This is a genomic window from Nocardia panacis, assembly GCF_003598715.1.
GTDB lineage: Bacteria > Actinomycetota > Actinomycetes > Mycobacteriales > Mycobacteriaceae > Nocardia > Nocardia panacis.
On record NZ_QZFU01000017.1, the window covers coordinates 1 to 57,151 of the forward strand.

Sequence of the window (57,151 nt, forward strand, 5' to 3'; positions counted from 1 at the left end):
GACCGGATGCTGCGCGCCATCGGCGCCGTGCACGGCCGAATGCCGGAGCAGCTCAGGATGTTCCCGCTCAATGCCTACCTGTACGACATGCGCAGACGACTGCGGTCGGGACGACCGCTCGTCTAGATTCAGCCCATGTGCGGGTAGCGGTAATCCGTTGGGGGGATGAAGGTTTCCTTGATGGTGCGCGGGGCCACCCAGCGCAGCAGATTCAACGGTGAGCCCGCCTTGTCATCGGTGCCGGAGGCCCGCGCGCCACCGAAGGGCTGCTGCCCGACAACCGCGCCGGTAGGCTTGTCATTGACATAGAAGTTGCCCGCCGCGAAACGCAGTGCGGCCCCGGCCTGTTCGACGGCATCGCGGTCGGTGGCGAAGATCGCGCCGGTCAGCGCGTAGGGAGCAGCGGATTCCGCCTCGGCCAAAATTGCCGCGTACGAACCGGGTTCGGCGTCGTCATAGACGTGCACCGACAGGACGGGACCGAAATACTCGGTGGCGAAGGATTCGTCGCGCGGATCCTCGACCAGCAGTACGGTGGGACGCACGAACCACCCCTCGGCATCGTCATAGGTTCCACCCACGGGGATGGTGATCCCGGCAGTGCGCGCCCGCTCGATGGCGTCCACATTCTTGCGGTAGGCGCGCGCATCGATCAGCGCGCCACCGAAATTCGCCAGGTCGGTGATATCGCCGTAGCTCAATTCGGCTGCCTGGCCGAGGAATTCCTCGCCCATCTCGCGCCACACCGAACGCGGGATATAGGCGCGCGAGGCGGCCGAACACTTCTGGCCCTGATATTCGAAGGCGCCCCGAATCAGCGCCGTACTCAGGGCGGCGGGATCGGCCGAGGCGTGGGCCACGATGAAATCCTTGCCGCCCGTCTCCCCGATCAGGCGCGGATAGCCGTGGTAGCGGCCGAGATTCGCGCCGACCTGCTGCCACAGGTAGCGGAATGTCGCGGTGGATCCGGTGAAATGGATACCCGCCAGCCGGGGATCGGTGAGCGCCACCTCCGACAGTTCGATCCCGTCACCGGTCACCAAGTTGATCACGCCGGGCGGCAGACCGGCCGCCATGAGCAGGCGCATGGTGTGGTGCGCGGCCAGGGTCTGGGTGGGCGATGGCTTCCACACCACGGTATTGCCCATCAGCGCGGGCGCGGTCGGCAGATTCCCGGCGATGGCGGTGAAATTGAACGGGGTGATGGCGTAGACGAAACCCTCCAGCGGACGGTAGTCCATCCGATTCCAGACACCCGGACTCGACTGCGGCTGCTGCCCCAGGATCTCGGCGGCGAAGGCCACATTGAAGCGCCAGAAGTCGACCAGTTCGCACGGTGCGTCGATTTCGGCCTGAATCGCCGATTTGGATTGACCGAGCATGGTGGCGGCGGCGATGGTCTCGCGCCACGGGCCGGCCAGCAGATCCGCCGCGCGCAACAGGACGGCCGCGCGGTCCGCGAACGGCATTCCACGCCAACCCGGCGCGGCGGCGGTGGCGGCCTCGATCGCGGCACCGGCCTCGGAATGCGTTGTGTCGGTATAGGTTCCGAGCACCTGACGGCGGCGATGCGGTGCGGTGATCTCGCGGCGGGCGCCGATGCCGCGGCGGGATTCGCCGCCGATCACCAGCGGCACGTCCACCGGTTCGGCCGACAGTTCGGCGAGCCTGGCGAGCAGGCGCTCGCGCTCCGGACTGCCCGGCGCGTATCCGTGCACCGGCTCGTTCGCGGGCATGGGGACTACCGTGGCCGTGTCCATAACCCAAGGTTAGTGGGTTGTGAGGCACCGGCTGGTGCGTGGAATCCGGCGCGCCGTCGGCATTTCCGCCCGGATGTCGGGCAAACCCGCACCCAGTTCGCAACGCGGCTCCCGCCACCGCGGGCCGGTATCCGCTCCGGTCGCCCATTTGTTAGAACTACGGCGCGTCGCGACCCCGCGTGTTCCCCGGTTCGGCCGGCCGTTCGACTGCGCCCGCCGCATTATTGCTGTATGCGCGTGCTCATTCAGCTTCGTCCGACCTCCGATCTGATTGCCGCTGTTGCCGATCCTGCGGTGCGGGTCGATTCCTCCGACGTCCTTCCCGATCGACTGGAACTCCGATTCGACCCGCACTGGGAACCGGTCGCGGTGCCCGAACCGGGCCACGACGGTGTGCGGGCCACCTTCTCCATGGCACCCGACCGGGCCTCGGTCGTGGTCCGCGCCGAGGTGGCCGACGCACCGGAAGCCCGGCGGATCGGCGAACATCCCGCGATAGTCGGGGTTTTCGCCGACCCCGATATCGAGGGCTTCCTGACTTGCGGCGGCACCCCGGCCGTGGGGACCTGGACCGATGTCGCCGCACTGCTGCGCGCCGAGGACCTGGCCGCCGCCGGACTCACCGGCGCGGGCGTCGCGGTCGCGGTGGTGGACACCGGAATCAATGCCGACCTGGTGGGTCGGGTGCGGGGCTCCGCGCCGACCATCGATGCGGAGCGCAGTTGGAATCCGGTGGGCGTCACCGGAACTGCGGGACAGTTCCCGGTCGACCACGGCAGTATGTGCGCCTTCGACACGCTCATCGCCGCACCGCAGGCCACCCTGCTGGACTATCCGGTGCTGCGCAGCAGACGTCAGGGCGGCAGCCGCATGGCGGGGCTACTGTCCGATGCCCTGGCCGGATACGCGCGACTGCGCACGGTGCTCACCGATCAGCCCGAGGCCACCCGAGCGCTGGTGGTCACCAATAGCTGGGGCGCGTTCTCGCCCGACTGGGATTTCCCGGTCGGCGATCCCGGCAACTACTCCGACAATCCGTCGCATCCGTTCAATGTGATAGTCGGCTCCTTGGAAGCCGCGGGCGCGGATATCCTCTTCGCCGCCGGAAACTGCGGCCGGGATTGCCCGGACGGCCGCTGCGAATACCTCGACAAACCGATCGGCGGAGCCAATTCGCATCCGAGCGTGCTCACCCTCGGCGGTGTGGACACCTCCAATACCAGGGTCGGTTACTCCTCGCAGGGGCCGGGCAGGCTCGCCGATCGCAAACCCGACGTGTGCGCCTACACCCATTTCCTGGGGTCGACGGCCTTCGGCGACGACGCACCGGATACCGGGACCTCGGCGGCCACCCCGGTCGCGGCCGGTCTGGTCGCCGCCATCCGCACCCACTGGTCGGCCACCGCACTGCCCCCGGCGCAACTGCGGGATCTGTTGCGGCGCACCGCGATCCACCACGGCGGCCGCGATTTCGACTACGACTATGGCTACGGTGTCGCCGATGCGGCGGCCGCGCTGCGGGAACTGCGACGCCTCGGGACGGCAGTGTAGTGGGCAAAGAGTAGCGTGGAACCATGCCGCTGCTCACCGTGAGGCTGCCCTCGGACGCGACCCTGGCCGACGCCATGCGCGCCCTGCGGCTCGGGGATGGCGATGTGGATATCGCGTACGGACTGATCCCCGTCGACCCGCTACAGGGCCTCTACGCCCTGCGGATCACCGATGACGCCGCCGAGCGCATCGATCCGCAGGGTGACGGTTCCCAACTCTTCTCCGATCCCCCGATCGGCCCGGCCTCGTAATCTGCCGAACCCGCTGCCCGCACCGGCAAATCCGGCTCAGTCCAGGGCCGCTCGGCGAGGTTCGTTGGGTCGCGGCGGCAAGCAATGCCGATGCCCCTGCCAGGGTATTGGACAGCTCAATCGGGTTGGCAGTCGAAGCACAGATGGTTGGTGCTGCACCCGTGGGCATCGTGATCGCCCCGACCGCAATAAGCAGAAGCACGGACGCAAGTAGCAGTTCGAGTCGAGCTAGAGGGAACCAACCATGAATTCCACCGAATACCAGACGCTGCACTTCGCCCGGGCGAACCCTGCCGGCCCGGACCAAGCCAACGTGCCTGCCCTGCTGCGCACCATCGCATCCACGATCGAGGGCCTCGGACCAGTTACCGTCGGGGACCTGATCCTGCACAACGAGGTCACCGCAGACGGGAACTGGCCATCGATCACCGTCTACTACAGCAAGGACGCCAGCGAGTAACGCCGTTTTGTCCCGAGAGGCTGGTCCGATTCATCGGGTTGGCCCCTCGATGACCGTTGCGATAGCCGATGGGGCAGCGCGCGACTGCCTCAGCCGTGTAGCCGCTCTGCGGCCGCGGCGATGCGCTCGTCGGTCGCGGTGAGGGCCAGCCGTACGTGCTCGCCGCTGTTCGGTCCGTAGAAATCGCCGGGTGCGACCAGAATGCCGCGCTCGGCGAACCAGTCGAGGGTGTCGCGGCACGGCTCACCCCTGGTGACCCACAGGTACAGGCCGGCCTCGGAGTGGTCGATGCGCAAACCCGCGCCCGCCAACGCCTTTCGCAGGATTTCCCGGCGGGCGCGGTAGCGCTCCCGCTGCCGGGACTCGTGCTCGTCGGCGCTCAGCGCCGCCGTCATGGCGGCCTGGATCGGGAAGGGCACCATCATGCCGGAATGTTTGCGGACCTCCAGCAGTTCGGCGACCAGCGCCTGATCTCCGGTGACGAATCCGGCCCGGTAACTGGCGAGATTCGAGGTCTTCGACAGCGAATGGATGGCCAGCAGGCCGGTGTGGTCGCCGTCGCAGACCTCCGGATGCAGCAGCGAAACCGCCGAACCCTCCCAGGTCAGGCCCAGGTAGCACTCGTCGGAGGCGACGATCGCGCCGCGCTCGCGGGCGAAGGCCACCACCTTGCGCAGATGGTCGACACCGAGCACCCGGCCGGTGGGATTCGACGGCGAGTTGAGGTAGATCAGCGCGGGCGACTCCGGACCCGAGCGGGTCACACCGTCGGCACGCAGGATGCGGGCGCCCGCCAGCAGCGCGCCCACCTCGTAGGTGGGGTAGGCCACCTCGGGGATGACGACCAGATCCGACGGCCCGAGCCCCAGCAGCCGGGGCAACCCGGCAATCAGTTCTTTGGTCCCGATGACCGGCAGCACCGCCGCCGGATCGATGCCGGCGACGCCGTAGCGGCGGGCCAGCGCCGCCACCGCGGCGGCGCGCAGTTCGGGCGTGCCGTGCGTGGTGGGATAACCCGGCACGGCCGAAACCGAATCGAGCGCGACGCGGATCAGCGGATCCACCGGGTCCACCGGGGTGCCGACCGAGAGATCGACCAGACCACCCGGATGCGCGGCGGCCCGCTCCCGCGCGGAAACGATGGTGTCCCAAGGGAAATCGGGTAGCCGACCGCTCACCCGCACGCGCTCGGATCTCATTCGTTCGCCATCGGCGGGAGTTCTCTGATCAGCGGCGGGTCGAAATCCACCACACCGACCTTGGTCGCGCCGCCGGGCGAACCGAGATCGTTGAAGAAATCGACATTGGCGTTGATGTAGCCGGCCCACTGGTCCGGGGTGTCGTCCTCGTAGAAAATGGCCTCCACGGGGCAGACGGGTTCACACGCACCACAGTCCACGCATTCGTCGGGATGGATGTACAGCATGCGACCACCCTCGTAGATGCAATCCACGGGGCACTCCTCGATGCACGCCTTGTCCTTCACGTCGACGCACGGTTCAGCGATGATGTACGGCACTGCCGCTCTCCTAGTCTGTCCTCACCTCGGGATTACTCCGCCCGCGCACAGTATCCCGGCACCCGACACGTTACTACCGGCCAGCCTTGCCTAACTTCGCCGGTCTCAGCCCACTGTCAGCGGCAGTCCCGTCTTGGGCGCGCCACCGTTGGGCATACCGTAGAGTGTCGTGCGCTCGCGGGTGGGCCTGCCGATGCCGGCGGCGATATCCTCCAGTTCCGCAACGGTTTTCGCGGAGCCGTGCTGGGAGCCCGCCATCCGGGAGATGGTCTCCTCCATCAGCGTGCCACCCAGATCGTTGGCACCGCCGTTGAGCATGATCCTGGTGCCCGCTGTCCCCAACTTGACCCAGCTGGTCTGGATATTGCGGATACGGCCGTGCAGCATGATGCGCGCCAGCGCGTGCGCGGCCCGGTTGTCCCGGATGGTCGGGCCGGGGCGCGCCGCGCCCGCGAGGTAGAGCGGTGCGCTCTGATGGACGAACGGCAACAGCACGAATTCGGTGAATCCGCCGGTCTCGTCCTGGATTCCGCGAATCACCCGCAGGTGACCCACCCAGTGCTTCGGGTTGTCGACGTGGCCGTACATCATGGTGGAACTCGACGGCAGACCGACCCGGTGCGCCGTGCGGATGACATCCACCCAGGCCGAGGTGGGCAGCTTGCCCTTGGTGAGCACCCAGCGCACCTCGTCGTCCAGGATTTCGGCCGCCGTGCCCGGAATCGTGTCCAGTCCGGCCTCTTTCAGCGCGACGAGCCAATCCTCGACGCTTTGACCGCCGCGCGAGGCCCCGTTGACGATCTCCATGGGGCTGAACGCGTGCACATGCATCTGCGGCACTCGCCGCTTGATCGCGCGCACCAGGTCCGCGTAGCCGGTGACCGGCAGTTCGGGATCGATACCGCCCTGCATGCAGATCTCGGTGGCGCCGTCGACATGCGCCTCCCAGGCCCGGTCGGCGACCTCGTCGGTGCTCAGGGTGAAGGCGTCGGCATCGCCCTTGCGCTGGGCGAAAGCGCAGAAGCGGCAGCCCGTGTAGCAGATATTGGTGAAGTTGATATTGCGATTGACGACGTAGGTGACCTCGTCGCCCACCGTGTCGCGGCGCAACCGGTCGGCCAATGCGGCCACGGCGTCGAGGTCGGGACCGTCGGCGGTGGCCAGGGCCAGGTATTCGGCATCGGTGAGGCCCGCCGGATCGCGCTCGGCGGAGCGCAGCGCGGCCAGCACATCGGCGTCCAGGCGTTCGGGTGCGGCGGCGCTCAGGTCGCGGACCTGTTCGCGAATGGTGTCCCAGTCGCCGAACGCGCCGACCACCTCGGTGTCGAGCGCGGAATCGCTGCGGCTCACCGTATTGCGGCCCTCGGAGTCGATGGCGGTGTTGAGGTTCACCCGGCCCGCCGACTCCCACGACTCGTCCGGTTCCTGCCACGGCAGGCCGACCGGAATCGCGTCGGGGCGCGCCAGACCCGTCGCCGGATCGGTCAGCGCGGCCACATGCGCGCCGATCCGCGGATCCACCCACGGATTGCCCGCGCGCACATATTTCGGATGCGCGGAGGTGCGCTCCACGAGTTCGTAGCCCGCGGCCGCGGTGATCTCGTGCAGCGTGTCCAGATTCGGCCACGGCCGTTCGGGGTTGACGTGATCGGGCGTGACCGGGGAGACGCCGCCCCAGTCGTCGATGCCCGCATCGATCAGCGCGCGGCACTCCTCGTGCGAGACCAGATTCGGCGGGGCCTGCACCGGCACATCGGGACCGAGCACCAGGCGGGTGACGGCGATGGCGGCCAGGAACTCCTCGAGCTCGGCGTCGGGCGCGGCGCGCATGGCGGTGTCGTCCTTGGCGCGGAAGTTCTGGACGATCACCTCCTGGATATGCCCGAAAGCCTTGTGCTGCTTGCGAATCGCCATGATCGAATCGGCGCGCTCGGCCAACGTCTCGCCGATGCCGACCAGGATGCCGGTGGTGTAGGGCACCGACAGGCGGCCCGCGTCTGTGATGGCGCGCAACCGCACCTGCGGGTCCTTGTCGGGGCTTCCGTAGTGGCAGTTGCCCTTCTCGGTGAACAGGCGGGTGGCCGTGGTCTCCAGCATCATGCCCATGGACTGGGCAACCGGCTTGAGCCGCGAGATCTCCTCCCAGCTCATCACGCCCGGATTGAGATGCGGCAGCAGACCCGTCTCCTCCAGCACCATGATGGAGACGGCGCGCAGATAGTCCAGGGTGGAGTCGTAGCCGCGCTCGTCGAGCCACTGGGCGGCCTCGGGCCAGCGCGCCTCCGGCCTGTCACCCAGGGTGAACAGCGCCTCCTTGCAGCCCAGGGCCGCGCCGCGCCGGGCGATCTCCAGCACCTCGTCCGGCTCCAGGAACATGCCCTTGCCTTCGGCGCGCAGTTTGCCCGGCACCGTGACGAAGGTGCAGTAGTGACATTTGTCGCGACACAGCCGGGTCAGTGGGATGAAGACATTGCGGCTGTAGCTGAGCTGTTTGGGGCGACCCGCCGACTCCAAGCCCGCATCGCGCACCCGCGCGGCGCTGCTCATGAGATCGCGCAGGTCCGCGTCGCGGGCGTGCAGCAGCACTGCGGCCTCGTCGACGTTGAGCGTCACCCCATCACGCGCCCGGCGCAACGCGCGGCGCATGGCCGAAGCATTGGGCCGAGCGGATTCGACCGTGGCGTTGGGCCGATCGCGATCGGCGGCGGGGTCTGGCAGTTCGGTCACGTCCTCGATCATGCGCCTACCATCCGGACCTGTCTCCTTCCAGTACCTATGAGCCTGCTCAACCGCGTGGCGCGTCACACTATTCCGCGCGGCGGGTAGGCCGCCCGTGGAACCATGGCGGATATGTCGCAGACACCGACCGTCATGGCCGGCCCCGCGTGGCGTCCCAGTTCCAAGGCCAAACTGCTGTGGACCGCTCAGGCGGTGCTCGGCTGGGTGATTCCCTTCGTGGCCCAAGCGATTTGGGCGCTGGTCGACGGCGGGCACCGAGGCGCGCAACTGCTGGTGCTCGGCATCAGCCTGGTGCTTGCCGTCGTCAGTATCGGAGTGATCCCGTGGTGGCGCTACGCGGTGCACCGCTGGGAGATCACCGACGAGGCCGTCTACACCCGTGTCGGCTGGATCACCCAGGAGAGCCGCGTCGCCCCGATCTCCAGGGTGCAGACCGTGGACACCGAGCGCGGCCCACTGGAGCGACTGCTCGACCTGGCCACCGTCACCGTGACCACCGCCTCCTCGGCGGGCGCGGTCACCATCTCGGCGCTGGACCGCCCGGTGGCCGAGCGCACCGTGCGGCAACTGACCGAGATCGCGGCCAGACATCGGGGCGACGCCACGTGACCGAGTTCCCCGCCCCCGAAATCCCGTGGCAGCGGCTGGATCCGCGCATGCTGCTGGTGCATCCGGTCTACGAGGTGGCGCGCTACATTCCTGTCGTCATCGGCACCGTGGTGGTGGGCACCCGCGCCGACAACCCGCTGTGGGGTCTGATCCCGCTGCTCGTGATCGTCGGGTTGGCGGTGAGCCGCTGGTTCACCACCACCTACCGGGTCGGGCCGACACATGTCGAATTGCGCACCGGACTGCTGGCGCGCAAACGACTCGCGGTGCCGCGCTCGCGGATTCGCTCGGTCGATATCCAGGCCGATGTGCTGCACCGGGTCCTCGGCCTCGCGGTGCTGGCCATCGGCACCGGCCAGGCGGAGGCGAAGGACAAGTTCAAACTCGACGCGCTGGACGCCCGGCTGGTCCCCGCACTGCGTCAAGACCTGCTGGCACACACGGAGGCTCCGCATCAGGACGAATCGGGCCGCGAATTGGCTCCGACCGCCCCCGGTGATCAGCGCGAGATCGGACACTGGCGGGCGAGTTGGGTGCGCTACGCGCCGCTGTCGCTGACCGGATTCGCCCTGTTCGCGCCGCTGGTCGGTCTGGCCTTCCAATACGGCATCGGCCAAGCGCTTTTCCGCTCCGACGCGGTGCGACGCCTGCGCGAGGAGACGACGCTGCTGCTGGCCGCCATCATCGCCGCGCTCGTCCTCGCGCTGATCGCGGTGGTCTGTCTGGCCGCGTGCGCGCGATATCTGGCCACCTACTACGGACTCACCGTGCTCGACGACGGCAAGACGCTCAATATCCGACACGGACTGTTCACCACCCGCCAGATCACCATGGACCTGGCGCGTTTCCGGGGCGCGACGGTGAACGAGCCGCTGCTGCTGCGGTTGGCGGGCGGCGCGGAGCTCGAGGCCATCATGACCGGGGAGAAGCCGAGGGTGAAGATCCTGCCGCAGTCCCCGAGGGGCGCGGTGGACCACACACTGGCGCACCTGTTGTCGCGCAACGGATCTCAGCAGCTCGACCTGGCCGCACCCGGATCCATGCCCGCGCTGGCGCCGCTCGCGGCGCACGGTCCCCTCGCGCGGCGCCGCCGCTACACCCGCGCGCTGGGGCCGGTCGTCCTGGTCGCGGTGGTCATGCTGATGGCGCGGCTGACGTGGGTGGAATTCGGGCCGTGGTGGTGGCTGCTGCCCGCGGTGGCGGCCCTGGTCGCGGTCGCGCTCGCGGGCGACCGCTATCGCGGTCTGGGCCACGCGGTGCTGCCCGCCGCCGACGGCGCGCCGACCTGGCTGGTCACCCGATCCGGATCGCTGGATCGCGACCGCGACTGTCTGGAGGCCCCCGGCATCATCGGCTGGACCGTGCGCCAGAGCTTCTTCCAGCGTCGATCCGGGGTGGCCACCGTCATCGCCGCCACCGCCGCGGGCAAGAAACGCTATGCGGTGATCGACATTCCGCTCGAACAGGCGTGGGCGCTCATCGAGCGGGTGACACCGGGACGACTCGGCGCGCGCTGAATCGCTGTTGTGTCGCTGATCGATCGGCACGCGGGCACCCCGTTCAATGGAGCACGTGGTTGACACGCTGGAGCGCACCCCGGAACCGAGGATCGCCGACCGCAGGGTCCGCCGCCTGCAGCGCGGGGACAAATACCGGCTGACCGCGCTCGGCGGGCTGGCGGCGCTGTCGCTGGACGCGCTGTCCAGCGTCGCCTACGGGCCGGAGGCCATCGTCCTGGTCCTGATCGCGGCGGGCGAGGCGGCCGTGTCGTGGACGCTGCCGATCTCGATTGCCATCGCATTGCTGCTGCTGGTGCTGGTGCTGTCCTATCGGCAGGTCATCGCGGTGCATCCCGATGGCGGCGGCGCGTACGCGGTGGCCAAACGGCATCTGGGCCGCTGGGCCAGTCTGCTCGCGGCGGCGAGTCTGGTGGTCGACTACGTGCTCACCGTCGCGGTCAGTCTCGCGGCGGGCGCGGCCAGCCTGGCCAGCGCCTTTCCGGCGCTGTCCGACCATCTGCTGCTGGTGACGCTGATCGGGCTCGCGGTGCTCACCCTGCTCAACCTGATCGGGGTGGCCGAATCGGCGAAAGTGCTGATGGGACCGACCATCCTGTTCGTGGTGCTGATCTTCGCGATCATCGCGGTCGGCCTCTTCCGCTGGGAGCCGGTGACCATCGGCACCGATCGGACACCCTTCGTCGCGGTCGAGGGACTGGGCGTCGTGCTGCTGCTCAAAGCGTTCTCCGCGGGCTGCTCGGCGCTGACCGGGGTGGAGGCCATCGCCAACGCGGTGCCCGCCTTCCGCACCCCCGCCGTGCGGCGCGCCCAGCACACCGAGGTCGCGCTCGGCGTCCTGCTCGGCGCCATGCTGCTCGGGCTGGCCTGGCTGATCCGGCAGCACCATGTGGTGCCGCGCGGCGAGGTGACCATCCTGGCCCAACTCTCGGCCGGCGCCTTCGGCACCGGCTGGCTGTTCTATCTGACCAACCTGTCGGTGACCCTGGTGCTGGTGCTGGCCGCGAACACCAGCTTCGGCGGCCTCCCGGTCCTGCTGTCGCTGCTGGCCAAAGACCGCCGCGTGCCCTCGCTGTTCGGATTGCGTTCGGAGCGGCCGGTTTTCCGCTACGGCGTGGCCGCGCTGGCCGGACTCGCCGCCGTGGTGCTGCTCATCGTCGACGCCGACACCCACCGGCTGCTGCCGGTGTTCGCCATCGGGGTGTTCATCGGATTCACCATCAGCCAAACCGGTTTGGTGCGGCATTGGTATCGCGAGCGCGGTCGCGGTTGGGTCTGGCGGGCGGTGCTCAATGGCTTCGGCGCGATCCTCACCGCCGTCGCGCTGGTGGTGCTCTTCGCCGAGAAGTTCGCCGAGGGTGCGTGGCTGCTGCTGATCATCGTGCCCGCGCTGGTCATCAATTTCGCGCGCACCGAGGACTACTACGGCCAAGTCGCCCAGCAACTGCACCTGGGAAGGATTCCGCCGCGACCCAATCCGGATGCGGCGAACAAGGCCCTGGTGGTGGTTCCGGTCGTCACCATGAGCGAGGTGACCGCGCGCGCGATCGAGGCGGCGCTGCGGATGCGCGGCGAGATCATCGCCGTCGCCGCCGAAATCGATCCCGCCTCCACCAAAAAGCTGAGCGCGCAATGGAAACGGTGGGATCCGGGCGTGCCACTGAAGGTGCTGCCCTGTCCGCATCGCAGCCTCGTCAACACCCTCGTCGGCTATGTGCGCGCGCAGACGCAGAAAGGCCGGGCCGTCACGGTGCTGCTGGCCCATATGGAGGCCGACCGGTGGTGGCATCGTCCGCTGCACAATCCGCGCGGGCCGGTGCTCACCGCCGCCCTGCGCGCCCGCACCGACGCCGTCGTCGCGACCTTGGCGGTGCGTCTGGACTGAGCACTTGGCCTGCGGGGCGCGGCCACGTAGCGTGTGCTGCGCGGTATCCAGCGGAATCAGCCCAGCGGCAAGGAGATTCATCATGAGTTTTGTCCGGACCACGGTATTCGTGGGTTTGGCCGCGGCGGCGCTGTCCGCGCTCGGCGCGACGACGGCTTCGGCCGAGCCGATCGACTACGGCCAGGCCGGACACGAGGCGTGCGCGGCGGCCGGTCTGGAGTACACCGAGGCCATCTACCTGCCCGGCACCCGGCCCGCGACGGTCACCTGCCACCGCGCGGGCGATGACACGGTCATCTGGCTGCCGATGGCGGCGGGGGTCCCCTGCGAACTCGGCCCGCTCGCGCGCAAGCCAGGCGTGTCCGACGGCCAGGGCAACTGCGTCAAGGGTTAGTTCGACTGATGGGGGCGGCGGCCCGCCCCCAATCGTCGACCGCGGCAGTGCGGATCCTGCCTACTGCGGCAGTACGCCTTCGATCGCGGCCACCAGCGCCGTATCGTGCGGATCGGTGCGCGGACCGAAGCGGCCCACGATCTTCCCGTCCGAGGCGAGGACGAATTTCTCGAAATTCCAGGTGATATCCCCCGCCTTGCCCTCGGCGTCGGCCACCTCGGTGAGCGCCGCGTACAGCGGATGCCGCCCCGCGCCGTTCACCTCGGACTTCTCGGTGAGCGGGAAGCTGACACCGTAGGTGGTCGAACAGAATTCGGCGATCTCCTCGGCAGTGCCCGGCTCCTGTCCCCCGAACTGATTGCAGGGCACGCCCACGACGGTGAACCCGCGCGGCCCGTACTCCGCCTGCAACTGCTCGAGCCCGGTGTACTGCGGTGTGAGCCCGCATTTGGAGGCCACGTTCACCACCAGTGCCGCCTTGCCGTCGGTGATCGCACCGAGCGTCGTCGGCTCGCCCGCCAGGGTATTGACGGATATGTCGAGAATATTGGTCACGGCTGTCCTCTCCTCGGGTGTCGCTGCGACAGTAATCCAGCGCTGCCCGTTTGCAGCGCCCCGACGTCGCCGGTAATTCCGCTGCCATGGAAACCGCTCATGTGACGCAACGGAATTCGCCCGGCATGATGGTCCCTGGCGCCCGAGGGCGGTGCCGGTGCGGGAGGGATTTCGATGACAATTCTGGTGACCGGTGCGACCGGCAATATCGGCCGCAAGGTCGTGGACCGGTTGCTCGCGCGCGGCGCGGACAAGGTGCGCGCGCTCACCAAGAACCCGGCGGCCGCCCGGCTTCCGGCAGGTGTCGAGGCGGTCGAGGGCTATCTGCGGGACGTGTCGACACTGCCCGCGGCCTTCGCCGGGGTCGAATCGGTCTACCTCGCACCGACTCCGGAAACGGCTGTCGACGTGCTCGCGCTGGCCGCGAAGGCGGGTGTGCGCCATGTGGTGGATCTGAGCGGCGAGCCGGAGAGCTGGTGGGGTGGGGTGAGCGCCGCGGTGGAGAACAGCGGCCTGGCCTGGACTCACCTGTGGCCCGCCGACTTCATGGAGAACACCCGCCTGTGGGTGGCGCAGATCCGGGCGACGGGCACGGTGCGCGAACCGAATCCGGCGGCGGCCACCGCGCCGATCGCCATGGACGATATCGCCTCGGTCGCCGCCGCGGCGCTGCTCGAACCGGGCCACGAGGGCAAGGCGCACCTGCTGATGGGGCCGCAGATCCTGACCAGGGCCGAGATGGTGCGGCAGCTCGGCGCGGCGCTGGGTCGGCAGATCGGATTCGTCACCGCGTCACGGGAGGAGTCCATCCTCGCCTACACCTCCGCGCTGGGGGCCAAGGCGCAGTGGTATGTCGACAATGTGCTCGGCTACCTCGGCGAGGATCCGCAGCTACCCACCGAATCCGTCGCCGCGATCACGGGCACGCCGGGGACGACCTTCGCGCAGTGGGCCGCCCGCTACGCGGTCGAACTCTTCGCCGACGCGCCCGCCCGCGCATTGACTCGGAAATAGAGCAGCGCCAGCGGCGGGATCAACCCGAGCAGCACCAGTGCGAGCGTGCGCCAATCGCTGAGCAGCAGCACCGAACCGCCGGGACCGGAACTCGCGCAGACCAGGAAGCCGAGCATCCAGGCCCCGAGCGGAAGGAACGCGACCGACAGGCGCGCAGTCACCGTGCGCACGCCAAGCACGATCAGCACATTCGCCACGCCCGCGACCAGCGCGGTGATCGGGAACGGCACGGCGCCCAGGTAGCTGGGCAGGAAAAGCACCTCCAGCACCAAGGTGATGAAGGCGTCGAGGGTCAGCAGCCCGAGGATCACGGGCGCGAGCGGGCGCGCGATCACGGCACCGGAGGAAAGCCGAGCAGCGTCAACAAGTGGCTCTGCAGATCGACGAAGCCGTACAGCGCCGACAGATACATCTCGTGCTGGGCGGGCCAATTCGGGCGCATGCTCTCCACGAAGGCCACGATCGCGTTCTGCAGATCCCAGTTGTACACCGAACGAGTGTATTCCGACCGGCCTACTTCTCCCCGTCCATCGGGATATTGGCGACCACCGGGAATTCGCCGGTGTAGCCCATGCGCTGTTCGGCGATGGCCAGGACCCGCCGCCGCGCCGCGAACCAGCCGAGGATCAAGGCCGGGATGATCACCACCAGCGAGGCCACCGTCCAGGTGCCGACCGGGTAGTCGAAGGCGGTGAGCACCACCACGAACACCAGGAACACCAGTGTCAGCAGTCCGGTGTAGGGCGCGCCGAACATGCGGAACGACGGACGCTGCACCCGCCCCGCTTTCCACCAGCGCCACAACTGCAACTGGCACAGCACGATGGTGGCCCAGGAGGCGACGATGCCCAGCGAGGCCATATTCAGCACGATCTCGAACGCCTGATGCGGCACGATGCCATTGAGCGCGATACCGCAGAGCGCGATCAGGCTGGTGAGCAGGATGCCGCCGTAGGGCACACCGTTGCGGCCCATCACCCCGGTGAACTTCGGGGCGCTGCCGTTCATCGCCATCGAGCGCAGGATGCGGCCCGTCGAGTACAGACCCGCGTTCAGGCTGGAGAAGGCGGCGGTGAGCACCACCAGATTCATCACGCTGCCGATACCGGGCACGCCGAGGGTGGTGAAGAAGGTGACGAACGGGCTCTCGCTGGCCTTGTAGCTGGTGTAGGGCAGCACCAGCCCCAGCACCACCAGCGAGCCGACATAGAAGACGGCGATGCGCGCGATCACCGAATTGATGGCGCGCGGCATGATCTTGGCCGGATTCTCCGTCTCCCCCGCCGCGGTGCCCACCAATTCGACCGCCGCGTAGGCGAATACGACGCCGGAGGTGACCACCACCAGCGGCAGCACGCCGGTGGGGAACAGGCCGCCGTGGTCCAGCACCACCTGCGGGCCGGTGGGATGTCCGTCCACCTTGAACCGGCCGATGAGGAAGACGGCGCCGACGATCAGGAACGCGCACAGCGCGGTGACCTTGACCAGCGCGGCCCAGAACTCCATCTCGCCGAACCACTTCACCGAGATGAGGTTGACCCCCAGCACGATCACCAGCGCGATCAGCGCCAGCAGCCACTGCGGTACGGCGGTGAATCCGGCCCAGTAGTGGAAGTACTGCGCGATGGCGGTGGTGTCGGCGATACCGGTCATGGACCAGTTGAGGAAGTACATCCAGCCCGCGACGAATGCGGCCTTCTCGCCGAAGAATTCTCGGGCGTAGGAGACGAACGATCCGGAGGACGCCCGGTGCAGCACCAGTTCGCCGAGGGCGCGCAGGATGAGGAAGACGAACAGTCCGCACACCGCGTAGACGAGGAACAGACCCGGCCCTGCGGTATTGAGTCGTCCGCCCGCGCCGAGGAATAGGCCGGTGCCGATCGCGCCGCCGATGGCGATCATCTGTAGCTGACGAGGTTTGAGGCTCTTGTGGTAGCCGTGGTCCTCGGCTCCGAGATGTGCCGCGTCACCGACCGCTGTCATGGATCGCCGAACCCTCCGGGATTGATATCAGGGACGCATGCACGGTACCCGCCCCGCCGAATCGGGCGGACAGCAACCCGGCGGCTACAAATCTGGAATACGGGAGGTTCAGAGTCCGGCGAAGAGATCGTGCTCGCGGCCGTCCGACCCGACCGGCCCCCGCGGTCCGCGCACCAGGATGAAATGTTCCTCCGGAAGCACCGGCTGAGCGACATAGTTGGACAGCGCGAAATCCCGACCCGAGGGCGCTACCAGGACTTGAGTGGCATGCGCACGCAAGGCGGCGCGTTTGGCGGCCAGCACTTCGGAGACCTCGATGGTGGTGGTCACCGTCTCGCTGGGCACACTGGCCAGCTCCCCTTCGGCGGGAAGTCGCCACCCCGGCGGCAACGCGCCCGGCAATTTGTCCGCGGTGCGCCCGGCCAGCGCCGCGGTATGCGCGCCGAGCATCGCACCGTCCGTCACGGTCCAATAGAACTTAGGTGTGTCCCAACCCTTTTCGGCTGCCAGACGCACCGCGTCGGTGGCGACCTCATGGGCGCGAATATGGTCGGGATGGCCGTAGCCGCCGCGCGGGTCGTAGCCGACCACCACCCGTGGCCGCAATTCGAGCAGAATTTGAACCAGCTCGTTCACTGCTTCTGAACCAGAATGGATGAACGCACGCGGATTAGCCGCCGAGGCGGTGCCCGCCATCCCGGAATCGCGCCAGCGACCGGCGCCGCCCAGGAAGCGCGGCGGGGCGGCGTCCAATTCGGCCAGCGCCCTGGTGAGTTCGAGAATTCGGTAGCCGCCCAACTGATCCGCCCGGTCCGCGGTCAGACCCGCCCACCGCTCCCCGATGACCTCGCCCTCCTCGCCGAGGGTGCAGGTCACCACCGTGACCGGGACGCCGCGACGGCGGTAGAGCGCGATGACGCCGCCGGTGGTGATGGACTCGTCATCGGGGTGCGCGTGCACCAGGACCAGGCCGCCCTCGGTCACGGCAGCACCCGCCACTGCGCGGCATCACCGAAGATGCCGACCTGACTGCTGCCCGTCATAGCCACACCATCCACCCTGGGACTCGCGGCGGCGACGACCGTGTCCTGCACGATCGGCAACACCGTGGACAGCGCCCAGAGCCGGGGCTCGGCCTCGGCCAGCGCGCGACCCACCTCGATCCCGTGCAGCGCCTCGTCGATCGTCGGCTGCAGACCCGGATCGCACACACCGGACAGATTACTCGGCGCGAGTTTGAGCTGCTCCGAATCGGGTTGCGAATTTCCGTTCGGGACAGGGGGATTCGGCGGCGGACAACTGTAGCGGGAGGCCAGTGCGGTACCGGGATCGGTACCCGCGACCTCCCAACCGACCAGCGCGTCCACCCCGCCGTCGGCCAGTTCCTTGCCGTAGAGGGCGTCGGCGGCCACGCTGCGCACCGTGGCATCTATTCCGGCACTGCGCAATTGGTCGGCGACGGTATTGGCCACCGCGAGCGCGGTATTGTCACCCGCCACCGCGCCGATCCGAATGGCAAGGGTCCTACCGTTTTTCGCCACCGAGCGGGGCAGCGGGGCCGGTGAGGTCGGCGAGGCGGGCGGCGGCGGTTCCGGCGCTCGGCCGAAACCCGCCTCGGCCAGCAGCGCGAACGCCTCGTCCGCCGAAGGGCGCGGCGGCGCGGTGGGCGCGTAACCGGGATCGGCGGGCGCGAGCACCTGCGCGCGCACCGGCTCCACCCAACCGCCGGTATGCGCGCCGACGGTGGCGAGCAGACCGGGATCCAGCAGTGCCAACACCCCGCGCCGCACCCTGGGATCGCTCATATCGCCGGTGCGCCCGTTCAAGACCAACTGCAACTCGCGCGACTGCGGCAACACCGAGGTCCGCACCGACGGAATGGCAGCCAACTGCGCCTGGGTAGCCGCACCACCGTGTACGAGCGCCATCTGAGCATCATTGGTGCGCAGCGATTCGGCCAACTGCGCGGTGGTGCCACCCCGGCGCAACCGGATCTGATCCGGCGCGGCCGGCGTGCCCCAGTAGCGGTCATTGCGCTCGAGCAGGATCTCGTCGCGCTCCTGATCCACCGACTTCACGCCGAACTGCCCGCCGGACACCTTGATCTGCTTGAGCCATCCGGTCTGGAACCCGCCCGGCGAATCCTTCACCAGATGCGAGGGCAGCAGATTGCCGAACAGTTCACGCCAGGCCGGATACGGCCGGGACATGGTGACCGTCACCGTTTTTCCGCCCCCGGAGGAGGCCACATCGGTGATCAGGCGATAACCCGCCGCATCGACCACACCCGGCTGACTGATCATCTGCTGCCACAGGAAACGGAAATCCTCGGCCGCGATCGGCGCGCCATCGGACCAGTTGGCCTGATTGCGCAGCGTGTAGGTGACGGTGAACGGCTCCTGCGCGGTGACCTCCGCCGAGACCAGCAGACCCAGATCCGGCTGCCAATCGGTCGCCGCAGGCACCGCGTGATTCGGCATCGGGCGGAACGGACTCGGCAGCACCATCGAAGCCACCGCCGAGGTCGCGGTCGACTGGTCCGCGCGCAGATGCGGATTGAAGCCGATCCCGATGTCGTCGATGGCCACCACCACCGTGTTCTTGGTGGGTTTGGGGAGGGTCGTCTTCGGCGCGCCCGTGACCTCCACCGGGGGCGGCGGATTCGCGGTGCAGCCCGCGAGCACCGACACCGATGCCGCCACCGCCAACATGGCGCACAGCGCCGTGCGCCCGGCCCCCGATCTCACCTTCGGCACTCTACCTCGCACTTTCTTCCGGACCGTGCGACGCGCGGCCCGCCGACGTCACCCCCGAGGCGGGCCTTGCGGCCTTGCCCCGGGGTTCACCTTAATTGTGCGAGAAGCGGTTACAGCGCCGCGCGGTCGCGGGCCTTGCGACGGGAGAGCTCCCTGGCCCGGTCGTTGGCGCTCAGGATCACCTTGCGCACCCGGACCACCTCGGGGGCCACCTCGACGCATTCGTCGCCCGAGCAGAACTCCATCGCGCCCTCCAGGTCCAGCACCAGGGGCCGGGCCAGCGTCTCCAGCACATCGCCGGTGGAGCTGCGCATATTGGTGAGCTTCTTCTCACGGGTGACGTTGATGTCGAGATCCTCCGCGCGCGGATTGATCCCGACGACCATGCCCTCATAGGTGTCGGCGCCGGGCTCGACGAAGAAGGTGCCGCGGTCGGCCAACTGCGCCATGGCGTATCCGGTGACGCTGCCCGCCCTGTCGGAGACCAGCGAACCGGTGTGGCGGGAGCGGATCTCGCCCGCCCAGGCCGCGTAGCCGTGCGAAACCGCGTTGGCGATACCGGTGCCTCTGGTCTCGGTGAGGAAGTCGGTGCGGAAGCCGATCAGGCCGCGCGAGGGCACGATGAACTCCATCCGAACCCAGCCGTGACCGTGATTGGTCATCTGGACCATCTTGCCCTTGCGGGCGGCCAGCAACTGGGTGACCGAACCGAGATGCTCCTCGGGCACGTCGACGGTCAACTCCTCGAACGGCTCGTGCACCTTGCCGTCGACCTGGCGGGTGACCACCTGCGGCTTGCCGACGGTGAGTTCGAAACCCTCGCGGCGCATGGTCTCCACCAGGATGGCCAGCGCCAACTCGCCGCGGCCCTGCACCTCCCAGGTGTCGGGGCGCTCGGTGGGCACCACGCGGATCGACACATTGCCGACCAGTTCCTGATCGAGGCGGGCCTTGACCAGTCGGGCGGTGAGTTTGGTGCCGCCGTTGCGTCCGGCCAGCGGCGAGTTGTTGATGCCGACGGTGACCGAGATGGCGGGCTCGTCCACGCTGATGCGCGGCAGGGCCACCGGCTGCTCCGGATCGGCCAGGGTATCGCCGATCATGATGTCCGGGATGCCCGCGACCGCGACGATATCGCCCGCCACCGCCTCCTCGGCCGGATTGCGTTCCACGCCGACGGTGGTCAGCAGTTCGGTGATCTTGATCGACTTGGTGCCCTCGGCACTCATCCAGGCCACGTTCTGACCCTTGCGCAGGGTGCCGTTGTGAATGCGGACCAGTGCGAGACGCCCCAGGAACGGCGAGGCGTCCAAGTTGGTGACATGGGCCTGCAGCGGGGCGGTGGGATCGCCCTTCGGCGCCGGGACGTAGCTCATCAGCACGTCGAACAGGGCATCCAGATTCTCCGCGTTCGGCGCGTGGCCGTTCTCGGGGGCCTCGGTGGACGCCTTGCCCTCGCGACCGGAGGCGTAGAGCACCGGCAGATCCAGCGCCAACTCCGCCGCCTCGGCGGCCTCGTCGTCCAGATCCGACGCCAGGTCGAGCAGCAGATCGTGGCTCTCCTCGACGACCTCGGCGATGCGGGCGTCGGGACGGTCGGTCTTGTTGACCACCAGGATGACCGGCAGCGAGGCGGCCAGCGCCTTGCGCAGCACGAACCTGGTCTGCGGCAGCGGCCCCTCCGAGGCGTCGACCAGCAGCACCACGCCGTCGACCATGGACAGGCCGCGCTCGACCTCACCGCCGAAATCGGCGTGGCCGGGGGTATCGATCACATTGATGATCGTCACCGAGCCGTCGCCGTGATGCCGGTGCACCGCGGTGTTCTTGGCGAGAATGGTGATGCCCTTCTCGCGCTCGAGATCGCCGGAGTCCATGACCCGGTCGACCGGCTCGGCTCGCTCGGCGAAGGCGCCGGACTGGCGCAGCATGGCGTCGACGAGCGTCGTCTTGCCGTGGTCAACGTGGGCCACGATGGCGACGTTGCGAAAATCGCGTGCAGACGACACGCCTGAATCCTCCTGCTGTCGGTGGTGATGACCTGCGCCGGCTCGGTGGAATGGGTGTTCCGACACCAGACGCTCGGCCAGCTACACACTACCGGTAGCGCCGCCGGTCATCGCGGCGCGGCGGACTTAGGCTACGCTAAGCAACTGTGGGCAAGGTCAAGGCGAAGCATGTTTCCGGCCTGAAGCCGAAGAAGAAGTGTTGTCGAAAAAAGCAGCGCTGCCTCAAATGCCCTGTGGTCATCATGCGGATGAAACGCCTGGAAGCCGCAGGTGTTTGCGGCAAAGCACTCAAAAAAGGACTCGAGCAGGCGCGCGCGTCCTGAATTCCGGCACGGCGAAATTCCGGTGTGCGGGCATCGGGTGGAGTACAACCGGACCATGAGTCCAGCACTGCTGACAGAGACCGATCTCACGCAAGCCTTGACCGGATTGCCGGGTTGGACCGGTTCGGTCGCAGGCATATCCCGCACGATTACCGCGCCGAGTTTTATCGACGGCATCGACCTGGTGCGCCGGGTGGCCGCCGCCGCGGAATCGGCCGATCATCACCCGGATATAGATATTCGCTGGCGCAAGGTCACCTTCACGCTGTCCACCCACGTTTCCGGCGGGGTGACGGCGCTGGATATCGCCCTGGCCGAACAGATCGACCGGTTGGCCGAATAATTCAGACGCTTCGCGAGCGCTGCCGCCCGCGCGGCAGCGCTCGCAGGCGTGCCAAATCCGCGCGCAAGGACCCCTGCCCCTGCCGGATAATCCAGCACAGCAGCACCAGCACCCCGAGGACATCGACCGCGCCGAGCCAGGACAGCATGCCCGGCCGGGAGATATCCCAGATCGACGGCTGCGCGAACGACAGCACCCAGGGCACACCGATCAGCGTGGTCACCAACCAGAAACCCGCGATGACCCGCGCGCCCGCCGCCGCGCGAAACGGCCCGTGCACCAACCACAGCACCGTCGGCACCAGCCAGACGAAATGGTGCGACCACGAGATCGGCGACACCATCAACCCGAACAACTGCACCACGATCAGCGTGCCGAGCCGATCGTCTCGTTCGAGCGCGCGCCAAGCCAGCAGGGCCAGCACCGCGCATACCGCCACCGCGGCCAGCCACACCGGACCGGATTCCACATCGTGGCCCAGGATGCGGCTGATGGTGCCGCGCAGCGACTGATTCCACACCGAGCCGACCGGACCGATCCGATGCGCGTCACCGAGCAGGGTGCCGAAGTATTTGCGCGCCTCGGCCTCGGCGATGAGGAAGCTGACACCGACCGTCGCGCCGAAGACCAGCGCCGACCAGAACACCGTCGCCCAGCGCCGGCGCGCGAGGAAGTACAGGCCGGTGATAGCCGGGGTCAGCTTGATACCCGCGACCACACCGACCAGCGTGCCCGAGATCCACCAGCGCGCGCTGCGCACCGCGAGCATCGCACCGAGCACCAGGAATACATTGACCTGGCCGTAGTCGATGGTGGTCCGCACCGGTTCCATCCACAGGCCGACCGCCGTCCAGGCCACCGCCGCCGAGCGCCAGATCGGTTCGCGCGCACGCTCTTTCCCGATCAGCATTTCCAACGCGATGCGGACCACGCCGTAGAGCGCGGCGACCGTGGCCAGCAGCCAGCCGACAGCCACCACCGTGAATGGCAGAAAGTGCAGCGGATAGAAAACCAGTGCGGCGAAGGGCGGATAGGTGAACGGAAGCGGGAAATCCGGGGTCTTTTCCGAATAGGTGAATTCGTAGAGGTGATCGGTGAGCAGATCGGCCGAACCGTCGACATAGACGTGCAGGTCGACCAGGTTCATCCCGTTGGGGGCGAACAGCATCCAGATCAATCGGATCAGCACGGATAGACCGAGGACCGGCAGCGCCCAGCGTAGGCGGGCAGCGGCGGGACGTGCGTCCACCCGAGCGCTCTCTCGGTTCAAATCGCAGGCTTTCGAGTCGGGTCGTCGGCCTGGTGCCCGAGCGGATCGGGGTTGGGCGACGGGGCGGGGAGTGCTGTGGACTAGATTAACCGCAGCGCGGATTCCGCCCGCCACTCGCTCGAATCACTGATAACATTTGCATCAACTTTCACACGGGTAACAGCATTCGGCGCTACGTTCTGTTAACGCCCGCCGCACCGCTAGCTGTACAACGGGGCGGCGCTATCCCTAGAGTGACCCCGGAACCGTAGGCTTTTGACGTAAGGACGGCTGGACCAGTGCTTCGCAACCGAGGATCCCGGATCGCGCTGTCCGCGCTCACCTGCGCCGCGAGCGTCGCGCTGATCGCGCCGACGGCCACCGCCGCACCGAAGCCCACCGCACCACTGCCTTCCGCCGCCACCGTCGCGGTTCCCATGATCCCCGAAGGCATTCCGGTCGACACCATCGCCGCACTGGCCCCCGCCATCGTCGGCGCGATCGCCGGTCCCGGCGATGTCTCCGGCCCGCAGACCGCCATCCTCGACACGGCCAGGCAACTGTTGGCCGCGCTGGCCCTGCCCCCGCAGATCCGCGCCACCCTCGAGAAGATCATCGCCTTCCTCGACGGCAGCGGCGGCGGCGGTCCGGAACTGCCGCCCAAGGACGGCCCGACCATCGCCCAGTTCCTCTACCCCACCATCGGCAAGGGCTGCATCGCCGATTCGGCCGATTCGGTGGGCACCGCGCTGGCCGTCCCCGGCCCTGCCACCCTGCCCCCGCCCGGCCCCAAGGCCGCGCAGACGGGTTTCGTCTTCACCGCGCTGGGCACCAAATCCCCCACGCCCGACCAGAATCCGCCCATGACGGTGCAGTGGCTCAACCTGGACACCCGCCAGTCGGGCATCCTGCCGCTCACCGATGAGGCCAAGATCAATCCGGGCGGACCCGCCACCCTGTCGGCCATCGCCGAGACGGGCTCGGGTCGCATCGTCGCCGTGGTCGCGGGTTCGCTGACCACCCAGACCGACGACGCCGCGCCGCGCACCTGCGGATTCCTGCCGACGCTCGGATTCTTCACCGTCGCCTGATTCGACGGCCCTGTGCCGCGACTTGCGGGTCCAACTGTGGTAGACCGGGCTCTATGGCGAGTATCGAGAGCTCGATAGGGTCCAACAACGCTGTGTCCAAAAGCGCGGCGGCCAATCACTCCCGACGCGGTAAGCGTTCGATCCTGTCGTTCCGTTCGGAGGGTTCCATCCTGTCCATCGGTTCGGCCTATTCGATCCTGTCCATCGGCAGCGTGGGTTCGGTGCTGTCGATCGGGTCGGTCGGGTCGTTCGGATCGGTGCTGTCCTCCGCCTCGTTCGGCAGCCTCGGCTCGGCCTTCTCCGGCCTGTCGCGCTGGTCGCTGGCCGCCTGGCACGGCGATCACGAGGCCCCCGAAACCCGTCCGACGCTGCGGGTGGTGCCCGACGACGAACCCGACCTGCGGGTCGCGCCGGTCTGCCACTGCCAGACGTAGGCCCGGCCGCTACCAGGCCCCGTATTCGGCCCTGAGCACGTTGTTCACATCGACGCCGACACCGTCGACGGCGCGCTTATCGATCTCGAACTGGTGCAGGTGCGCGGCCGGATGCAGGAAACCCTTTGGCGTGCCCCAGTTGTGCTGCCAGTACCAGGAGGCGAGTCCGGCGCGGGTGGCCAGTTCGATTGTGGGGGAACTCGCGTAGATGCCGGTGTTGTCCCGACCCAGCACCGACTGCCAGCCGAGCAGGTAGGGCGCGATCATGGTGGCGAAATCCACGGCGCTCGGGTTGTCGTCGATGGCGGCGTAGATCGGAGCGTCGTCCGGGCCGCCCGCGGCGCGATGCAAGGCCAGGCCTCGGTCGGCGTGCCGCTTGCCCGCCTCCACACCGCCACGCCAGTCGGCGGTGCTGCCCTTGCCGAACTGGTAGCAGGACACGATTCGCAGACCCGCTTCGCGTAGATCGTCGACCTCGTTGGCGCGCAGCGGTTTACCCGCCATCCATTCCGCGCCGGGCCGCCGATCCGAGACGTATCGGATGACGCCGAGATGGCCCGCCGCTTTGATCGCGCTCGCGGACGGGACGCCGCCGGCGTAGTCGATGAGGGTGCCGAGCGGCGCGGCCGCGGCACGCGGCGCGACGACCGCCATACCGGCAACCGCGGCGCTAACAGCAAAAAAGTGACGGCGGGACACTGACCTCATCGCGGGACTCCTTCGCGCAACCCGATCGAGCTGTGGGGACTCCGGCGCGAGCGCACGCCAGGCGCGGCCTCGACCGCGGAGGACTCGACAGCGAACCCGGCGCACCTTCCCCAGAAGTCACACGCGCGCCGGGAGCCTCGAACGTCTACTCATTTCACCACACTCACATGCGAACCGCCAGACCCACAAAACAACTCAATTCACATTCGCCACAGTCGAAGACGGCCAGTATTCAGCTTCGGGGCAGATCGGCGCAGGTCAGGCGACGCTGTCGATGCGGGCGGCCACATCGATGGTGCGCATGGCCGGGTCGGCGAGCTCGCGCCGAATGACGGCGGCGACCTGACCCGCCACCTGCCGCCTGATCCCCGCGAGCGCGCCGAGGGTGGCCGCCCGCATCCCCTCGGCGCGGAACGACACCCGGATATCGGCCGCGACCGGCGGCGATACATCGATCACCACGCTCAGTGGCGCGGCCGCCCGCGCGGTCAGCACCAGCGGGACCTCCACATCGGCCCGATACCTGTTGGCCTTCAACACCTCGACGGTGATGTCGAGCCCGACGGGCAGGATCAGGTCGAATTGATGCAGTCCCAGCTCCGGATCCCACGGACGGCCGCTGACCTGCGGCACCCGCACCGCCCCCAGCACGGTCACCGTCGCCGAGCGACGCGGTCCGGCCCGCAGCGGACCCACCTCGATCGGCCTGCCCGCCAGCCGCTCGACCACCTCGCGCACCCGATTCTCGGTGACCACGCGCTCGAAGAAGCGGCGGCCGAAATCGCGGTAGCCGATCCAGTCGAACCGCGTGGCATCGCGCCGGGTCGAACGCTCGCCCCCCACGATCGCCTCGATATCGAACACCCTGGCCCGCCGCGCCTGCGGATCGACCAGCATGGCATTGATCCGGGTCGCCACCTCCCGCTGCACCAGTCCGGCGATCGGATCCAGAATCCACTCCCAGGCGGCATCGATGGCCTGCGCGCACAGCACGAAACTCACATCGCGGCCAGTCAGCGGCGGAATATCGATCACGACCAGCACCGGGTCGGCGGTGCGGGCATGCAGGGTCATATCGATCTCGACCACCGCGGCGAAACGCAATTTGCGACCGCCCAGCAGCACCTGCAGCGACAGCGAGACCGGGACCGTCACCTCGAAGGTGACGTGCGGGCCGCGTCGCAGCACCCTCGGCTGCCCCACCTTGCCCTCGGCGACGAATCCGGCCAGGCCCGCGGGTCCGATATTGAACGGCCCGATCTTGATGCCGCGCCCGCCGATCATGGCCACCGCGGCCTCGATCCGTCGTTCGGTCACCGCGTACTCGACGAAACGTTCCCCGAATTCGGCATAGTCCAACCACGCCTGCGCATTGCGCTGCATCTCGGCCTGCTCCATCAACGGAATTCCGAACCCCTCACCCTCGCGCGGACATCGGACACGGTACGCGACGAAGATGTCGGATCGAGGTTTTCGCGCCGGTCCGAGTCTCGGACGGGGTCGGCGGCGCTACGGAAAATCCCCGTCCTGCCGATGAGGGGGAGGCAGGACGGGGATCCGATGACGGTGCTGCCGGGCACCGTCCCCCCAATCGTAAAGGGCGATGCCCGACTCGCCGACAGTGCGCATTCCCAGCACACGTCGACTGTGCGCCAATAGCTTTCACCAACGGTGCCGGCAACCCTCTGGCTCATCACCCCAACAAGGGGTAGAGTATCTACCAATCCGCTCTAGAAATGGTAGAAGTCGAGGACGGGTCCTCGAGGGTTCCTCTAGAGAACGAACCCTCGAGGATGAACCCCGCAAACGGACGCGGCAAGAACAGGCGCGGCGAAACGTGTTCGGCGGGGTAGGAGCGAAGGGGTCGGCGTGAGCCTGAATATCAAGAACGAGCGGGTACACGCTCTGGTCCGCGAGGCGGCCGAGCGCACGGGATTGTCGCAAACCAGCGTGGTGGAGGAGGCGCTCAAACTCATGTTGCAACAACTCGATACGCGCGCGCACACGGCCGGGGCATCCCGGCGCGAGCGCATGGCCGAGATCATCGCCGATATCCAACCCCGGCTCACCCCGGCGGTCAGGGCGGCGCTCACCACCGAGGATCTCTACGACGAGGCGGGGATGCCGGTGTGATCGTCGACGCCTCGGCACTGCTCGCCATCATCCAGGACGAGCCGGAGCGCTCGGCCTTCCTGGATCTGATCGCGGCGGCGCCCGCACCGGTCATCTCGGTGGTCAATCATTTCGAGGTGGCCATCAAGATCGATCGCGCCGCGGATCCGGTGCTGGCGCGCCATTTCGCCGAATTCATGCGAGTCAGCGGGATCGAGGTGGTCCCGGTCTCGGTCGAGCAGGCGGCGGTCGCCCGCGAGGCGTATCGCGATTTCGGTAAGGGCGGTGGGCATCCGGCGCAGCTCAACCTGGGCGATTGCTTCGCCTACGCGCTCGCATCGACCAAGCGCCGCCCATTGCTGTTCAAGGGCAACGATTTCGGCCATACCGATATCAAATCGGCCGCATGACAGGGGGTTCGCCGCGAAGAAAGGGGCCGACCGGCAACGTTGACGGTCGGCTCCGATAGTCGGGCGGTTAACCCGAAGTCCTATTCGGCGGCGTCGGCGGATTTGCGCATGGGGATGCACAGGGCGAACAGGACGCCTACCACGGCGGCGGCCACCGAGATCAGGAAGGTGGTGTGGAAGGCGTCCTTGGCGGGAAAGGTGAAATGCCCGAGCTTCATGGTCATATGGGCCAGCACCACACCCATGACGGCGGAGGAGCTGGAGGTGCCGACGGAGCGCATGAGCGAGTTGAGACCGTTGGCGGCGGCCGTCTCGGTGATCGGCACCGCGCCCATGATGAGTGCGGGCATCGCCGCGTAGGCCAGGCCGATGCCGCCCGCGACGATCATGGCGGCGATCATGATCTGCCAGACGCTGTTCATCAGCATCAGCGCGCACACATAGCCTGCGGCGATGACGATGGAGCCGAGGATGAGCGTCACCTTCGGTCCGCGCGCGGCCGACAGTTTGGCCGAGACCGGCGAGAGCAGCATCATCACGAATCCGGTAGGCGCGAGCGCCAATCCGGCCTGCACCATGGTCAGGCCGAAACCGTACCCGGTCTGTTCGGGCGCCATGAGCAGTTGGGGGAAGGTCAGCGACATGCCGTAGAACGCGAAGCCGACGGCGATCGAGGCGATATTGGTGAACAGCACCCTTGGCCGGGCCGTCACTCGCAGATCCACCAGCGGAGTGCGCTGCCGCACCTCGTACCAGCCCCAACCGAGGAAGACCACGACCGAGACAGCGAACAGGGACAGTGTGCCGGGGCCGGCCCAACCCCAGTCCGCGCCCTTGGTGATCGGGATGAGCAAGGCGAGCAGCGCGACGGAAAGCCCCAGCGCCCCGAGGAAGTCGAAGCGCGCGGGGGTGCGCACCGGCGACTCCGGCACCAGGAAGTAGCACAGTGCGGCGCAGAGCGCGCCGAGAACGACGGCCACCCAGTACAGCATGTGCCAGTCGGAGTATTGCGCGATGGCCGCCGCCAGCGGCATACCGAGCGCGCCGCCGACGCCGAGCGTGGCGCTCATGATGGCGATGGCCGAACCCACCCGTTCGGCGGGCAGTTCATCACGCATGATGCTGATGCCGAGGGGGATCGCGCCGAAAGCGGCGCCCTGCAGGACGCGGCCGACGATGGCGGGGGCGAGCGAGGAGGAGACCGCGCACACCACCGAACCCAGCACCAGCAACACCAGATTGGTCAACAGCACCCGGCGTTTGCCGAACATATCCCCGAGCCTGCCGCTGATCGGGGTGGTCACCGCGCCCGCGAGCAGTGTCGCGGTGATCACCCAGGAGGCGTTGGATGCCGAAGTGTTCAGCAGGGTGGGCAGTTTCGGGATGATCGGGACAACGAGCGTCTGCATGAGCGAGACGACGACACCGACCGAACTGAGGACGGCGATGAGTAGGGCGGGCACCAGAGTGCGCCGATTCCCTTCGGATACACGCGAAGACGCGTCGGCGGCTGCTAGGTTCACATATGCACGGTACACATGACATGCATCATGCACAATTTGCTTTTCGGGTGATCCACCCGACATAGTGTTGGGCCATGTCCGCCCACGGCGCTCCCGAGAGCAAGGACCTCACCCGACTCGTCTTCGAGCTCACCCTGTTGTCCAGGCATTACCTGAACGCGGTAGTCCGACACCCCGAGTTCCACCTGGACCGATCGGCCTACCTGATCCTGACCCGCCTCGAACTCGACGCACCGCTGAGCCTGCGCGAACTGTCCGAAGCCTTCCAACTGGATATCTCCACCATCAACCGCCAGGTCGCGGCCATGCTCAAACTCGAACTGGTCGAGCGGGTGCCCGACCCGGAAGGCGGTATCGCACGCAAGATCAAGGCCAGCGCCAACGGATTGACAGCGCTCGCGGCAGACCGCGCACGCAAACAAATCGGTATCGGCGCGGTGGTCGCCGGCTGGTCCGAGCCCGATATTGCGCGCCTCGGCGCGCTCATCGCCCAATTCAACGCCTCGGTAGAGCAGATGGAACACAATCCTTGGCCCCGACCGTCGCAACCGTGAGCCGAGCCCGCCCACGACATCCTGCGGCATGCGATCACATTGTCGGACAGGGGAATCGGGCAAACGCCCGCTCAGCGGGATCCGCTCGCTTTGACGGTCAGCAGCACCGGGGCCGATTCCAGCGAGCGGATGGCCGGTAGCGCGCCGACCCTGGCGATCCCACCGCCGTGGCCGCCGCGATGCGCGATATCGACCGGGTATTCCTGCTGACCGCCGGACCACGACTGGCCGAATACGACATGTGTGTGGCGCGGGCGGCGGCCGGGGCGCGGGTGCGTCACGTGGTGAAACTGTCCTCGGGCCGGGCGGGCGATGACACCGCGACCGATCCGATCCCCACCTGGCATCGCGCGGGCGAGGCGGCGGTGCGCGCGACGGGGGTGCCGTGGACCATGCTGCGGCCGCTCGGCTTCATGTCCAACGCCCTGCATTGGGCCGGCACCATCATCGCCGCGGATACCGTCTACGCGCCGTACCCGCAGGGACGCGTCGCCGCCATCGACCCGGCGGACATCGCCGCCGTCGCCGCCGCCGTGCTCACCGGCGATGGGCACACCGGACAGGTCTACACCCTCGCAGGCCCGCAGGCCCTCTCCCCGGCCGAGCAGACGAGCATCCTCGGCGAGATCCTCGATCGCCCGCTGCGCTTGGTCGAGATCTCGCCCGAACGCGCCCTTGCGGACCTCATCGAATACGGTGTCCCGCCCGAAATGGCCGAGGCCATCCTCGCGCTGCGGGCGAGCGCGCTCAAGCAGTTCACCTCGATCATCCATCCGACTGTGCAGGAGATCACAGGTTGCGCCCCAAGGACTTTCGCGCAGTGGGCGACGGCACACGCCACCCAATTCCGGCCCGGCGCGGCCTGAGATCCCGCCGTAGGATCGAGGGGTGCGGTTGAGTCTCGGATTGCTCGCGGTCTCGGTGCTCGCGGCCGGATGCGAGGCGAACGGCAGCGAGAACGAATGGTCGGATTGGACCGTCAGCGTGTATTACACAGCGGTGCAGTCCCTTTACCACGGCCCACCGCAAAAGGTGCGTGGCTGCGCCGATTTCGGCTGCACCGTCCCCGATATCGAAATCGGCCGATTCCCGGACGATTTCATCGACGCCGTCCGCGACCAAGGGACCGGTCGCATCACCGAAGGCCCCTACACCGGTCAGTACCTGCTCTGGTCCTACGACGGCGGATTCCGCCTCGACCCGCAACCCCGCGATCCGGACGGCACCATCCTGGAACCCTTCCACAGCGCCGCCGCCGACGGTCTCGTCGCGGGCACCCGCCTGCGCCTGACCGACTGCGGCATCATCGACGCCGAAGACGACGAAACCTGCGACCGCTTCAAGCACACCGAATGGGTCGTCGGCGACGAATTCACCCCCGGACTCGGCGGCGACCGCCACATCGACCTCTACATCGGCGAAGAGACCGAACAGGACTACTCCGACGAGATCGGCGTCCTCACCTTCGCGGGCGCGATACTGGAACCGGTTACGTCATAGCGCATTTGGATCAGAGGTGGGAGCCGGGACGGACGATCATCAGAACGGTGACCACAAGCCAGAGCACGTTGTAGATGCCCGCGAACATGGCGAGCGAACGCAGGCGTTCACCCGCATCCGGCGTGGCGAGAGCGTCGCGCTGCATGGGATGAATGAACAGGGCGATCAGACCACCCGCGATCGTCGTGAGGCCGATCGCCACGATGATCCAGATCTCGCCGATTCGGTCCTGCACGGCGGCGAGAATGATTCCGACCACGGGCACGGCGAGCCCGAGCAGCGCATAGGCGCCGGTAATCCGGTGCAGCACAGCCGCTACCGCAGGATCGCGCTCCGAAGAATTTGCGGCCGAATCGGATACCGGCGCATATCGCGGAAAAGACTGGTCGCCACCGCCGAACCACCGATAAACATAATAGCGGCCACCACATGCACCGACAGCAGCAACTTCGCCACAATTCCTCACCTTCAGTCCACCTGAAGCTCACAGCCTTCAGCCTCTCTGAAGGCTGTGTCGCCCCTCACCCCGGCACATCACCCGATACGCCGCGCGCAGCGCCGCCCCCATCCGCCGCATCACCGGATCCGCCTCCACCCCGAACAGTCGCCGATCCACCTTCGCCACCACTTCCCGCGCCTCCCCCAACAACCGAATCCCCTTGTCCGTCAACTCGATCGCCGAAGCCGCCCCCCCCCCCCCCCTCCGATCCCGCACCAACCCGGCCGCAACCAACCCCTTAACCCCAGCATGCGCACTCTGCACACTGACCCCCGACCGCCGCGCCAACTCACTGAACGAAATCCCTTCGCCCCCACCGATATGCCCAAGCAACCCAAGCCGCCCCACCGTCAACCCCAACTCCCCCAACCCTTCCCCCAACTCCCCCTCAACCCGCCGAGCCAACGCCAAAACCCCAATAGCCACACTCTCCCCCCACCCCTCCCCGCTCACTCCACCCCGCCGCAGCGAATTCCGTTCAACGCCACATCACTCCAGTCCATGTCGCCACCAGCCGCCGACCAAGCATATTCCATCGAACAACCGGCACCCCACCGAAGATTCATTCCACCGGAATCAATGAATCCTTCCAAGCCATCCCCGAACCACCCAATCCATCCTCATTCCACCAAATAGCGCGTATACCAAGCGATTCCAGAAATGCCTCATATGCTGCGCCGATAGGCTCGGAGAACACCGCGACCCGATCCATCTCAATACCGACGCCAGAGAAATACGACTCGTATTCGAGCGCCCCGACAACCCATTGAACGGCAGCCGTCGCGTTACCGTTCTGAATATTCTTCACGACCGCCAGCCACCGCCGCCCGTCCCGATTCAACTGAAGATTGCCGAGGCCGATGGTTCTTACCGCACAGCCAAGAATCTCGGCCGCAACGGCGTAAATTCCCACCAGGTGTCGGCTGTTGTCCCGCGTCAAGACACACGCGAAGTCGAACAGCCCGCGATCCGCCTCGGCGTACCCGAAGACCTCCGACCGGGACAACTCCCGCGCCGTTTCGATGAAGACATCCGTCACGAAGTTGTGCTCATCCGACCTAGCCACCCTCCATACCTACGGTGACCGGCGGATCAGCACAAGGGGACGCGCTAAACGTTGAAGCGGAATTCGACTACGTCGCCGTCGGTCATGATGTAGTCCTTTCCTTCCATGCGGACTTTGCCCGCGGATTTGGCGGCGGACATGGAGCCTGCGGTGACCAGGTCGGTGAAGGCTACGATTTCGGCTTTGATGAAGCCGCGTTCGAAGTCGGTGTGGATGACGCCTGCGGCTTTGGGGGCGGTATCGCCCTGGTGGATCGTCCAGGCGCGGGCCTCTTTCGGGCCTGCGGTGAGGTAGGTCTGCAGGCCGAGGGTGTGGAAGCCCGCGCGGGCCAGGGCGTGCAGGCCGGGTTCGGTTTGGCCGATGGATTCGAGGAGTTCGGCGGCGGATTCGGCGTCGAGTTCGAGCAGTTCGGCCTCCACCTTGGCGTCGAGGAAGACCGAATCGGCCGGGGCGACGGAAGCTTTCAGGGCGGCGACGCGCTCGGTATCGGTGAGCACGGATTCGTCGGCGTTGAAGACGTAGAGGAAGGGTTTGATGGTGAGCAGCGAAAGCTCTTTGAGCAGTTCGGTATCCACCTGATCGCGGACCGCGAACAGTGTCTTGCCGCTGTTGAGGATCTCCTGCGCGGCCTTGGCGGCGTCGGCGACCGGTTTGCGGTCCTTCTTGACCTTCGCCTCTTTCTCCAACCGCACGACCGCCTTCTCCAGGGTCTGCAGGTCGGCGAGGATGAGTTCGGTCTCGATCACCTCGATATCGGCGGCCGGATCGACACGGCCGTCGACGTGCACCACATCGTCGTCGGCGAAGACCCGCACCACCTGGCAGATGGCGTCGGCCTCGCGAATGTTGGCGAGGAATTTATTGCCGAGCCCGGCGCCCTCGGACGCGCCCTTGACGATGCCCGCGATATCGACGAACGACACCACCGCGGGCACGATCCGCTCGGAGCCGAAGATCTCGGCCAGTTGATCGAGCCGCGGATCGGGCAGCGGAACCACCCCGACATTCGGCTCGATGGTCGCGAACGGGTAGTTCGCGGCCAGCACGTCGTTCTTGGTCAGCGCGTTGAACAGCGTCGACTTTCCGACATTGGGCAGGCCGACGATTCCGAGGGTGAGACTCACGCCGCGACCTCGCTTCGCTCGCCCGCGGCGTAAGTCTCAAAGGACGCTGTATTGAATGGTTCCCTCGCAAGCTCGCTCACGAATTAGAGAGTCTACCCACCACCCGATCAGGGAATGAGCACGACCTTGCCCAGGTTGGCCCGCGCCTCGATGATGGTGTGCGCGGCAGCCGCGTCGGCGAGCGGGATCTCGGCGTGCACCCTGGGTTTGACCAACCGGGCCGCGTAGTACTGCCACAGTTCCTGCCGCCACTGCTCGTACCGATCGGGTTGTTCGCGTGCGATCCGCGCCATCTGGAATCCGATCACGGATTTCGCACCGACCAGCAGGTCGTACGCCTGGATGACCCCGCCGCCGGAGCTGTAGGCGACGAGCCGTCCATCGGGTGCGACGGCGGCGAGCGCCGGTCCGAGCAGTTCGCCGCCGACGGCGTCGAGCACGTAGTCGACGGGTTCACCCCAGGGCTGCCCGTATTCGACGACCTCGTCGGCCCCGAGTCGCCGCAGGAATTCCCCCTTGGACGGATCGGAGACGGCCGCGACGACCCGACCGGCGCCCCGCACCCGTGCCAGTTGGAGCGCGAGATGTCCGACCCCGCCGGCGGCGGCCGTGACCAGTACCGATTCACCTTCGCGCGGCGCGGCGGCTTCCAGCGCACCGCGAGCGACCAGTCCGCTACGCACCAGCGCGATGGCGTCGACCGAGGACGCACCGTCCGGAATGGGGGAGGCCATCTCGGCGGACAGCACCGCGTATTCGGCGTAGGCGTGTCCGAAGACCAGTCCGGTCACCCGATAGCCCGGCGCGTATCCGGTGACGCCGTCGCCGACGGCGACCACCTCGCCCGCGACCTCTCCGCCGAGCGCGATCGGTGCGCGCGATTCGCGGACCTTGCGCACCACGGGCAGGGTCACCCCGATGGCCTCGACCCGGATCAGCAGTTCGCCGGGTCCCGGCGCCGGTGTCTCGACGGACACCACTTCCAGCACCTCGGGACCGCCACTGTGCCGGTATTGAACCCGCCGCATCACACCTCCAAAGATCTTGTGCGGCCGTAACGGTAGCGTGACCTTCGGTGCGTTCGGCCATCCCGAACGGCCCGAGTGGGATTACTCACCTGCGGGTTTGGTGCGGACAGCGGGCGCGCGGCGGCGTAGGTTGACCGTTATGGAGCCGGTCGCGCAACGCGTGAGCGCCCCGCCCGCACCGAATCTGGCGGATTTCATCGATGGCTATATCGGCTATCGCCAGTACGGGTTCGCGCCGGGTCTGCATCGCGGTCTGCCCTCGCGTCATCTGACCTTCATCGTTTCCATCGGTGCACCCATAGATGTTGTCGCGCAGACGAATCCGCGCCAGCCCCCGGAGGGCTACCGCTGTGTGGTCAGCGGGTTGCAGGCCACACATGCCACCATCGCGCATCCGGGCCATCAGGAAGGTGTGGTCGTCGCGCTCAGTCCGCTCGGCTGTCGGACACTTTTCGGCCTGCCTGCCGGCGAACTGTGGGACACCTCGGTGGAGTGCGCCGAGTTGACGGGTGCGATCGGACGACAACTCTGGGAGGAACTCCAGGGGACCATTGACTGGCCCACCCGGTTCGGCGTCTGCGATCGCATTTTGAGCACTCTGGCGGGTCCCGGCCGAGTCGCACTCGAACTGACCCATGCGTGGCGCAGCATTGTCGACTCCGACGGCGCAATGCCGATCGGTCCGCTCGCCGACGAAATAGGTTGGAGCCGACAGCATCTCACCCGCCGCTTCACCGCGGAATTCGGTTTGTCCCCCAAGTTGGCCGCGCGCGTCGCCCGCTTCGAGCGTGCCAAGCGGATGATCGAACGCATCCCGTCCTACATCACCCTCGCGGAGGTGGCCGCCGTTTGCGGCTACTACGACCAGGCCCACCTGAATCGTGATTTCGTCGAGTTGGCGGGCTGTGCACCGACGACGTGGCTGGCCGGGGAGGTTCCATCCGTCCAAGACGAACACCGGTTGCCCGGATGATGCTTGGATCCATGACGAATTCCACTGCTCCCACCGCGGTCTGGCCCTGTTTGGCTTTCGCGGATGCCCGCGCCATGGCCGGGTATCTGGTCGACACCTTCGGATTCGAATTGCGCGGCCTCTACCCGCGCGAGGACGATCCGACCGTCATCGAACACGGCGAACTGCGCTGGCCGCTCGGTGGCGGCCTGATGTTCGCCTCTCTCGGCAAGGCGAATACACCGTTCTGCCGGACCGAACCCGGCACCGACAATATCTATCTGGTCTGCGCGGATCCGGACGCGCTCTACGCGCGAGCGACCGCGGCGGGCGCGCAGATCGTGCGGGAACTGCGCGATGAGGACTACGGGTCGCGCGGGTTCAGCGTCCGCGACCCGGAGGGCAATCTCTGGAGTTTCGGCACCTACGCCGGGCAATAAAAGGAGGTACCGCCGGTACCGGCCAGTACCGGGCGTGGCAGCATACGTGCGACGGCAGCGAGATCACGCCGCACCCGGCACTCGCCACCGGCGTCCGATATCGGGCGCCGGGGCTTTCGCATGCGGGCCACCCGTACCCGCCCTGCCGCGTTCCGAATCGGAAAACGCAAGCGTACGGCCACAATCCGGATTCCAAATGTTCAGACTTCACTAAGTCGGGCGTATGGACGCTTCGGTTCGGATACGTTGTCAACGTTTAAAGCAGGACCAGCTCGATTCGCGGGAGATAGTTCGCATGGCGACCGTCGAATACCTCCGGACTGATCCCGACCTACCTCCAGTTGGTGTCGTGGACCGTTCGCCCATCACCCCTGCCAAGAAAGGGCTCTTCCTCGCGATCGCCGTAGTCGGCGCGATTGCCTGGGCGGTGCTCGCCATCGCCCGAGGTGAGAATGTCAATGCCGTCTGGATCGTGGTGGCGGCGGTCTGTACGTATGTGATCGCCTACCAGTTCTACGCCAGGCTGATCGAATACCGGATCACCAAGCCGCGCGACGATGTCGCGACTCCGGCGGAAGAATTGGAGAACGGCAAGGACTACATGCCGATGGATCGGCGTGTCCTCTTCGGTCACCACTTCGCGGCCATCGCGGGCGCGGGTCCGCTGGTGGGGCCGGTGTTGGCGGCGCAGATGGGATATCTGCCGGGCACCATCTGGATCATCGTCGGTGTCTGTCTGGCGGGTGCGGTGCAGGACTATCTGGTGCTGTGGGCGTCGAGCAAGCGGCGCGGGCGCAGCCTGGGACAGATGGCCCGCGAGGAACTCGGCGTGGTCGGCGGCGTGGCCGCGATCATCGCGGTGCTGGTGATCATGATGATCCTGCTGGCCGTGCTCGGGATCGTGGTGGTGAACGCGCTGGCGGCCACCAAGGGCGCGGACGGGCAGTTGCACGGCGGGAGCCCGTGGGGTGTGTACTCCATCTCGATGACGGTGCCGATCGCCCTGTTCATGGGTCTGTATCTGCGGTTCCTGCGGCCCGGCAAGGTCGGCGAGGTGTCGATCATCGGGTTCGTGCTGTTGCTGCTGGCCATCATCTCCGGCAACTGGGTGGCCGGATCCGGTTGGGGTCGCGACCTTTTCACGCTGTCGGGCACCACCATCGCCTGGATTCTGATCATCTACGGTTTCATCGCCTCGGTGCTGCCGGTGTGGCTGCTGCTCGCCCCGCGCGACTACCTGTCGACGTTCATGAAGATCGGCACCATCACGCTGCTCGCGGTCGGGGTCTTGGTCACCATGCCGGTGCTGAAGGCGCCTGCCGTCTCGCAGTTCGCGGGCAACAGCAATGGCCCGTCCTTCGCGGGCAGCATGTTCCCGTTCCTGTTCATCACCATCGCGTGCGGCGCGCTGTCGGGATTCCATTCGCTGGTGTCCTCGGGCACCACGCCGAAGCTGCTCGAGAAGCAATCGCAGGCCAGGATGATCGGCTACGGCGGCATGCTGATGGAATCGTTCGTGGCCGTGATGGCGATGATCGCGGCGAGCGTCATCGACCAGCACCTGTACTTCGCCATGAATACGCCCGGTCTGGCCACCGGCACTGTCGACGCGGCGGCCGCCAAGATCAATGCGATGGGTCTGGGCGGTAGTCCCATCTCCGGTGCGGAGCTGGCCGACCAGGCGAAGGCCGTGGATGAGGGTTCGCTGCTGTCCAAGACCGGCGGCGCGCCGACGCTGGCCGTCGGTATGGCGCAGGTGTTGCAGTCGTTCGTGGGCGGATCGGCCATGAAGGCGTTTTGGTACCACTTCGCCATCATGTTCGAGGCGCTGTTCATCCTCACCACCATCGATGCGGGCACCAGGGTGGCACGGTTCATGCTCTCCGATTCGCTGGGCAATCTGGGTGGTCCGGCCCGCCGGTTCAAGGATCCGTCGTGGCGACCCGGCGCGTGGCTGTGCTCGGCCGTCGTGGTGGCGGCGTGGGGTTCGGTGCTGCTGATGGGCGTCACCGATCCGCTGGGCGGCATCTACACGCTGTATCCGCTGTTCGGCATCGCCAACCAGTTGTTGGCGGCGGTCGCGCTCACCGTGGTGCTGGTGATCATCGTCAAGAAGGGCCTGACGAAATGGGCTTGGATTCCGGCGATTCCGCTCGTCTGGGATCTGCTGGTGACCATGAGCGCGTCCTGGCAGAAGATCTTCTCCGGCGATCCGAAGCTGGGCTACTGGACGCTGCACTTGCAGACCATCGATAAGCGCGACAAGTTCTTGGCCGCCCGCGAGGCGGGTCAGGTGCTGGCGCCCGCGAAGAATCCGGCCGGGATGGATCAGCAGATCTCGGATATGGGCAAGATCATTCGCAATACCTATATCCAGGGCACGCTGTCGATCGTCTTCGCGGTGCTGGTGCTGGTGGTAGCCGTTGTCGGCGTGCTGGTGGCGCTGCGTGCCTGGCGCTGCGGCGGCGGCGCGACCACCGAGGCGCCGGAGGTGCCGTCGAAGATCTTCGGTCCGCGCGGCTTCTTCGCGACGGCGGCGGAAAAGAAGGTGCAGCAGGAGTGGGACGGGTTGATCGCCTCCGGCAAGGTGCGCGCGCCGGGGGCCGCGCACGTGCACGCGGAATGACCGAATCCCTTGTGCCGCAGGGCGGCCGGTCCGGTGGATCGGCCGTCCTGCGTGGCGTGCGCTGGTTGCTGTGGTGGTGCAACGGGATTCTCGGTGGCCAGGATTATCAGCGCTATGTGGCGCATTTGCGCCGTGTGCATCCGGATGCCCCGATCCCGACGGAGCGCCAATATTGGCGTGATCGACATGCCGCGGCCGACGACAATCCGACCAACCGCTGCTGCTGAGAGCGAATAACGGGGGAACCTGTCTGATTTCCGCTAGCGCGCCGGTCCGAAGGCTGCCATTGTGGTGAGCGTGGCAATCACGGCTTTGGATTTCGACCGCTGCTATCGCGCGGTGTCGAGCAGGGACGCCCGCTTCGACGGACAGTTCTTCACCGCGGTGCGCACCACCGGAATCTATTGCCGCCCTTCCTGCCCCGCCATCACACCCAAGCGGGCCAATGTCACCTTCCTGCCCACGGCGGCCGCCGCGCAACAGGCGGGCTTCCGCGCCTGCCGCCGCTGCCTGCCCGACGCCGCGCCCGGCTCACCGCTGTGGAATACCAGGGCCGACTTGGCCGCCCGCGCCATGCGCCTGATCGGCGACGGCGTCATCGAGCGCGGCGGCGTGCCCGCACTGGCCGCGCAACTGGGCTATTCGCAGCGTCAACTCACCAGGGTGCTCACCACCGAACTCGGGGCGGGTCCACTGGCCTTGGCCCGCGCGCATCGCGCGCACACCGCGCGACTGCTCATCCAGACCACGGCGATGCCCATGTCGGATATCGCGTTCGCCGCCGGATTCGCCAGCATCCGCCAGTTCAATGACACGGTGCGCGAGGTCTTCGCGGTCAGCCCCACCACCATGCGCGCGGAGGCGCAGCGGGCCAACGGGCGCGCGCCGAGTCCCGCGCCGATCAATGGCCTGCTGTCGGGTCCGACGAATAGCGCACTGTCGCTTCGTCTTCCGTATCGGGAGCCGATGGATCGCGCCTGGCTGGAGTGGTTCATGTCCGCGCACGCCGCACCCGGCGTCGAACTGTGGGACGACCGCGCCTACACCAGGAATCTGCGCACACCGCACGGCTATGCCACCGCCAGGCTGAGTTTCCAGCGCGATCATGTGCGGGCCGAATTGTCGCTGCACGATATGCGTGATCTCGCGCCCACCGTCACCCGGTTGCGGCATCTACTCGACCTCGATGCCGATCCGGTCGGCATCGATGAGGCGCTGGGTGTGGCGCGCCACGCCAACGGTTTCACCCCCGGAATCCGGGTGCCGGGCTGCCTGGACGGCCCGGAACTGTTGCTGCGCACCATGATCGGGCAGCAGATCTCCCTCGCCGCCGCGAATACGCACACCGCGCGACTGGTCGAGGCCCTCGGCGAACGGGTGGAAGGCCCGGTGCCGCTGCTGTTCCCGACACCGGAGGTGATCGCCGAACGCGGCGCGGAGGTGCTGACCGGTCCGGCGCGGCGCACCCAGGCCATTGTCGGCGCGGCGGCGGCGCTGGCCGCGGGCGACCTGGTGCTGCATTCGGGCCGCACCGCCGCCGACCTGCGGCGCGACCTGCTGGCGCTGGACGGGGTCGGCCCGTGGACCGCCGACTATGTCGTCATGCGGCTGCTGGCCGATCCGGATGTGCTGTTGACCACGGATCTCGTTGTGCGGCAAGGGGCCGCGCTGCTCGGGATCGATCTGACCGAGACCGGGCGGTGGACGCCGTGGCGGTCCTATTTATCCATGCAGCTGTGGAAGGCTGCGCTCAACGGGCGGGACAACAGCTCGAACGGGCGGGATACCGGTGCGAATGGGAGGCAGGGATGAGTCCGAACACCCGATCCGTCGTGGGCACGGCCGATTTCGCGACGGTCGACACACCGATCGGTCCGTTCACCGCGATCGTGGACGCGGACGGGGTGGTGCTCGGTGCGGGCTGGACCGCCGATGCCGAGGAACTGCTCATCCCCATCCATCCCACGCTGCTTCCGAGCGAACTGCGCCAACGGGATTCGCTGGGGCAGGTGAGCACCGCGATTGTCGAATACCATCGCGGCGATCTCACCGCCATCGACGCTGTCACGGTCCGGCAGCGGTCCGGTCCCTTCATCGAGCACGCCTGGGAAGTCCTGCGCAAGATCCCTTCGGGCGATCCGGTCACCTACACCGAATTCGCCGCCCTCGCGGGCAAACCCGACGCACCGCGCGCCGCCGCCAGTGCCTGCGCCCGCAATGCCGTCGCCCTTTTCGTACCGTGTCATCGCGTTTTCCGGATCGGCGGGGCGCTCGGCGGATTCCGGTGGGGTCTGCCGGTCAAGCGCTGGCTGCTCGAGCACGAAACGCGGTAGTCACGCCGCGGCAGGGCGCAGCGCAGATCGACAAATGCCGCCTGTCAGGCGAAGGTTGCCTCGAGATGGGATCCAGACCTGGTGCGCCGCACGTACAGCCTGCTCGGAATTCGCTGGCGCATCTCGTCCACATGGCTGACCACGCCGACTACCCGACCGCCCGCGCGCAGCTCGTCCAATACACCCATCACCGCATCCAAGGTCGCGGCATCGAGGCTGCCGAAACCTTCATCGATGAACAGCGTGTCGAGCACCAGGCCGCCGGATTCGGCGGCCACCGTATCGGCCAGTCCGAGCGCCAATGCCAGTGCGGCCATGAAGGTCTCACCGCCGGAAAGGGTGTTGGACGGGCGGATCGCCCCGGTGTAGTCGTCGCGGATATCGATCCCGAGACCGCCGCGCCTGCCGCGCTGACCGGCCCGATCGGTGTGCACGAATTCGTAACGGCCACCGGACATTCGGCGCAACCGCACCGACCCGGCCAGGGCCACCTCCTCGAGCCGCGCGGCAAGTACGTACGAGCGCAGCGACATCCGCCGATTGTTGACCCCGCGCCCGGCCACCACATCGGCCAGCCCCGCCAGTTCCTCGTGCGCCGTGCGCACCGGCGCGATCCGATCCAGCGCCGCCCACAGTTGCCCGCCCAACTCCTCGAGCTGCCCCACCCGCTCGATCGCCCGCGCCTGCGCCGCCACCGCCGCGTCCAAGCGCGTCCGCGCCGCCGCCACCTCGGCCGCCACCGGCCCCTGATCCCCCGGCGGACTCTCCCCCGCCGCCACTATCTCCGGCTCCGCCAACACCGCTTCCGCATGCGCCCGCTCCCGGTCGGCCGCCAACAACTCCGCCTCGATTTCCCGCTGCCGCTCCCCCGATCGCAGCGCGGCATTGACGACCTTGGCGAAGGCGGTCAATACCGCGACGTCATCGCGCGGCGGACCGCTCTGATCCAACGCGGACGTCTCAGCAGGCTCGACACCGGAACCACCTGTCGTACACCGCGATTCGAGCAGGTCGCCGTGTCCCGCACTTCCGCCTGCATCGACAGTCGTTTCGAGTGCGAAACCGAGTTGCGTAGGCCCAGCGGCGGTCGGCGGTGCCAGACCCGCGGCACCGCTGCTCGATTGGGGCACCGCACCTGACAACTGGGCGTCCGAAGCATCGGACTCCGCCGGGTTCATTGCCGCTACTGTCGCGATATCGTCCGATTTCGCCGTCGCGGGCGGGACCGGATCGGGCAGCGCCCAACCCTCTGGAACGAATCCTGCTGCCAGGGACAGAGATTCGATACGATCGGCGAGGATTGTCACCTGAGCGCGTGCGGTGGATTCGGCGCGGCGAACCGCACGCAGAGCGGTCGCGGAGTCGATGAGGGTGGTGAGACGGGTGCGGCGGCGGGCGATGGCGCCGTCGCGGCCCGCGGCGGCGCGCAGGCGGGCGGTGAGTTCGGTGAGGCGGGATTCCGCGGCGGCAATACGGGAGGTGACCGCGCCTTGCCGGGACTCGGTGGCACGCAGGGTTTCGTGCAGGCCGGCCTCCTCCTCGCGCAGGCCGGTCAGCTCGGCGGTGAGTCGGCCGGCGATATCCGCGAGTTCGGCCGCGTCCGAATAGGTGTCGGTGGCTTTGCGCAGTGCGGCGGCCAGCACGGCGCGGTCGGCAGCGCCACCGCGTGCGATGAGGCCCTCGATCTCGCGTTCCAGATCGGTGCTGCGGGCCAGCGCACGATCACGGGCGCTCTCCGCCCGGCGTTCGGCCGCTACCGCCTGTTCCTCGGCCTCCTTGGACACCGCGCTCTCGGTCGCGCGCGCGGGTGCCGGGTGTTGCGCGGAGCCGCATACCGCGCACGGCGCGCCTTCGACCAACTGAGCGGCGAGTTCGGCCGCCATCCCCGCCAAACGCCGCTCCCGCAGTTCGATCACCTGCTCCCTGGCGTCGAGATGCGCGACCCGCGCCCGCTCCTCCTCGATCCGCACACGGTCGAGATCGGTTCTGCGCGAATCCAATTCGATCGCCGCAGCGGCCGCCGCCCGCAACCGCTCGCACTCCCCGGCAAATCCGGGCAAGGCGGCGGCCGCCGCATCGGCCTCGCGGACCCGCGACTGCGCGGCGGCCAGCGCCTCGGGCAATTGCTCGCGGCGCAGCAGCAATCCGGCCACTCGCTCCCCCAGCGCCGCGGCCTCGCGCCGAAGTTCGACGACTTCCTCGCTCAGCCGATCGGCGGCCCGCGCATCGCCCGCGACCTCGTCCAAGGCTCCGATTCCCGCTCCCCACCGCAAGATCGCGCCATCAAGATCCGCATCTGCTCGCACGAGAGGCACCCGCCCCTCGGGGACATCGCCGCTCCCATCCACAGTGGCTCGATGCGCCGGGTCGGTTCGCGGGGCAATGCTCGAATCCTCGGGCTCGTACTCGATCAGGTCCGGCTCACCGATGTCCGCGCCCTCGGGCTCCAGCATCAGCGATGCCAAAGATCGTGCGGCAGTGGTGGATTCGGCGGAGCAGCGACGCGACGCCATGACCGCGCTTCTGGCGTCGTTGATCTCGGATTCGATGGGAGCGGCGCGCTTGGCGCTGTCCAGTTCGGCGCCGAGGGCAGCGCGATGCGGGCCTGCGACGGTGTAGGCGTCGAGTCGGGTGCGGGCGGCGATGCGGCGGCGGTGCAATTCCTGCGCGCGGCGCTGCGCCTCCGCGGCGGCGCTCGCGGCCTGGAATTCGGTGTGGCACAGCTCATTCGCCTCGGTGGCGACCGTGGCCGCCACACGGGCGGCGGCGAGCAGATCCTGCGACCAGGCGACGGCATCGGGCAACTCGACGGTCTCGGTGACCGAAAGATCCGCCGCCATGGCGACATTGGAGATCAGCCGGGCAATGGCCTCCGTGCGGGATTTGAGCTCCGCCTCCGAGGTGCGGCGCTTGTCGGTGAGCCAGGTCTCGGCGCTGCCGAAACGCGCAGTGTCGAAGAGTTTTTCGAGCAGCTTCTCCCGCTCCTCGTTGTCCGCGCGCAGGAAACGCGCGAAATCGCCCTGCGGCAGCAGCACCACCTGGAAGAACTGGTCGGCACTCATCCCGAGCAGCCGCAGCACCTCATCGCCGATATCCGGTATGCGGGACAGATTCTCACCATGACCGTCGAGCCAGGTCAGGGTGGCCGCGGCCTTGTCGGTGTACATACCCGCGCCGCGCTTCTTGGGACGCTCGTATTCGGGCGAGCGGGTCAACCGCAGCCGACGCCCACCGAGCGTGGCCTCCAGCACCACCAGGGGCGGCGTGTCCACGGGCGCGTGATCGGAGTGCAGCCGCTTGGTGTCGCCGCGCGCGCCGGGCACCCGACCGTAGAGCGCGAACGCGATGGCGTCGAGCACCGTCGTCTTACCCGCGCCGGTCTGCCCGTGCAGCAGGAACAGTCCGTCCGCGCCGAGCGCGTCGAAATCGATGACCGAGGTCGCGGCGAACGGCCCGAAGGCCGTCATCTCCAGGCGATGCAGCTTCACTATGCCGAAATCTCCTGCACAACAGGGTGTTCCGGATGTTCGCGACTTTCCGGACGTTCGCGCACCGCTGCCGTCAATGCCTGCTCCAGCCAGCGCACTTCGCCGGGGGTGGGCGCGCCGCGCACATCGGTGAGGAAGCTGTGCGCCACCTCGCCGTCGCCGCGACCGTGCACCCGCTCCCGATACCGCAACTCCGGATTCCCCTCCGGTCGCTGCCATTCCATATGCACGATGTGCGGGAAACGCGCGCGCAGTTTGCGCAGACCGTCGACCGGGCGCGCGAAATCGGTGAGCACCGCGGAGACATAGTGCTGCTCGGCCGCCGAATGCGCCGCGTCGGTGAGCAATTCGTCCAGGGTGCCGGTCAGGCGGCTGAGTTCGCGCACGATCGGCAGATCGCGCCGATGCACCGAACGCAGACCCGCGGCGTCCAGGTCGATCAACCACACCGCCTTGCGGTGGGAGCTCTCCCCGAACGAGTACGGCAGCGGCGAGCCGGAGTATCGCACCGAATCCGACAGTGTCTGCGGTGAATGCAGATGACCGAGCGCGACATAGTCGATACCGTCGAATGCCGACAGCGGCACCGTCTCCACCCCGCCCACGGCGATGGTGCGCTCCGATCCGGTGGCCTCCCCGCCGACCACGAACGCGTGCGCCAGCACCACGGCGCGCGGTGTGCCGCGCGCGGCGATATCGGCACGGATCCGCCCCATGGCCGCGGCCAGGATCTCGGCGTGCGAACGGGCCTGCGGCACACCGAGTTCGACGCGGGTGATCTCCGGCTCCAGGTAGGGGATCCCGTAGCAGGCGACCTCGCCGTACTCGTCGGCCAGCAGCACCGGCCGATCGACGGCCGCGACCGTGGTCAGCAGATGCAGTCCGCCCGCCGCCGCGAAACTCGCCCCCGCCCCGAGCCTGGCGGCAGAATCGTGATTACCGGAAGTGGCTACGATTCGCGCACCCGCCGCGCGAATGGCCTCGAAACCCCTGTTGCACACCGCGATGGCGTCGGCGTTGGGGATGGAACGGTCGTAAACATCGCCGGGGACGAGCACCACATCGACCGATTCGGCGGCGACCAGGTCCGCGATGGCGGCCAGCGAATGGGCCTGGTCGGCAAGCAGATCGACGCCGTGGAAGGTGCGCCCGATATGCCAGTCCGAGGTGTGCAGCATCCGCATGCCGCGCAACGCTAGGGCACAACACCGACACGTTTCAATCGCGGTTCGGCCGGTGTCGTGCTCGGCCCGGCGTGTCAGGACACCGGCGCGCGCCGCCGATATGCCACAGCGCGCGGCGCACCAAGATGTCACAGCGCGCGTCGCGCCAAGATGTCGCAGCCGCGTGCCCCGTTGATGTGCCACAGTCGCGCGTCGCGCCGTTTTGTCACACCCGTGCGGCACCATCTCTACCTATGTCCGCACCGATGCTGTTCGCGCTGCTGTTGGTGTTCGCCGCGGGCTGCGGCCTGGGCTGGCTCGGGCGCGCAGCCCACGTCGAGCGCGGCGCGGCCGCGGCGGCCACCCGCCTGGCAGGCGCCGAGGCGCGACTCACGGCGGCGGCCGATCAGGAATATCTGCTGCGACAATCGCTCAGCGCGGCCAGCGAGGATTCGGCGCGCAGACATTCGCAGGCCATCGGCGCGATGGTGGAACCGCTGCGCACGGCGCTGGGCGAACTGCACCGCCATATCGAGCAGGTCGAGCATCACCGCATCAATGCCTACGCGGGCCTGCGCGAGCAGGTGGCGGGTATGCATCGCACCTCGCAGCATCTGGCGGGGCAGACGGGTCAACTGGTGGCCGCGCTGCGCGCGCCGCAGGTGCGCGGCCGCTGGGGCGAGATCCAGTTGGAGCGGGTGGTCGAACTGGCGGGCATGTCGCGGCACTGCGATTTCGACACCCAGGTCACCCGTGGCGACCACACGGCGCGGGTGCGACCCGATCTGGTGGTCCGGTTGGCAGGGGGTCGCCATATCGTGGTCGACGCCAAGGTCCCGTTCGAGGCGTATCTCGACGCGTCGACCACCGACGATCCCGACGCCCGCGCCGCGCACCTGACCCGCCACGCCAAACATCTGCGCTCCCATATCGATCAGCTGGCCGACAAGGCGTACTGGGCCGCCTTCGATCCGGCCCCAGAATTCGTGGTCCTGTTCGTCCCCGGCGACCCGTTCCTGGATGCCGCGCTGACCACCGACGCCGACCTGCTCGAGCACGCGTTCGGCCGCAATGTCGTGCTGGCCACCCCCACCACCCTAATAGCGCTGTTGCGCACCATCGCCTTCGGTTGGCGCCAGGAGGCGCTCTCGCACGATATGGCGACCATTCAGCGGCTCGGCCGCGACCTCTATGCCCGACTCGGCACCACCGGCAAACATCTGGACCGGCTCGGCGCCCAACTGGGCAAAGCCGTCGACGCCTTCAACGACACCGTGGCCTCGGTGGAGTCCAGGGTCATGGTGACCGCGCGCAAACTGCGGGAAATGGAGGTCACCGGACCCGAGGTCCCGGTGGTGCACCGGGTCGATGTGCGGCCGCGAGCGGTGCGCAGGGTCGACGTCGAGGAATAGCCCGCGAACCGACCACCGTGCCATGGCACCACGGCGCGGCGCGGCCGGTTAGTGTTCATGTCGTGGCTGCTTCCCAACGTGTGCGAACCAGGGTGCCCGCGCCGCAACGCTCGATCCTTCCGACGGTGCCCGGGGTTCCGGTCATCGCGGCGGTGCTGATCGCGGTCGCGTGCACGGTGGTGGGATTCGTGATCGATGCCCGCGGTGAGGGCGACGAGCTGACCAATTGGTTCGCGGGGGCCTATGTCACGGGTTGTGTGATCGCGGTGCTGGTGGTGCGCTACCGGGCGCTGTTCACCACCCTGGTGCTGCCGCCGCTGCTGCTGTTCCTGGCGGTGCCGCTGGCGTATCAGAAGCTCAGCGGCCACGCGTCGACCGGGATGAAGGATGTGCTGCTTAATCTGGCCATCCCGCTGGTCAATCGGTTTCCGGTCATGGTTTTGGCCACCGCGCTCGCGGTCGCTGTCGGCATCCTGCGCGTGGTGCTGCATCGGCGGGCCGACGGGGCCGGGCAGCCCGCGCCGCGGCGGCGCGGCGAGCGCCCCGGCGGCGACCGGAGCACGCGCGGTCGCGGCACTCGACGCGCGCAACCCGCCGAATCAAGCCGTCGCACTCGCAGACCGCAGCCCGAGATCGACGATCCCGATACCGTCCAGCACCTGCCCAGGGTGAATCCCCGCCGCCCACCGGCCGAGGCACCGCCGCGCGGTCGCGGCTATTCCCGCGAGACGCGCTCCCGCTCCGCCGCGCCCCGTCGCGAGTCGTTCGCTCCCCGCAGCGAGGAGCTACCGCGCACCGCGGCGCGCGGACGCGGCGCGGAGGTGCCGCCGCATCCGCGACCCAATGTCCGCTACCGCGACCGCGAGGGTCAGCCGGAGTTGCGCGAGGTCAACCGCCATCATCGCCGCGATCCCGACGACTACTGAGCGAGCGGCCGCGCCGCGAATTCACTGCCGGGCGGCCCGCAATTCCCTCGGCAGTGCGAAGACGAGCGTCTCGTTCGCCGTGGTCACCGACTGCACCTCGCCGAATCCGTATTCGGCCAGCTTGTCGAGTACGCCGCGCACCAGAATCTCGGGCACCGATGCGCCCGAGGTGATGCCGACGGTCCGCACACCCTCCAGCCAAGCGGGTTCGACCTCGCGCGCGAAGTCGACCAGGTGCGCGGCCCGCGCCCCCGCGTTGAGCGCGACCTCGACCAGCCGCACCGAATTGGAGGAGTTGCGCGACCCGACGACGATGACCAGATCGCATTCGGGGGCCATGGCCTTCACCGCGACCTGACGGTTCTGGGTGGCGTAGCAGATATCGTCGCTGGGCGGATCCTGCAGTTTCGGGAATTTCTCGCGCAGCCGACGCACGGTCTCCATGGTCTCGTCGACGCTCAGGGTGGTTTGTGAGAGCCAGATGACCTTGGATTCGTCGCGCACGGTGACACCCGCCACCGCGTCGGGACCGTCCACCAACTGGACGTGGTCGGGGGCCTCGCCCGCGGTGCCCTCGACCTCCTCGTGGCCTTCGTGGCCGATGAGCAGGATGTCGTAATCGTCGCGGGCGAAGCGCTTGGCCTCCTGGTGCACCTTGGTGACCAGCGGGCAGGTGGCGTCGATGGTGTGCAGGCCGCGCGCGGCCGCCGACTCGTGCACGGTGGGGGCCACGCCGTGCGCCGAGAACACCACGACCGCGCCGTGCGGGACCTCGTCGGTCTCGTTGACGAAGATCACCCCGCGCTCGCGTAGGGTTTCCACCACGTGCCGGTTGTGCACGATCTCCTTGCGCACGTAGATCGGCGCGCCGTGCTTCTCCAGCGCCTTCTCCACGGTTTCGACGGCGCGATCGACGCCGGCGCAGTAGCCGCGTGGTTCGGCGAGCAGCACTCGCTTACCGCCGCCCGAGGCTTCGGATCCGGTCGAGCGAGCGATTCCGAGATTCAGGGGAATGGCCGAGGACATAACCCATATGCTACGTCGCCGTCGGCGGGCGCTTCGCGCGGATGTGCGCGCGAGAATCTTCCGACGCGCGCGGGCCGCACCCGTGGGGCAGTCTTTGCATAGCAGACCATTTCGGGCAGGCTATGACCATGTTCCGACCTCCGTTCCTGGCACGGGTCGCGGCGGGCGCCGCCGTGTACGCCCTGGAAGAAACCCGCCGGTTACCAACGGCCGCAATGAATTTCCCGGTCACGGCGATCAGTCAACTGCTGCAGACCTCCATGCACGTACAGCAGTTCGTGACGAGTCTGGCGCTCAAGGGCGATGCCGTCTTCGAGCGGCTGGGCGGCGCGCCCGCCGAGCAGCCGGAATGGGCCACCTTCGACGAGGACCTGCCCGAGGAGGATCCGACCCCGGCGGCCCGGATCAGCCGGTTCGACCGCTATACCGTCGCCGAGCCGCCCGCCGCCAATGGCAACGGCCACGGCGCGCCCACCGACACCGCGGCGCCTATCGAGGAAACCCCAAGCGCCGCAGCGGAAGTCGTCGAACCCGAGGTCGCGACCAGGTACGACTACCCGAAGATGACCCTGGCCCAGCTGCGCGCCCGCCTGCGCATGCTGACCGTCGAGGAACTCGACGCCCTGCTCGACTACGAGCAGCGGACCAGCGCCCGCGCGCCGTTCATCACCATGCTCACCAACCGGATCGCCACCGTGCGGGCGCAGTGAGCGGCGCGGAGCCCGATCGCGCCAACTCCCCCGAGCAGCCGTGGCCGGTGCGTTCGGTGGCCATCAAGGTCATGCAGTGGATCGATCGGCTCGGCAGTATCTGGGTCGAGGGTCAGATCACCCAGATCAATATTCGTCCCGGCACCCGCACCGCCTTCCTGGTGCTGCGCGATCCCTCGGCGGATATGTCGCTGTCGGTGACCTGCGATCCGGAGCTGCTGCGCCGGGCGACGGTGCCGCTGCAAGAGGGCAGCCGGGTCGTCGTGTACGGCAAGCTCACCTATTTCACCGGTCGGGGCACGCTATCGCTGCGGGTCACCGAGATCCGCCCGGTCGGCGTCGGCGAGCTGCTGGTTCGCATCGAACGTTTGAAGGCGCTGCTGGGCGCGGAGGGTCTGTTCGATCCTCGGCTGAAGCGGCCAATTCCCTTTCTGCCCAAGACCGTCGGGTTGATCACCGGACGCGCGTCGGCGGCCGAGCGCGATGTGTTGACCGTGGCGAAGACCCGTTGGCCCGCGGTCCATTTCGAGATCCGGAATGTGGCCGTGCAGGGCGCGTCCGCCGTACCGCAAATCCTCTCGGCGCTGGCCGAGCTGAACCGCGACCCGACCGTCGAGGTCATCGTGCTGGCGCGCGGCGGCGGCAGCGTCGAGGATCTGCTGCCATTCTCCGATGAGGCGCTGTGCCGCGCCATCGTCGCGGCCACCACCCCCATTGTCAGCGCCATCGGCCACGAACCCGATGCCCCGCTGTGCGATCTGGTCGCCGACGTGCGCGCGGCCACCCCCACCGACGCCGCCAAGCGCATCGTCCCGGATGCCGCCGCCGAAGCCGCCGCCGTGCGCGAACTGCGCGCCCGCGCCGCCGCGGCGTTGCGCGGCTGGGTGGATCGGGAGGCGCGCACCCTGACCCAACTGCGTTCACGTCCGGTGCTGGCGCACCCGCTGCGCGAGATCGACCGGCGCGCCGAGGAGGTCGAGCGGTTGCGCACCGCGGCGCGACGCAGTGCGCAACATCTCATTCGCACCGAGTCCACCGCCGCCCAGCACCTGCGCGAGAAGTTGACCGCCGTCGGTCCGGCCGCGACCATGGCGCGCGGTTACGCTGTCGTCCAGCTTGTGATGGGGAAAGAGCGGCACGTCGTGCGCTCGATCGAAGAGGCCCCCGCAGGCAGTCAGCTCCGTATTCGAGTGGCCGACGGTGCGATCACCGCAGCCGCCCTGGGTGCGAAAGCCCTTGGACCGCAGACAGAAAGGAATTGACGTGGCCGAACCCGGCACCCCAGCCGAGGACGAACTGGCCGAGATCGCCGCCTTCGGCTACGAACGCGCGCGCGACGAACTGGTCAATGTCGTGAAGATGCTGGAGCAGGGCGGCCTGGACCTGGACGATTCGCTGACGCTGTGGGAGCGGGGCGAGGCGCTGGCCAACCGCTGCGAGGAGCATCTGGCCGGTGCGCGTAGACGCGTGGAGGATGCCATCTCGCGTGGACACGGCAGCGCCGAGCCGTCGGAGTAAACCCCTACCGGGCGATCAGGGCCGCACCGGTTGGGCCGAGGTCACGGCCTGCGCCAAAGTGCGGAAGTCGGCGTCGCTGCCCGCGCCCTTGATCAACACCCTGGCCTGCCCGAAATCGGCGATCCACGCCGTCTCCTCACCCTTTTCCGCGTAGACGACCCACTTCTGCTCGCCGATCTGCTGACTCCCGCCCCCGTAGCGGCCGTCGAGCAGGTGCCGGGCCAGCGCCGGTTCGGCGCCGCTTGTCTGGGTCACCTGCATGTAGTTGCCCTGCGGGGTGATGTAGCCGACCGTGGTGAGCGGGCCGCCGCCCGGACCGGTGATGGTGTCGCGCCTGCCGGAATTGGGCTGCCAGTCCTGCGGTACGGCCGGATTGCGGATCGGGAAGTGCAGGGTGCGCGCGTCCTCGCGCAGCGCGGCGGTGACGTCGAAGTGCGGGATCCTGCCCTGGGTGGGGCCATTGGCGGCGAAGCTGCACTGGCTGGCCAGCCCGGCGAAGACCACCGCGAGCAGCACCAACGGGATCAGCGACCAGAACAGGTCCTTGTAGTCGTTGAGGATGCGCGGCTTCTGTGACACGCCCCCAAGTATCCACCGGGTGCTGCCCGCCCCGGCTCAGGGGTGCTACCCATCACCCGTCCGGAGTGCGGGGAATCATACGGCTGAATGAGACAATCGTGCCGGTACATCGACGCACAGGAGGCACCCCGCAATGACGGCAACTTCCCCGACACCCAGCCGCCGCGAGGCGCCGGACCGCAACCTCGCCCTCGAACTCGTCCGGGTCACCGAGGCGGGCGCCATGGCCGCCGGGCGCTGGGTCGGCCGCGGCGACAAGGAGGGCGGCGACGGCGCGGCCGTCGACGCCATGCGCCAGCTCGTCAGCTCGGTCTCCATGCGCGGCATCGTGGTGATCGGCGAGGGCGAGAAGGACGAGGCCCCGATGCTCTACAACGGGGAGCTGGTGGGTGACGGCACCGGTCCCGAGGTGGATTTCGCGGTCGACCCGATCGACGGCACCACCCTGATGTCGAAGGGTTCGCCCGGCGCGATCGCGGTCTTGGCGGTAGCCGAGCGCGGCGCGATGTTCGACCCGTCGGCCGTCTTCTATATGGAGAAGATCGCCGTGGGTCCCGACGCCGCCGAGGTGATCGACCTGTCGGTCCCGATCGGGGAGAACATTCGCCGGGTGGCCAAGGTCAAGAACTCCTCGGTGTCCGATCTCACCGTCTGCATTCTCGACCGTCCCCGCCACGCCGAGCTGATCCAGCAGGTGCGCGACGCGGGCGCCCGTATCCGGCTCATTTCCGATGGCGATGTGGCGGGCGCGATCGCGGCCGCCCGCCCCGATTCCGGCACCGACCTGCTGGTCGGTATCGGCGGCACCCCGGAGGGCATTATCGCGGCCGCCGCGATGCGCTGTATGGGTGGCGCGCTGCAGGCCCGACTGGCTCCGAAGGACGATGCCGAGCGGCAGAAGGCCATCGACGCGGGCCACGATCTGGATCGCATCCTCACCACCGAGGATCTGGTGGCGGGCGACAATGTCTTCTTCTGCGCCACTGGTGTCACCGACGGCGACCTGCTGCGCGGCGTGCGCTACTACGGTGGCGGCGCGTCCACCCAGTCCATCGTCATGCGTTCCAAATCCGGCACCGTGCGCATGATCGACGCCTACCATCGCCTGACCAAGCTGCGCGAATACTCCTCGGTGGATTTCCACGGCGATGAGCACGCGGTGCCTCCGATGCCATGATGCCAAGCGGCGCTTGATCTTTCGCGCCAATCGACATCGCTCCGGGCCGGGGTGCGCATGCCGCGCCCCGGCCCGGAGCGCGCTGTGGGCATTACCTCAGAGGTGTCTGCCCCGCACTGATTCCCGCGGGCATAGGGTCGAATTATGACCACTGAGGACAAGCAGTACCGCATCGAGCACGACACCATGGGTGAGGTCCGAGTCCCGGTCGACGCGCTCTGGCGGGCGCAGACCCAGCGCGCCGTGGAGAATTTCCCGATCTCCGGCCGGGGTCTGGAGCGGGCGCAGATCCGCGCGCTCGGCCTGTTGAAGGCCGCGTGCGCTCGGGTGAATCGCGACCTGGGCCTGCTGGATCCGATGAAGGCGGAGGCGATCATCGCCGCGGCGGGCGAGATCGCCGAGGGTCGCCACGACGATCAATTCCCGATCGATGTCTTCCAGACCGGGTCGGGCACCAGTTCGAATATGAACGCCAACGAGGTGATCGCCTCGATCGCCAAGGCCAACGGCGTGGCGGTGCACCCCAATGACGACGTCAATATGTCGCAGTCGTCCAATGACACCTTCCCGACCGCCACCCATCTGGCCGCGACCGAGGCGGCGGTGCGCGACCTGATTCCCGCGCTGGATCATCTGCGGCTGGCGCTGCTGGACAAGTCCACCGAGTGGCGCACGGTGGTCAAGTCGGGTCGCACCCATTTGATGGACGCGGTTCCGGTGACGCTGGGTCAGGAGTTCGGCGGCTATACCCGCCAGATCGCGGCGGGTATCGAGCGGATCATGGCGGCGCTGCCCCGGCTCGGTGAGCTGCCGATCGGCGGCACGGCGGTCGGCACCGGCCTCAACGCCCCGGCCGGATTCGGCACGCGGGTGGTGGCGGAGCTGGTGGCGGCGACCGGACTGGACGCGCTGTCGGAGGCCAAGGATCATTTCGAGGCGCAGGCCGCGCGCGACGGTCTGGTGGAGGCGTCGGGCGCGCTGCGCACCGTCGCGGTCAGCCTGACCAAGATCGCCAATGACATTCGCTGGATGGGTTCGGGTCCGCTGACCGGCCTGGGCGAGATCCAACTGCCGGATCTGCAGCCGGGCAGTTCGATCATGCCGGGCAAGGTGAATCCGGTGCTGCCGGAGGCGGTTACCCAGGTGGCGGCGCAGGTGATCGGCAATGACGCGGTCGTCGCCTTCTCCGGTGCGAGCGGCGCGTTCGAATTGAATGTCTACATCCCGGTGATGGCGCGCAATCTGCTCGAGTCGATTCGCCTGCTGGCCAATGTGTCCCGACTGTTCGCCGATCGGTGCGTGGCCGGATTGGTGGCCGATGCGGCGCATCTGCGCACCCTCGCCGAATCCTCGCCTTCCATTGTGACGCCGTTGAATTCGGCCATCGGCTATGAGGAGGCCGCCGCGGTGGCCAAGGAGGCATTGAAGGAGAAGAAGACGATTCGTCAGACGGTGATCGATCGCGGTCTGATCGACGAGAAACTCACGCTGGAGGAACTGGATCGCCGTCTGGACGTCTTGTCCATGACCAATCTCGAGAAATAGGACTCCGAAATACCGAACGCCACCTCTGAGGACCGGATGGTTGTCGTCGGTGGCGTTCTCTTCTCGTGGAGTGTGCGGGGGTGGGGTCCCCGGCACCTGGATGCGCGGACCCCGTCCTCGGAATCCGCGCACTTCGCGATGATCAGATCAGAATGGCCAGACCGATCAAGACTGCTGCCACGACTATGGTCGCCACTACAGCGCCCGCGGCCAGTGCAAGAAGCAACATGGATTCTTCCTTTCATCAGGTTCCGCGTATGACGGATGTCCCGCAGAACACGGACATCTGCTAATCGCAGGTCGCGGGTGACCCGTTTCACGAAATGACGCGAAACCGATAAGAGGTAAGAAATTATCACTACGATTACGAGAACCCGACGCCGCCAACGACATCGGGTTTTCGTTCAGCCGCGCAGATGCGCCAATTCGGCGCGCGCCTGCTCGCCCTGCGCACCGCAATCGGTGCGGGTAAAGAATTCCCACCGGCGCAGCAGCGGGCCGAATACCAACTCGTCCTCGCGCGACCGGTCGTAGATGCCCGCCTCGGCCAGCACCTCGTCACTGCTGCGGCCATCGGGCAGTGCCACGGTGGGAACCTTGAACCCGGCGATCCGGTCGGCGATGGCGCGCATCCCCTGATCCGGGGCCTGTTCGAGTCCGACGGCGACGATATTGGCGAAGAACTCCGCCTGGAGTTCGTCATCGGCGGCGATCCGCTCGGACAGGGCGGTGACCATCGGGTTCTCCCCCAGCGCCGCGGTATTGCGGTGCCGGATCGCCGAGGCCGTCTCCTCCAGCGTCAACTCGACGAGCACGTCGAGCAGAGGCATGGCCGGACGACGGAAGCCCTCGGTCATATGGGCCATCCGCAACCGCTCGAGTTCCACCGGGTCCACCGACCTGGTGACCATGAGGTAGTTGCGGATCATGATCTCGTGCCGGTTCTCCTCGGCCGTCCAGCGTCCGACCCAGCGCCACCACGCGCCGGTGCGCAGATGCTTGCCGATCTCGCGGTGATAGGAGGGCAGGTTGTCGGCGATGAGCACGCTCACCGTCAGCGCCAGCTTGGCCGTGGCGCTCAGCTCGGACTGGGCGGGCTCCCAGTCGGTGCCGCCGAGGAACGCGAAATTGCGCCCGTCGTCCCAGGGCACGTACTCGTGCGGCTGCCAACCGTCGGCGATCCCGACATGCCTGCGCAGGTTCTGGTCCACCTCGTCCGCGAGCGCTTCGAGCAACTCACGATCGGTCAAGAGATTTTGCACTCACACAACCTAGCTGCTGGGCCCGCCGCGCGGGCAATTGCGGATGGGAAGTGGGGCGGCGTCCGGAATCGGTTGTGTGCCAACCCCGGACGCCGATCCCGTCAGGAATTGGGGTGCAGCGCGGTCTGACCGTCGATCCAGGTGATCGAGCCGCCGGTGAAATCACTCTGCTTACCGCCGGAGACATCCTTCTCGTCGGTGGTCGGATAGCCGAATTTACCTGCGGGACCGCCGTTGTCCTCCCACGCCTTGCGGATCTCGCCCCAGACGATATGCGCGCCGGTGTCCTTGCTCCACACGATGGCCCCGCCCACGAAGTCCTGCCACTTGCCTTCGTTCGGCCCGGCCTCGGCGGCCTTGACGGGCAGACCGAGGGTGCCGTTCGGACCGCCTGCCGTCACGTACTTCTCGTAAATGGCGCCGGAGACGGCGATCTCGCCGCCCTGGGTGGCGATCTTGGTCTCCTCGACCGGGCCGGAGGTCCCCTCGGCAGGCCCGGCCGAGGAGGTGGCGATCGTGGAGGTCACCGACGCCGCGGAATTGTTGTCCTTGTTGTCGTTCTTGCTGCAACCGGAGATCAGCAGCAGCGCCGCCGCGGCCAGCGCGGTGATGGTTCCAGCCGATCGAAGAGCGTGGTGCATTTCCATCCTCTCGAAAGTGGCTACCCGTGCCCCCGCCGCAGGTAGCCTAGCCGGCACTCGGCAACGACCCGGCGAATCGAACAATCGACTCGCCGGGTCGCCGCCAACTGGTATCTCGGCGGATCCTACCCGCTGTCATGTGAGAGGAAACACACCCTGACCGTTAGCCGGGCCGGGCGAATTCGGATCAGGCGTTGGGGCCGTACTCCTCCAGCATCTCGGTCACCAGCGCCGCGATCGGCGAGCGCTCGCTGCGGGTGAGCGTGATATGCGCGAAAAGCGGGTGCCCCTTGAGCTTTTCGATCACCGCGGCCACGCCGTCGTGCCTGCCGACGCGCAGGTTGTCGCGCTGGGCCACATCGTGGGTGAGCACCACCCGCGAACCCG

57 protein-coding genes and 2 pseudogenes (1 of these 59 cut by a window edge) are annotated in these 57,151 nt (G+C 67.8%); 30 read left to right on the forward strand and 29 right to left on the reverse strand.

Features of this window, described 5'->3' with window-relative positions; genetic code table 11:
• Nucleotides 1-128: 128 nt before the first annotated feature.
• Entirely contained in the window at nt 129-1,760 is a 1,632-nt protein-coding gene (gene pruA, locus D5S18_RS13335; RefSeq protein ID WP_120040758.1) for an L-glutamate gamma-semialdehyde dehydrogenase, read from the reverse strand.
• A 231-nt stretch (nt 1,761-1,991) separates the two neighbouring features.
• On the opposite strand from pruA, the gene D5S18_RS13340 reads away from it, so the two are divergent.
• From D5S18_RS13340 to D5S18_RS13350, 3 genes are all read left to right on the forward strand, one after another.
• The gene (locus tag D5S18_RS13340) at nt 1,992-3,311 is read left to right on the forward strand and encodes a S8 family peptidase (RefSeq protein WP_120040760.1); all 1,320 of its coding nucleotides are present in this window, start codon (nt 1,992-1,994) and stop codon (nt 3,309-3,311) included.
• Nucleotides 3,312-3,334: 23 nt separating this feature from the next.
• Nucleotides 3,335-3,562, forward strand: a complete 228-nt coding sequence (locus tag D5S18_RS13345; RefSeq protein ID WP_120040762.1) for a hypothetical protein — start codon at nt 3,335-3,337, stop codon at nt 3,560-3,562.
• A 244-nt stretch (nt 3,563-3,806) separates the two neighbouring features.
• On the forward strand, nt 3,807-4,022 hold the full coding sequence (locus D5S18_RS13350) for a hypothetical protein (RefSeq protein ID WP_120040764.1): 216 nt from the start codon (nt 3,807-3,809) through the stop codon (nt 4,020-4,022).
• 89 nt (nt 4,023-4,111) lie between these two features.
• Here D5S18_RS13350 and dapC read toward each other — a convergent pair whose 3' ends face one another.
• From dapC to D5S18_RS13365, 3 genes are all read right to left on the reverse strand, one after another.
• Complete coding sequence (gene dapC / locus D5S18_RS13355; protein ID WP_120040766.1) at nt 4,112-5,221, reverse strand: succinyldiaminopimelate transaminase; 1,110 nt, start codon at nt 5,219-5,221, stop codon at nt 4,112-4,114.
• Nucleotides 5,218-5,541, reverse strand: coding sequence for a ferredoxin (gene fdxA / locus D5S18_RS13360; protein WP_120040768.1), 324 nt, complete (start codon nt 5,539-5,541; stop codon nt 5,218-5,220). Before fdxA ends, dapC begins: the two co-directional genes overlap by 4 nt.
• Before the next feature lie 105 nt (nt 5,542-5,646).
• Nucleotides 5,647-8,280 carry a bifunctional FO biosynthesis protein CofGH gene (locus D5S18_RS13365; RefSeq protein WP_120040770.1) on the reverse strand — a complete coding sequence of 878 codons (2,634 nt, stop codon included), beginning with the start codon at nt 8,278-8,280 and terminating at the stop codon, nt 5,647-5,649.
• A 111-nt stretch (nt 8,281-8,391) separates the two neighbouring features.
• Between D5S18_RS13365 and D5S18_RS13370 the strand changes: the two genes are divergently transcribed.
• The 4 genes from D5S18_RS13370 to D5S18_RS13385 all read left to right on the forward strand — a co-directional run bounded on the left by D5S18_RS13370 (nt 8,392) and on the right by D5S18_RS13385 (nt 12,685).
• Nucleotides 8,392-8,889: a PH domain-containing protein gene (locus D5S18_RS13370; RefSeq protein WP_120041005.1), complete on the forward strand. Its 498-nt coding sequence runs from the start codon at nt 8,392-8,394 to the stop codon at nt 8,887-8,889.
• Complete coding sequence (locus tag D5S18_RS13375) at nt 8,886-10,406, forward strand: PH domain-containing protein (RefSeq protein ID WP_345789759.1); 1,521 nt, start codon at nt 8,886-8,888, stop codon at nt 10,404-10,406. Before D5S18_RS13370 ends, D5S18_RS13375 begins: the two co-directional genes overlap by 4 nt.
• 55 nt (nt 10,407-10,461) lie before the next feature.
• On the forward strand, nt 10,462-12,291 hold the full coding sequence (locus D5S18_RS13380; RefSeq protein ID WP_239003744.1) for an APC family permease: 1,830 nt from the start codon (nt 10,462-10,464) through the stop codon (nt 12,289-12,291).
• A gap of 82 nt (nt 12,292-12,373) precedes the next feature.
• On the forward strand, nt 12,374-12,685 hold the full coding sequence (locus D5S18_RS13385; RefSeq protein ID WP_120040774.1) for a hypothetical protein: 312 nt from the start codon (nt 12,374-12,376) through the stop codon (nt 12,683-12,685).
• A gap of 60 nt (nt 12,686-12,745) precedes the next feature.
• Here the strand turns inward: D5S18_RS13385 and D5S18_RS13390 are convergent, their stop codons facing one another.
• Nucleotides 12,746-13,240, reverse strand: a complete 495-nt coding sequence (locus D5S18_RS13390) for a glutathione peroxidase (RefSeq protein WP_120040776.1) — start codon at nt 13,238-13,240, stop codon at nt 12,746-12,748.
• A gap of 174 nt (nt 13,241-13,414) precedes the next feature.
• On the opposite strand from D5S18_RS13390, the gene D5S18_RS13395 reads away from it, so the two are divergent.
• A complete protein-coding gene (locus D5S18_RS13395) occupies nt 13,415-14,254 on the forward strand; it encodes an SDR family oxidoreductase (protein ID WP_120040778.1) in 840 nt (279 codons plus the stop codon).
• Here the strand turns inward: D5S18_RS13395 and D5S18_RS13400 are convergent.
• From D5S18_RS13400 to typA, 6 genes are all read right to left on the reverse strand, one after another.
• Nucleotides 14,200-14,589, reverse strand: coding sequence for a hypothetical protein (locus tag D5S18_RS13400; RefSeq protein WP_120040780.1), 390 nt, complete (start codon nt 14,587-14,589; stop codon nt 14,200-14,202). The genes D5S18_RS13395 and D5S18_RS13400 overlap by 55 nt on opposite strands.
• Complete coding sequence (locus D5S18_RS35320) at nt 14,586-14,744, reverse strand: hypothetical protein (protein ID WP_203236717.1); 159 nt, start codon at nt 14,742-14,744, stop codon at nt 14,586-14,588. The genes D5S18_RS13400 and D5S18_RS35320 overlap by 4 nt, the downstream gene beginning before the upstream one ends.
• A 23-nt stretch (nt 14,745-14,767) precedes the next feature.
• Nucleotides 14,768-16,237 (reverse strand): amino acid permease, encoded by a 1,470-nt coding sequence (locus D5S18_RS13405; protein WP_120040782.1) that lies wholly within the window; start codon nt 16,235-16,237, stop codon nt 14,768-14,770.
• A gap of 108 nt (nt 16,238-16,345) precedes the next feature.
• Entirely contained in the window at nt 16,346-17,221 is an 876-nt protein-coding gene (mshB, locus tag D5S18_RS13410) for an N-acetyl-1-D-myo-inositol-2-amino-2-deoxy-alpha-D-glucopyranoside deacetylase (RefSeq protein ID WP_120041009.1), read from the reverse strand.
• Nucleotides 17,218-18,948 (reverse strand): ABC transporter family substrate-binding protein, encoded by a 1,731-nt coding sequence (locus D5S18_RS13415; protein ID WP_120040784.1) that lies wholly within the window; start codon nt 18,946-18,948, stop codon nt 17,218-17,220. The genes mshB and D5S18_RS13415 overlap by 4 nt, the downstream gene beginning before the upstream one ends.
• A 155-nt stretch (nt 18,949-19,103) precedes the next feature.
• Nucleotides 19,104-21,002 (reverse strand): translational GTPase TypA, encoded by a 1,899-nt coding sequence (gene typA, locus D5S18_RS13420; protein ID WP_120040786.1) that lies wholly within the window; start codon nt 21,000-21,002, stop codon nt 19,104-19,106.
• A 146-nt stretch (nt 21,003-21,148) separates the two neighbouring features.
• Between typA and D5S18_RS35325 the strand changes: the two genes are divergently transcribed.
• Entirely contained in the window at nt 21,149-21,325 is a 177-nt protein-coding gene (locus D5S18_RS35325) for a hypothetical protein (protein ID WP_203236718.1), read from the forward strand.
• Between the two features lie 55 nt (nt 21,326-21,380).
• The gene (locus D5S18_RS13425; protein ID WP_120041011.1) at nt 21,381-21,668 is read left to right on the forward strand and encodes a 4a-hydroxytetrahydrobiopterin dehydratase; all 288 of its coding nucleotides are present in this window, start codon (nt 21,381-21,383) and stop codon (nt 21,666-21,668) included.
• Nucleotide 21,669: 1 nt separating this feature from the next.
• Here the strand turns inward: D5S18_RS13425 and D5S18_RS13430 are convergent, their stop codons facing one another.
• The gene (locus D5S18_RS13430; RefSeq protein ID WP_120040788.1) at nt 21,670-22,938 is read right to left on the reverse strand and encodes a mannosyltransferase; all 1,269 of its coding nucleotides are present in this window, start codon (nt 22,936-22,938) and stop codon (nt 21,670-21,672) included.
• A gap of 278 nt (nt 22,939-23,216) precedes the next feature.
• Here D5S18_RS13430 and D5S18_RS13435 point away from each other — a divergent pair, with 278 nt between their 5' ends.
• Together D5S18_RS13435 and D5S18_RS13440 are read left to right on the forward strand one after the other, a co-directional pair.
• Complete coding sequence (locus D5S18_RS13435; RefSeq protein WP_120040790.1) at nt 23,217-24,008, forward strand: Rv1157c family protein; 792 nt, start codon at nt 23,217-23,219, stop codon at nt 24,006-24,008.
• Nucleotides 24,009-24,061: 53 nt separating this feature from the next.
• Nucleotides 24,062-24,442 (forward strand): hypothetical protein, encoded by a 381-nt coding sequence (locus D5S18_RS13440; protein ID WP_239003746.1) that lies wholly within the window; start codon nt 24,062-24,064, stop codon nt 24,440-24,442.
• A 9-nt stretch (nt 24,443-24,451) separates the two neighbouring features.
• Here the strand turns inward: D5S18_RS13440 and D5S18_RS13445 are convergent, their stop codons facing one another.
• Nucleotides 24,452-25,150 (reverse strand): DUF1906 domain-containing protein, encoded by a 699-nt coding sequence (locus D5S18_RS13445; protein ID WP_120040794.1) that lies wholly within the window; start codon nt 25,148-25,150, stop codon nt 24,452-24,454.
• A 258-nt stretch (nt 25,151-25,408) separates the two neighbouring features.
• Nucleotides 25,409-26,548, reverse strand: coding sequence for a hypothetical protein (locus tag D5S18_RS13450; protein WP_120040796.1), 1,140 nt, complete (start codon nt 26,546-26,548; stop codon nt 25,409-25,411).
• 471 nt (nt 26,549-27,019) lie between these two features.
• Between D5S18_RS13450 and D5S18_RS13455 the strand changes: the two genes are divergently transcribed.
• Both D5S18_RS13455 and D5S18_RS13460 read left to right on the forward strand, forming a co-directional pair.
• Nucleotides 27,020-27,283: a type II toxin-antitoxin system VapB family antitoxin gene (locus D5S18_RS13455; protein WP_120040798.1), complete on the forward strand. Its 264-nt coding sequence runs from the start codon at nt 27,020-27,022 to the stop codon at nt 27,281-27,283.
• Nucleotides 27,280-27,672, forward strand: coding sequence for a type II toxin-antitoxin system VapC family toxin (locus D5S18_RS13460; RefSeq protein ID WP_120040800.1), 393 nt, complete (start codon nt 27,280-27,282; stop codon nt 27,670-27,672). Before D5S18_RS13455 ends, D5S18_RS13460 begins: the two co-directional genes overlap by 4 nt.
• Nucleotides 27,673-27,752: 80 nt before the next feature.
• Here the strand turns inward: D5S18_RS13460 and D5S18_RS13465 are convergent, their stop codons facing one another.
• Nucleotides 27,753-29,195 (reverse strand): MFS transporter, encoded by a 1,443-nt coding sequence (locus D5S18_RS13465; RefSeq protein ID WP_439651117.1) that lies wholly within the window; start codon nt 29,193-29,195, stop codon nt 27,753-27,755.
• A 74-nt stretch (nt 29,196-29,269) separates the two neighbouring features.
• Here D5S18_RS13465 and D5S18_RS13470 point away from each other — a divergent pair, with 74 nt between their 5' ends.
• From D5S18_RS13470 to D5S18_RS13480, 3 genes and pseudogenes are all read left to right on the forward strand, one after another.
• Entirely contained in the window at nt 29,270-29,749 is a 480-nt protein-coding gene (locus D5S18_RS13470; RefSeq protein WP_120040804.1) for a MarR family winged helix-turn-helix transcriptional regulator, read from the forward strand.
• A gap of 155 nt (nt 29,750-29,904) precedes the next feature.
• A pseudogene (locus D5S18_RS13475) lies at nt 29,905-30,615 on the forward strand (NAD(P)H-binding protein); the annotation flags it as partial.
• A 22-nt stretch (nt 30,616-30,637) separates the two neighbouring features.
• Nucleotides 30,638-31,249, forward strand: a complete 612-nt coding sequence (locus tag D5S18_RS13480) for a hypothetical protein (protein WP_239003749.1) — start codon at nt 30,638-30,640, stop codon at nt 31,247-31,249.
• A gap of 10 nt (nt 31,250-31,259) precedes the next feature.
• On the opposite strand, the gene D5S18_RS13485 is transcribed toward D5S18_RS13480, so the two are convergent.
• The 7 genes and pseudogenes from D5S18_RS13485 to D5S18_RS13505 all read right to left on the reverse strand — a co-directional run bounded on the left by D5S18_RS13485 (nt 31,260) and on the right by D5S18_RS13505 (nt 34,966).
• Nucleotides 31,260-31,559 carry a hypothetical protein gene (locus D5S18_RS13485; protein WP_345789760.1) on the reverse strand — a complete coding sequence of 100 codons (300 nt, stop codon included), beginning with the start codon at nt 31,557-31,559 and terminating at the stop codon, nt 31,260-31,262.
• A gap of 5 nt (nt 31,560-31,564) precedes the next feature.
• Complete coding sequence (locus D5S18_RS36260; RefSeq protein WP_345789761.1) at nt 31,565-31,705, reverse strand: hypothetical protein; 141 nt, start codon at nt 31,703-31,705, stop codon at nt 31,565-31,567.
• A gap of 37 nt (nt 31,706-31,742) precedes the next feature.
• Nucleotides 31,743-31,919: a hypothetical protein gene (locus tag D5S18_RS35675; protein WP_239003761.1), complete on the reverse strand. Its 177-nt coding sequence runs from the start codon at nt 31,917-31,919 to the stop codon at nt 31,743-31,745.
• 45 nt (nt 31,920-31,964) lie between these two features.
• Nucleotides 31,965-32,201, reverse strand: a pseudogene (locus D5S18_RS36265) (MarR family transcriptional regulator); the annotation flags it as partial.
• Nucleotides 32,202-32,310: 109 nt separating this feature from the next.
• A complete protein-coding gene (locus D5S18_RS13495) occupies nt 32,311-32,787 on the reverse strand; it encodes a hypothetical protein (RefSeq protein WP_147403944.1) in 477 nt (158 codons plus the stop codon).
• A gap of 71 nt (nt 32,788-32,858) precedes the next feature.
• Nucleotides 32,859-33,938: a redox-regulated ATPase YchF gene (gene ychF, locus D5S18_RS13500; protein WP_120040810.1), complete on the reverse strand. Its 1,080-nt coding sequence runs from the start codon at nt 33,936-33,938 to the stop codon at nt 32,859-32,861.
• A 107-nt stretch (nt 33,939-34,045) separates the two neighbouring features.
• Nucleotides 34,046-34,966, reverse strand: coding sequence for a quinone oxidoreductase family protein (locus D5S18_RS13505; protein WP_120041018.1), 921 nt, complete (start codon nt 34,964-34,966; stop codon nt 34,046-34,048).
• A 139-nt stretch (nt 34,967-35,105) separates the two neighbouring features.
• Between D5S18_RS13505 and D5S18_RS13510 the strand changes: the two genes are divergently transcribed.
• The 6 genes from D5S18_RS13510 to D5S18_RS13535 all read left to right on the forward strand — a co-directional run bounded on the left by D5S18_RS13510 (nt 35,106) and on the right by D5S18_RS13535 (nt 41,317).
• Nucleotides 35,106-35,939, forward strand: a complete 834-nt coding sequence (locus D5S18_RS13510; protein WP_120040812.1) for a helix-turn-helix domain-containing protein — start codon at nt 35,106-35,108, stop codon at nt 35,937-35,939.
• Between the two features lie 11 nt (nt 35,940-35,950).
• Entirely contained in the window at nt 35,951-36,358 is a 408-nt protein-coding gene (locus D5S18_RS13515; protein WP_120040814.1) for a VOC family protein, read from the forward strand.
• A gap of 295 nt (nt 36,359-36,653) precedes the next feature.
• Nucleotides 36,654-38,984, forward strand: coding sequence for a carbon starvation CstA family protein (locus tag D5S18_RS13520; RefSeq protein ID WP_120040816.1), 2,331 nt, complete (start codon nt 36,654-36,656; stop codon nt 38,982-38,984).
• Nucleotides 38,985-39,031: 47 nt separating this feature from the next.
• Nucleotides 39,032-39,211 (forward strand): CstA-like transporter-associated (seleno)protein, encoded by a 180-nt coding sequence (locus D5S18_RS13525; RefSeq protein WP_203236728.1) that lies wholly within the window; start codon nt 39,032-39,034, stop codon nt 39,209-39,211.
• A gap of 61 nt (nt 39,212-39,272) precedes the next feature.
• Nucleotides 39,273-40,796, forward strand: a complete 1,524-nt coding sequence (locus D5S18_RS13530; protein ID WP_120040821.1) for an Ada metal-binding domain-containing protein — start codon at nt 39,273-39,275, stop codon at nt 40,794-40,796.
• A complete protein-coding gene (locus D5S18_RS13535; protein WP_120040823.1) occupies nt 40,793-41,317 on the forward strand; it encodes a methylated-DNA--[protein]-cysteine S-methyltransferase in 525 nt (174 codons plus the stop codon). The genes D5S18_RS13530 and D5S18_RS13535 overlap by 4 nt, the downstream gene beginning before the upstream one ends.
• A gap of 44 nt (nt 41,318-41,361) precedes the next feature.
• Here D5S18_RS13535 and D5S18_RS13540 read toward each other — a convergent pair whose 3' ends face one another.
• Complete coding sequence (locus D5S18_RS13540; protein ID WP_120040825.1) at nt 41,362-44,805, reverse strand: AAA family ATPase; 3,444 nt, start codon at nt 44,803-44,805, stop codon at nt 41,362-41,364.
• A complete protein-coding gene (locus D5S18_RS13545) occupies nt 44,805-45,989 on the reverse strand; it encodes an exonuclease SbcCD subunit D (RefSeq protein ID WP_120040828.1) in 1,185 nt (394 codons plus the stop codon). The genes D5S18_RS13540 and D5S18_RS13545 overlap by 1 nt, the downstream gene beginning before the upstream one ends.
• A gap of 233 nt (nt 45,990-46,222) precedes the next feature.
• Between D5S18_RS13545 and D5S18_RS13550 the strand changes: the two genes are divergently transcribed.
• Both D5S18_RS13550 and D5S18_RS13555 read left to right on the forward strand, forming a co-directional pair.
• A complete protein-coding gene (locus D5S18_RS13550) occupies nt 46,223-47,380 on the forward strand; it encodes a DNA recombination protein RmuC (protein WP_120040830.1) in 1,158 nt (385 codons plus the stop codon).
• 62 nt (nt 47,381-47,442) lie between these two features.
• A complete protein-coding gene (locus tag D5S18_RS13555) occupies nt 47,443-48,306 on the forward strand; it encodes a DUF6542 domain-containing protein (protein WP_203236720.1) in 864 nt (287 codons plus the stop codon).
• 21 nt (nt 48,307-48,327) lie between these two features.
• Here the strand turns inward: D5S18_RS13555 and D5S18_RS13560 are convergent, their stop codons facing one another.
• Nucleotides 48,328-49,332: a 4-hydroxy-3-methylbut-2-enyl diphosphate reductase gene (locus tag D5S18_RS13560; protein WP_120040832.1), complete on the reverse strand. Its 1,005-nt coding sequence runs from the start codon at nt 49,330-49,332 to the stop codon at nt 48,328-48,330.
• Nucleotides 49,333-49,460: 128 nt separating this feature from the next.
• On the opposite strand from D5S18_RS13560, the gene D5S18_RS13565 reads away from it, so the two are divergent.
• From D5S18_RS13565 to D5S18_RS13575, 3 genes are read left to right on the forward strand one after another with little or no spacing between them, the layout of a single operon-like run.
• On the forward strand, nt 49,461-50,042 hold the full coding sequence (locus D5S18_RS13565; protein WP_120041022.1) for a lipid droplet-associated protein: 582 nt from the start codon (nt 49,461-49,463) through the stop codon (nt 50,040-50,042).
• Complete coding sequence (gene xseA, locus D5S18_RS13570) at nt 50,039-51,304, forward strand: exodeoxyribonuclease VII large subunit (RefSeq protein ID WP_120040834.1); 1,266 nt, start codon at nt 50,039-50,041, stop codon at nt 51,302-51,304. Before D5S18_RS13565 ends, xseA begins: the two co-directional genes overlap by 4 nt.
• A gap of 1 nt (nt 51,305) precedes the next feature.
• Nucleotides 51,306-51,560 (forward strand): exodeoxyribonuclease VII small subunit, encoded by a 255-nt coding sequence (locus D5S18_RS13575; RefSeq protein ID WP_120040836.1) that lies wholly within the window; start codon nt 51,306-51,308, stop codon nt 51,558-51,560.
• 15 nt (nt 51,561-51,575) lie between these two features.
• On the opposite strand, the gene D5S18_RS13580 is transcribed toward D5S18_RS13575, so the two are convergent.
• Complete coding sequence (locus tag D5S18_RS13580) at nt 51,576-52,139, reverse strand: DUF4245 domain-containing protein (protein WP_120040838.1); 564 nt, start codon at nt 52,137-52,139, stop codon at nt 51,576-51,578.
• Nucleotides 52,140-52,272: 133 nt separating this feature from the next.
• Between D5S18_RS13580 and glpX the strand changes: the two genes are divergently transcribed.
• Together glpX and D5S18_RS13590 are read left to right on the forward strand one after the other, a co-directional pair.
• A complete protein-coding gene (gene glpX, locus D5S18_RS13585) occupies nt 52,273-53,316 on the forward strand; it encodes a class II fructose-bisphosphatase (protein ID WP_120040840.1) in 1,044 nt (347 codons plus the stop codon).
• Between the two features lie 144 nt (nt 53,317-53,460).
• Nucleotides 53,461-54,861, forward strand: coding sequence for a class II fumarate hydratase (locus D5S18_RS13590; RefSeq protein WP_120040842.1), 1,401 nt, complete (start codon nt 53,461-53,463; stop codon nt 54,859-54,861).
• Between the two features lie 404 nt (nt 54,862-55,265).
• Here the strand turns inward: D5S18_RS13590 and D5S18_RS13595 are convergent, their stop codons facing one another.
• From D5S18_RS13595 to phoH2, 3 genes are all read right to left on the reverse strand, one after another.
• A complete protein-coding gene (locus tag D5S18_RS13595; RefSeq protein ID WP_120040844.1) occupies nt 55,266-56,123 on the reverse strand; it encodes an acyl-ACP desaturase in 858 nt (285 codons plus the stop codon).
• 101 nt (nt 56,124-56,224) lie between these two features.
• Complete coding sequence (locus tag D5S18_RS13600; protein WP_120041024.1) at nt 56,225-56,764, reverse strand: LGFP repeat-containing protein; 540 nt, start codon at nt 56,762-56,764, stop codon at nt 56,225-56,227.
• A gap of 187 nt (nt 56,765-56,951) precedes the next feature.
• A protein-coding gene (phoH2, locus tag D5S18_RS13605; protein ID WP_439651120.1) for an RNA 5'-3' helicase PhoH2 crosses the window boundary here: on the reverse strand, nt 56,952-57,151 show its 3' end. The gene runs 1,129 nt beyond the window's last position; the window shows 200 of its 1,329 coding nt (coding positions 1,130-1,329); its start codon lies off the right edge, out of view; it ends in the stop codon at nt 56,952-56,954.

Bases quoted from the DNA above. Each gene is read 5' to 3' on its own strand.
- D5S18_RS13405 (WP_120040782.1), bottom strand. From the start codon at position 16,237: ATGACAGCGGTCGGTGACGCGGCACATCTCGGAGCCGAGGACCACGGC.
- D5S18_RS13470 (WP_120040804.1), top strand. From the start codon at position 29,270: ATGTCCGCCCACGGCGCTCCCGAGAGCAAGGACCTCACCCGACTCGTC.
- D5S18_RS13425 (WP_120041011.1), top strand. From the start codon at position 21,381: ATGAGTCCAGCACTGCTGACAGAGACCGATCTCACGCAAGCCTTGACC.
- D5S18_RS13600 (WP_120041024.1), bottom strand. From the start codon at position 56,764: ATGCACCACGCTCTTCGATCGGCTGGAACCATCACCGCGCTGGCCGCG.
- pruA (WP_120040758.1), bottom strand. From the start codon at position 1,760: ATGGACACGGCCACGGTAGTCCCCATGCCCGCGAACGAGCCGGTGCAC.
- D5S18_RS13515 (WP_120040814.1), top strand. From the start codon at position 35,951: ATGACGAATTCCACTGCTCCCACCGCGGTCTGGCCCTGTTTGGCTTTC.
- D5S18_RS13590 (WP_120040842.1), top strand. From the start codon at position 53,461: ATGACCACTGAGGACAAGCAGTACCGCATCGAGCACGACACCATGGGT.
- D5S18_RS13560 (WP_120040832.1), bottom strand. From the start codon at position 49,332: ATGTCCTCGGCCATTCCCCTGAATCTCGGAATCGCTCGCTCGACCGGA.
- D5S18_RS13550 (WP_120040830.1), top strand. From the start codon at position 46,223: ATGTCCGCACCGATGCTGTTCGCGCTGCTGTTGGTGTTCGCCGCGGGC.
- D5S18_RS13565 (WP_120041022.1), top strand. From the start codon at position 49,461: ATGTTCCGACCTCCGTTCCTGGCACGGGTCGCGGCGGGCGCCGCCGTG.
- D5S18_RS13545 (WP_120040828.1), bottom strand. From the start codon at position 45,989: ATGCGGATGCTGCACACCTCGGACTGGCATATCGGGCGCACCTTCCAC.
- D5S18_RS13440 (WP_239003746.1), top strand. From the start codon at position 24,062: ATGGCGAGTATCGAGAGCTCGATAGGGTCCAACAACGCTGTGTCCAAA.
- D5S18_RS13510 (WP_120040812.1), top strand. From the start codon at position 35,106: ATGGAGCCGGTCGCGCAACGCGTGAGCGCCCCGCCCGCACCGAATCTG.
- D5S18_RS13370 (WP_120041005.1), top strand. From the start codon at position 8,392: ATGTCGCAGACACCGACCGTCATGGCCGGCCCCGCGTGGCGTCCCAGT.
- D5S18_RS13350 (WP_120040764.1), top strand. From the start codon at position 3,807: ATGAATTCCACCGAATACCAGACGCTGCACTTCGCCCGGGCGAACCCT.
- D5S18_RS13340 (WP_120040760.1), top strand. From the start codon at position 1,992: ATGCGCGTGCTCATTCAGCTTCGTCCGACCTCCGATCTGATTGCCGCT.
- D5S18_RS13505 (WP_120041018.1), bottom strand. From the start codon at position 34,966: ATGCGGCGGGTTCAATACCGGCACAGTGGCGGTCCCGAGGTGCTGGAA.
- D5S18_RS13395 (WP_120040778.1), top strand. From the start codon at position 13,415: ATGACAATTCTGGTGACCGGTGCGACCGGCAATATCGGCCGCAAGGTC.
- D5S18_RS13450 (WP_120040796.1), bottom strand. From the start codon at position 26,548: ATGGAGCAGGCCGAGATGCAGCGCAATGCGCAGGCGTGGTTGGACTAT.
- D5S18_RS13345 (WP_120040762.1), top strand. From the start codon at position 3,335: ATGCCGCTGCTCACCGTGAGGCTGCCCTCGGACGCGACCCTGGCCGAC.
- D5S18_RS13520 (WP_120040816.1), top strand. From the start codon at position 36,654: ATGGCGACCGTCGAATACCTCCGGACTGATCCCGACCTACCTCCAGTT.
- glpX (WP_120040840.1), top strand. From the start codon at position 52,273: ATGACGGCAACTTCCCCGACACCCAGCCGCCGCGAGGCGCCGGACCGC.
- D5S18_RS13535 (WP_120040823.1), top strand. From the start codon at position 40,793: ATGAGTCCGAACACCCGATCCGTCGTGGGCACGGCCGATTTCGCGACG.
- D5S18_RS13445 (WP_120040794.1), bottom strand. From the start codon at position 25,150: ATGAGGTCAGTGTCCCGCCGTCACTTTTTTGCTGTTAGCGCCGCGGTT.
- D5S18_RS13385 (WP_120040774.1), top strand. From the start codon at position 12,374: ATGAGTTTTGTCCGGACCACGGTATTCGTGGGTTTGGCCGCGGCGGCG.
- D5S18_RS13415 (WP_120040784.1), bottom strand. From the start codon at position 18,948: ATGTTGGCGGTGGCGGCATCGGTGTCGGTGCTCGCGGGCTGCACCGCG.
- D5S18_RS13365 (WP_120040770.1), bottom strand. From the start codon at position 8,280: ATGATCGAGGACGTGACCGAACTGCCAGACCCCGCCGCCGATCGCGAT.
- dapC (WP_120040766.1), bottom strand. From the start codon at position 5,221: ATGAGATCCGAGCGCGTGCGGGTGAGCGGTCGGCTACCCGATTTCCCT.